53 protein-coding genes and 1 pseudogene (1 of these 54 only partly in view) are annotated in these 56,691 nt (G+C 64.1%); 20 read left to right on the top strand and 34 right to left on the bottom strand.

Going from position 1 to position 56,691, the window contains the following annotated elements; translation table 11 throughout:
- The first annotated feature begins 261 nt into the window (after nt 1–261).
- Entirely contained in the window at nt 262–2,013 is a 1,752-nt protein-coding gene (locus D1012_RS16220) for a SulP family inorganic anion transporter (RefSeq protein WP_118154684.1), read from the top strand.
- Here the strand turns inward: D1012_RS16220 and D1012_RS16225 are convergent.
- Nucleotides 2,010–3,167: an NAD(P)/FAD-dependent oxidoreductase gene (locus D1012_RS16225; protein WP_118154687.1), complete on the bottom strand. Its 1,158-nt coding sequence runs from the start codon at nt 3,165–3,167 to the stop codon at nt 2,010–2,012. The genes D1012_RS16220 and D1012_RS16225 overlap by 4 nt on opposite strands.
- Nucleotides 3,168–3,277: 110 nt before the next feature.
- Between D1012_RS16225 and D1012_RS16230 the strand changes: the two genes are divergently transcribed.
- Entirely contained in the window at nt 3,278–4,060 is a 783-nt protein-coding gene (locus tag D1012_RS16230; RefSeq protein WP_158569378.1) for a helix-turn-helix transcriptional regulator, read from the top strand.
- A gap of 377 nt (nt 4,061–4,437) precedes the next feature.
- Here D1012_RS16230 and tsf read toward each other — a convergent pair whose 3' ends face one another.
- Both tsf and rpsB read right to left on the bottom strand, forming a co-directional pair.
- Nucleotides 4,438–5,346 (bottom strand): translation elongation factor Ts, encoded by a 909-nt coding sequence (tsf, locus tag D1012_RS16235; protein ID WP_118155152.1) that lies wholly within the window; start codon nt 5,344–5,346, stop codon nt 4,438–4,440.
- 77 nt (nt 5,347–5,423) lie between these two features.
- Entirely contained in the window at nt 5,424–6,191 is a 768-nt protein-coding gene (gene rpsB, locus D1012_RS16240; RefSeq protein ID WP_118154693.1) for a 30S ribosomal protein S2, read from the bottom strand.
- Nucleotides 6,192–6,391: 200 nt separating this feature from the next.
- Here rpsB and D1012_RS16245 point away from each other — a divergent pair, with 200 nt between their 5' ends.
- A complete protein-coding gene (locus D1012_RS16245; protein WP_118154696.1) occupies nt 6,392–7,420 on the top strand; it encodes a patatin-like phospholipase family protein in 1,029 nt (342 codons plus the stop codon).
- Here D1012_RS16245 and D1012_RS16250 read toward each other — a convergent pair.
- The 4 genes from D1012_RS16250 to D1012_RS16265 all read right to left on the bottom strand — a co-directional run bounded on the left by D1012_RS16250 (nt 7,409) and on the right by D1012_RS16265 (nt 10,880).
- Nucleotides 7,409–8,128 (bottom strand): DUF502 domain-containing protein, encoded by a 720-nt coding sequence (locus D1012_RS16250; protein ID WP_118154698.1) that lies wholly within the window; start codon nt 8,126–8,128, stop codon nt 7,409–7,411. The two genes, D1012_RS16245 and D1012_RS16250, sit on opposite strands and share 12 nt — an antisense overlap.
- An 88-nt stretch (nt 8,129–8,216) precedes the next feature.
- Nucleotides 8,217–9,143 (bottom strand): pseudouridine-5'-phosphate glycosidase, encoded by a 927-nt coding sequence (locus D1012_RS16255; protein WP_435530929.1) that lies wholly within the window; start codon nt 9,141–9,143, stop codon nt 8,217–8,219.
- Entirely contained in the window at nt 9,140–10,027 is an 888-nt protein-coding gene (locus D1012_RS16260; protein ID WP_118154701.1) for a PfkB family carbohydrate kinase, read from the bottom strand. The genes D1012_RS16255 and D1012_RS16260 overlap by 4 nt, the downstream gene beginning before the upstream one ends.
- Before the next feature lie 79 nt (nt 10,028–10,106).
- The gene (locus D1012_RS16265) at nt 10,107–10,880 is read right to left on the bottom strand and encodes a 3-hydroxybutyrate dehydrogenase (protein ID WP_118154704.1); all 774 of its coding nucleotides are present in this window, start codon (nt 10,878–10,880) and stop codon (nt 10,107–10,109) included.
- 267 nt (nt 10,881–11,147) lie between these two features.
- Here D1012_RS16265 and D1012_RS16270 point away from each other — a divergent pair, with 267 nt between their 5' ends.
- The 5 genes from D1012_RS16270 (at nt 11,148) to D1012_RS16290 (ending at nt 16,763) form a co-directional block, all read left to right on the top strand.
- On the top strand, nt 11,148–12,974 hold the full coding sequence (locus D1012_RS16270) for an extracellular solute-binding protein (RefSeq protein WP_435530930.1): 1,827 nt from the start codon (nt 11,148–11,150) through the stop codon (nt 12,972–12,974).
- A gap of 21 nt (nt 12,975–12,995) precedes the next feature.
- Nucleotides 12,996–13,121: an entericidin gene (locus tag D1012_RS16275; RefSeq protein ID WP_118154712.1), complete on the top strand. Its 126-nt coding sequence runs from the start codon at nt 12,996–12,998 to the stop codon at nt 13,119–13,121.
- A 210-nt stretch (nt 13,122–13,331) separates the two neighbouring features.
- The gene (locus D1012_RS16280; protein WP_118154715.1) at nt 13,332–14,849 is read left to right on the top strand and encodes a class I adenylate-forming enzyme family protein; all 1,518 of its coding nucleotides are present in this window, start codon (nt 13,332–13,334) and stop codon (nt 14,847–14,849) included.
- Entirely contained in the window at nt 14,846–15,493 is a 648-nt protein-coding gene (locus D1012_RS16285; protein WP_118154718.1) for a DsbA family oxidoreductase, read from the top strand. The genes D1012_RS16280 and D1012_RS16285 overlap by 4 nt, the downstream gene beginning before the upstream one ends.
- A gap of 55 nt (nt 15,494–15,548) precedes the next feature.
- On the top strand, nt 15,549–16,763 hold the full coding sequence (locus D1012_RS16290) for a multidrug effflux MFS transporter (protein ID WP_118154721.1): 1,215 nt from the start codon (nt 15,549–15,551) through the stop codon (nt 16,761–16,763).
- Nucleotides 16,764–16,842: 79 nt separating this feature from the next.
- On the opposite strand, the gene mfd is transcribed toward D1012_RS16290, so the two are convergent.
- Nucleotides 16,843–20,298: a transcription-repair coupling factor gene (mfd, locus tag D1012_RS16295; RefSeq protein ID WP_118154725.1), complete on the bottom strand. Its 3,456-nt coding sequence runs from the start codon at nt 20,296–20,298 to the stop codon at nt 16,843–16,845.
- Nucleotides 20,299–20,355: 57 nt separating this feature from the next.
- A complete protein-coding gene (locus tag D1012_RS16300) occupies nt 20,356–20,976 on the bottom strand; it encodes a component of SufBCD complex (RefSeq protein WP_233517155.1) in 621 nt (206 codons plus the stop codon).
- On the opposite strand from D1012_RS16300, the gene hemB reads away from it, so the two are divergent.
- Both hemB and D1012_RS16310 read left to right on the top strand, forming a co-directional pair.
- The gene (hemB, locus tag D1012_RS16305; RefSeq protein ID WP_118154728.1) at nt 20,975–21,982 is read left to right on the top strand and encodes a porphobilinogen synthase; all 1,008 of its coding nucleotides are present in this window, start codon (nt 20,975–20,977) and stop codon (nt 21,980–21,982) included. The two genes, D1012_RS16300 and hemB, sit on opposite strands and share 2 nt — an antisense overlap.
- 144 nt (nt 21,983–22,126) lie before the next feature.
- Nucleotides 22,127–22,690: a lipid-binding SYLF domain-containing protein gene (locus tag D1012_RS16310; protein WP_118154731.1), complete on the top strand. Its 564-nt coding sequence runs from the start codon at nt 22,127–22,129 to the stop codon at nt 22,688–22,690.
- A 71-nt stretch (nt 22,691–22,761) separates the two neighbouring features.
- On the opposite strand, the gene D1012_RS16315 is transcribed toward D1012_RS16310, so the two are convergent.
- Nucleotides 22,762–23,625 carry an NAD(P)-dependent oxidoreductase gene (locus D1012_RS16315; RefSeq protein WP_118154734.1) on the bottom strand — a complete coding sequence of 288 codons (864 nt, stop codon included), beginning with the start codon at nt 23,623–23,625 and terminating at the stop codon, nt 22,762–22,764.
- Between the two features lie 82 nt (nt 23,626–23,707).
- Between D1012_RS16315 and D1012_RS16320 the strand changes: the two genes are divergently transcribed.
- Nucleotides 23,708–26,170: a penicillin acylase family protein gene (locus tag D1012_RS16320; protein WP_118154737.1), complete on the top strand. Its 2,463-nt coding sequence runs from the start codon at nt 23,708–23,710 to the stop codon at nt 26,168–26,170.
- Here the strand turns inward: D1012_RS16320 and D1012_RS16325 are convergent.
- Both D1012_RS16325 and D1012_RS16330 read right to left on the bottom strand, forming a co-directional pair.
- Complete coding sequence (locus D1012_RS16325) at nt 26,167–27,162, bottom strand: TDT family transporter (RefSeq protein WP_118154740.1); 996 nt, start codon at nt 27,160–27,162, stop codon at nt 26,167–26,169. The two genes, D1012_RS16320 and D1012_RS16325, sit on opposite strands and share 4 nt — an antisense overlap.
- A gap of 70 nt (nt 27,163–27,232) precedes the next feature.
- A complete protein-coding gene (locus D1012_RS16330; protein WP_147335721.1) occupies nt 27,233–28,084 on the bottom strand; it encodes a GNAT family N-acetyltransferase in 852 nt (283 codons plus the stop codon).
- Between the two features lie 45 nt (nt 28,085–28,129).
- Here D1012_RS16330 and D1012_RS23180 point away from each other — a divergent pair, with 45 nt between their 5' ends.
- Nucleotides 28,130–28,252 (top strand): hypothetical protein, encoded by a 123-nt coding sequence (locus D1012_RS23180; protein WP_267897832.1) that lies wholly within the window; start codon nt 28,130–28,132, stop codon nt 28,250–28,252.
- A 47-nt stretch (nt 28,253–28,299) separates the two neighbouring features.
- Here the strand turns inward: D1012_RS23180 and D1012_RS16340 are convergent, their stop codons facing one another.
- The 5 genes from D1012_RS16340 to D1012_RS16360 form a co-directional block, all read right to left on the bottom strand.
- Nucleotides 28,300–29,385 (bottom strand): ABC transporter ATP-binding protein, encoded by a 1,086-nt coding sequence (locus tag D1012_RS16340; protein WP_118154747.1) that lies wholly within the window; start codon nt 29,383–29,385, stop codon nt 28,300–28,302.
- Between the two features lie 16 nt (nt 29,386–29,401).
- Nucleotides 29,402–31,036, bottom strand: a complete 1,635-nt coding sequence (locus D1012_RS16345; protein ID WP_118154750.1) for an alpha-amylase family glycosyl hydrolase — start codon at nt 31,034–31,036, stop codon at nt 29,402–29,404.
- A 7-nt stretch (nt 31,037–31,043) separates the two neighbouring features.
- Nucleotides 31,044–32,186: a carbohydrate ABC transporter permease gene (locus D1012_RS16350; protein WP_118154754.1), complete on the bottom strand. Its 1,143-nt coding sequence runs from the start codon at nt 32,184–32,186 to the stop codon at nt 31,044–31,046.
- Between the two features lies 1 nt (nt 32,187).
- Entirely contained in the window at nt 32,188–33,426 is a 1,239-nt protein-coding gene (locus tag D1012_RS16355) for a carbohydrate ABC transporter permease (protein ID WP_118154757.1), read from the bottom strand.
- A gap of 126 nt (nt 33,427–33,552) precedes the next feature.
- A complete protein-coding gene (locus D1012_RS16360) occupies nt 33,553–34,905 on the bottom strand; it encodes an ABC transporter substrate-binding protein (protein WP_118154760.1) in 1,353 nt (450 codons plus the stop codon).
- 297 nt (nt 34,906–35,202) lie between these two features.
- Between D1012_RS16360 and D1012_RS16365 the strand changes: the two genes are divergently transcribed.
- Genes D1012_RS16365 through D1012_RS16375 form a run of 3 tightly spaced genes read left to right on the top strand, consistent with a single transcriptional unit; the run spans nt 35,203 to nt 38,596 of the window.
- On the top strand, nt 35,203–36,231 hold the full coding sequence (locus D1012_RS16365; protein WP_118155161.1) for a substrate-binding domain-containing protein: 1,029 nt from the start codon (nt 35,203–35,205) through the stop codon (nt 36,229–36,231).
- A 43-nt stretch (nt 36,232–36,274) separates the two neighbouring features.
- Nucleotides 36,275–37,603, top strand: a complete 1,329-nt coding sequence (locus D1012_RS16370; RefSeq protein WP_118154763.1) for a GH1 family beta-glucosidase — start codon at nt 36,275–36,277, stop codon at nt 37,601–37,603.
- A gap of 18 nt (nt 37,604–37,621) precedes the next feature.
- Nucleotides 37,622–38,596 carry a glucokinase gene (locus D1012_RS16375; RefSeq protein ID WP_233517156.1) on the top strand — a complete coding sequence of 325 codons (975 nt, stop codon included), beginning with the start codon at nt 37,622–37,624 and terminating at the stop codon, nt 38,594–38,596.
- 6 nt (nt 38,597–38,602) lie between these two features.
- On the opposite strand, the gene D1012_RS16380 is transcribed toward D1012_RS16375, so the two are convergent.
- Together D1012_RS16380 and D1012_RS16385 are read right to left on the bottom strand one after the other, a co-directional pair.
- Complete coding sequence (locus D1012_RS16380) at nt 38,603–39,262, bottom strand: alpha/beta hydrolase (RefSeq protein ID WP_435530931.1); 660 nt, start codon at nt 39,260–39,262, stop codon at nt 38,603–38,605.
- Nucleotides 39,262–39,891, bottom strand: coding sequence for a DNA-3-methyladenine glycosylase family protein (locus D1012_RS16385; RefSeq protein ID WP_118154772.1), 630 nt, complete (start codon nt 39,889–39,891; stop codon nt 39,262–39,264). The genes D1012_RS16380 and D1012_RS16385 overlap by 1 nt, the downstream gene beginning before the upstream one ends.
- A 99-nt stretch (nt 39,892–39,990) precedes the next feature.
- Between D1012_RS16385 and D1012_RS16390 the strand changes: the two genes are divergently transcribed.
- Entirely contained in the window at nt 39,991–41,196 is a 1,206-nt protein-coding gene (locus D1012_RS16390; protein WP_118155164.1) for an MFS transporter, read from the top strand.
- A gap of 66 nt (nt 41,197–41,262) precedes the next feature.
- Here D1012_RS16390 and D1012_RS16395 read toward each other — a convergent pair whose 3' ends face one another.
- The 4 genes from D1012_RS16395 to cysS form a co-directional block, all read right to left on the bottom strand.
- Entirely contained in the window at nt 41,263–42,027 is a 765-nt protein-coding gene (locus D1012_RS16395) for a squalene/phytoene synthase family protein (protein ID WP_118154775.1), read from the bottom strand.
- Nucleotides 42,024–42,728 carry a class I SAM-dependent methyltransferase gene (locus D1012_RS16400; protein ID WP_118154778.1) on the bottom strand — a complete coding sequence of 235 codons (705 nt, stop codon included), beginning with the start codon at nt 42,726–42,728 and terminating at the stop codon, nt 42,024–42,026. The genes D1012_RS16395 and D1012_RS16400 overlap by 4 nt, the downstream gene beginning before the upstream one ends.
- Nucleotides 42,725–44,392, bottom strand: a complete 1,668-nt coding sequence (cimA, locus tag D1012_RS16405; protein WP_118154781.1) for a citramalate synthase — start codon at nt 44,390–44,392, stop codon at nt 42,725–42,727. Before cimA ends, D1012_RS16400 begins: the two co-directional genes overlap by 4 nt.
- A gap of 72 nt (nt 44,393–44,464) precedes the next feature.
- Nucleotides 44,465–46,000 carry a cysteine--tRNA ligase gene (gene cysS / locus D1012_RS16410; RefSeq protein WP_118154784.1) on the bottom strand — a complete coding sequence of 512 codons (1,536 nt, stop codon included), beginning with the start codon at nt 45,998–46,000 and terminating at the stop codon, nt 44,465–44,467.
- Nucleotides 46,001–46,253: 253 nt separating this feature from the next.
- Between cysS and D1012_RS23260 the strand changes: the two are divergent.
- Nucleotides 46,254–46,703 (top strand): annotated as a pseudogene (locus tag D1012_RS23260) (TPM domain-containing protein); the annotation flags it as partial.
- A gap of 34 nt (nt 46,704–46,737) precedes the next feature.
- Nucleotides 46,738–47,100, top strand: coding sequence for a hypothetical protein (locus tag D1012_RS16420; protein WP_118154787.1), 363 nt, complete (start codon nt 46,738–46,740; stop codon nt 47,098–47,100).
- A 17-nt stretch (nt 47,101–47,117) separates the two neighbouring features.
- Here D1012_RS16420 and D1012_RS16425 read toward each other — a convergent pair whose 3' ends face one another.
- From D1012_RS16425 to D1012_RS16460, 8 genes are all read right to left on the bottom strand, one after another.
- The gene (locus D1012_RS16425; RefSeq protein WP_118154790.1) at nt 47,118–48,920 is read right to left on the bottom strand and encodes an ABC-F family ATP-binding cassette domain-containing protein; all 1,803 of its coding nucleotides are present in this window, start codon (nt 48,918–48,920) and stop codon (nt 47,118–47,120) included.
- A 109-nt stretch (nt 48,921–49,029) separates the two neighbouring features.
- Complete coding sequence (locus D1012_RS16430) at nt 49,030–49,821, bottom strand: SseB family protein (RefSeq protein ID WP_118154793.1); 792 nt, start codon at nt 49,819–49,821, stop codon at nt 49,030–49,032.
- A gap of 1 nt (nt 49,822) precedes the next feature.
- Entirely contained in the window at nt 49,823–50,407 is a 585-nt protein-coding gene (locus D1012_RS16435; protein ID WP_118154796.1) for a uracil-DNA glycosylase family protein, read from the bottom strand.
- On the bottom strand, nt 50,404–51,477 hold the full coding sequence (locus D1012_RS16440; RefSeq protein WP_118154799.1) for an ABC transporter ATP-binding protein: 1,074 nt from the start codon (nt 51,475–51,477) through the stop codon (nt 50,404–50,406). The genes D1012_RS16435 and D1012_RS16440 overlap by 4 nt, the downstream gene beginning before the upstream one ends.
- 14 nt (nt 51,478–51,491) lie before the next feature.
- On the bottom strand, nt 51,492–52,298 hold the full coding sequence (locus D1012_RS16445; protein ID WP_118155168.1) for an ABC transporter permease: 807 nt from the start codon (nt 52,296–52,298) through the stop codon (nt 51,492–51,494).
- Between the two features lie 10 nt (nt 52,299–52,308).
- Nucleotides 52,309–53,190, bottom strand: coding sequence for an ABC transporter permease (locus D1012_RS16450; protein ID WP_118154802.1), 882 nt, complete (start codon nt 53,188–53,190; stop codon nt 52,309–52,311).
- Between the two features lie 176 nt (nt 53,191–53,366).
- Complete coding sequence (locus D1012_RS16455) at nt 53,367–53,621, bottom strand: hypothetical protein (RefSeq protein ID WP_118154805.1); 255 nt, start codon at nt 53,619–53,621, stop codon at nt 53,367–53,369.
- A 211-nt stretch (nt 53,622–53,832) separates the two neighbouring features.
- Nucleotides 53,833–55,236: an aminotransferase-like domain-containing protein gene (locus D1012_RS16460; RefSeq protein ID WP_118154808.1), complete on the bottom strand. Its 1,404-nt coding sequence runs from the start codon at nt 55,234–55,236 to the stop codon at nt 53,833–53,835.
- Between the two features lie 102 nt (nt 55,237–55,338).
- On the opposite strand from D1012_RS16460, the gene D1012_RS16465 reads away from it, so the two are divergent.
- Both D1012_RS16465 and D1012_RS16470 read left to right on the top strand, forming a co-directional pair.
- Nucleotides 55,339–55,551, top strand: coding sequence for a DUF1127 domain-containing protein (locus D1012_RS16465; RefSeq protein WP_118154811.1), 213 nt, complete (start codon nt 55,339–55,341; stop codon nt 55,549–55,551).
- A 132-nt stretch (nt 55,552–55,683) separates the two neighbouring features.
- The gene (locus tag D1012_RS16470; protein ID WP_147335722.1) at nt 55,684–55,893 is read left to right on the top strand and encodes a hypothetical protein; all 210 of its coding nucleotides are present in this window, start codon (nt 55,684–55,686) and stop codon (nt 55,891–55,893) included.
- A gap of 12 nt (nt 55,894–55,905) precedes the next feature.
- Here D1012_RS16470 and D1012_RS16475 read toward each other — a convergent pair whose 3' ends face one another.
- From D1012_RS16475 to rpsI, 3 genes are all read right to left on the bottom strand, one after another.
- Nucleotides 55,906–56,157, bottom strand: coding sequence for a hypothetical protein (locus tag D1012_RS16475; protein WP_147335723.1), 252 nt, complete (start codon nt 56,155–56,157; stop codon nt 55,906–55,908).
- Between the two features lie 5 nt (nt 56,158–56,162).
- The gene (locus D1012_RS23185) at nt 56,163–56,294 is read right to left on the bottom strand and encodes a hypothetical protein (protein ID WP_267897833.1); all 132 of its coding nucleotides are present in this window, start codon (nt 56,292–56,294) and stop codon (nt 56,163–56,165) included.
- A 219-nt stretch (nt 56,295–56,513) separates the two neighbouring features.
- A protein-coding gene (rpsI, locus tag D1012_RS16480; RefSeq protein WP_118155171.1) for a 30S ribosomal protein S9 crosses the window boundary here: on the bottom strand, nt 56,514–56,691 show its 3' end. 317 nt of this gene lie beyond the right edge of the window; only the last 178 of its 495 coding nucleotides appear in the window; the start codon falls outside the window, past its right edge; it ends in the stop codon at nt 56,514–56,516.

Consider the following 56,691-nt stretch of genomic DNA (forward strand, 5'->3'; position numbering starts at 1 on the left):
CCGCCCAAGCTCGCGCTCGCTCATCATGACCCATCCCATGTGCATCCTCCAAAGCGCCAAGCTGGCAACACAGGGAGGGTGACACTTTAACTTTGCTCACATGGGACATTTCTACTTTGCGCCTACATATATTAAGCCTATAATCAGTATTATGTAATGTAATCGCACTGTCTGCCACAACGCTAGCCCGGCGCGCCGTTATATTCATAACTTGCTATGTATTCGCGTCTTCCCTATGTATGCGTCAAAGCGGAGCGTGTGATGAGACGATATTTCCCGATCCTTGAATGGCTTGCGGTCTATGACAAGCCAACCTTTGGCGCTGATCTGCTGGCGGCGCTGATCGTGACGATCATGCTGATCCCGCAATCCCTGGCCTATGCGCTGCTGGCCGGTCTGCCGGCCGAGGTTGGGCTTTATGCCTCGATCGCGCCCTTGCTGCTGTACGCGGTGTTTGGCACCTCGCGCACGCTGGCGGTTGGGCCGGTGGCGGTGGTCAGCCTGATGACGGCGGCGGCGGTCGGTCAGATCGCGGCACAAGGCACGGCGGAGTATCTGGGTGCTGCCATTGCCATGGCGGTTCTGTCCGGTCTGATGCTGCTGGGCATGGGCCTGTTGCGGCTGGGGTTCATTGCCAACTTTCTCAGCCATCCGGTGATCTCGGGGTTCATCAGTGCGTCGGCGGTCCTGATCGCCGTGGGCCAGCTTCCCGGCATCCTTGGCATTGCCGCGCCGGGCCATACGCTGGTGGCGGTGGTGACCGGCATCCTGAGCGGCATCAGCGGGCTGAACCCGTTCACGCTGCTGCTTGGCGGCTTTGCGCTTGGCTTTTTGTGGTGGGCGCGTACGCGGCTGAAAGCAGTGCTGCTGCGCGCGGGCGTCAGGCCCGGTCTGGCCACAGTGATCGTGCGGGCGGCCCCCGTGCTGGCGGTGGCGCTGACCACGCTGGCCACCTGGGGCTTTGGGCTGGCCGCGCATGGTGTGGCGGTGGTGGGCGACATTCCGACCGGCCTACCGATGCCCGCGCTGCCACCGCTGGACCCGGCGCTGTGGCAGGCGATCCTGCTGCCCGCTGCGCTGATCTCGTTGGTGGGATATGTGGAGACCGTGTCGGTGGCGCAGACCCTCGCGGCGAAACGGCGGCAAAGGATTGATCCGGATCAGGAGTTGGTGGCACTGGGGGCCGCCAATATCGGCGCCGGGCTGTCGGGCGGCTTTCCGGTGACGGGTGGCTTTGCGCGGTCGGTGGTGAATTTTGATGCCGGGGCGCAGACTCCGGCGGCGGGTGCGTTTACCGCCCTTGCCATGGCGCTGGCGACGCTGTTTCTGACCCCCCTGCTCAGCCATCTGCCAAAGGCCACGCTGGCCGCAACCATTATCGTCGCTGTGCTGGGGCTGGTCGATCTGGCCGCAATCCGGCGGGTCTGGGCGTCGAACCGCGCCGATTTTGCCGCCATGGCGGTGACGATCCTGCTGACGCTGCTGGTCGGTGTCGAGGCGGGCATCGCCGCCGGTGTGGCGCTGTCGATCCTGCTGCATCTGTACCGCACCTCACAACCGCATGTGGCGGTGATCGGTCAGGTGCAAGGCACCGAGCATTTCCGCAACGTGCGCCGCCATACCGTGACAACCGTGCCCGATGTGCTGGCCCTGCGCATCGACGAGGCGCTGTATTTCCCCAACGCGCGGTTTCTGGAAGATACCCTTCTGGGCGCCATTGCCGAAGACAAGGCGATCCGCCACGTCGTGCTCAACTGTGTGGCGGTCAATGACATCGACAGCAGCGCGGTCGAGAGTCTGGAGGCGATCAACACGCGCCTGCACGATGCCGGGGTGCAACTGCATCTGGCCGAGGTCAAGGGCCCGGTGATGGACCGCCTGTTGCGCACCCATCTGCTGCACGACCTGACCGGCACTGTCTATCTGACCATGTATGACGCCATGCTGGCGCTCGCCCCAAAGGCCGCGCGCGATTGCCGTGCCCTGCCCCGCTGCGAGACCGCAAAGCCCTAGACCACGGCAAGCTCACGAAAGGCGCGGCCCTCGATCATCCGACCCACCGACAGATCGCTCAGATCCAGCGTCTGCCAGCTGCCGGTCAGGATCTGTTCGGCAATGCCGCGCCCGACCGCAGGCGATTGCTGCAAGCCGTGGCCGGAAAAGCCGTTGCAGAGCAACAGGTTAGGCACTTCGGGATGTGGCCCGAGAATGGCGTTCTGATCCAGCGTGTTATAGGCGTAATGCCCGACCCAGTGCCGCATGACTTTTACCGCGTCAAACCCAGGTGCGCGGGCATAGAGCTGTTCCCAGATCATCTGTTCGAACAGATGCAGATCCGGCTCGAAATCATCCGCCGCGCATGGGCCATCATCCTGCGGCACGGTCGCGGTGATCCAGTGGTTTTGCTCGGGCCGCAGATAGAACCCGGCATCGACAAGCAAGGGCGCGTCCGGGTGGCGGGCATTGGGCGCGTCGATCACGAAAACCGTGCGCTTGCGCGGCTCCACCGCCAGATCGAGCCCCGCCATCTGGCACACCTCTGCCGCGCGGGTGCCGGCGGCGTTGACGGCATGCGTGCAGGCCACCTCCCCCGTCCGCTCCAGCACCACGCCCGCCACCTGTCCGCCGGCCATCCGCAAGCCTGTTACCCGGTCGGTGACAAAGCGCGCGCCTTGGGCCTTTGCCATCGCGCGAAAGCCCGACATCAGGCCCATGTTGTCAAACCAGCCCTCTCCCGTCGGGCCAAAACTGCCCGCGCTCAGATCGCCCACCTCCAGCCAGGGAAACCGTGCCTTGATCTGCTCGGGCGTCCACACTTCGGTCGCGGCCCCATGACCGCGCTGCATCTGCGCCACATCGTGCAGGGTTGCCGCGCCCTCGGTGCTTTGCGCCAGAAACAGATAGCCTTGCTCCTTCAACCCCAGATCCAGACCCATCCGGGCCTTGAAGTCGCGGATGAACTGCAGGCCAAAGCGCGAGATTTCGACATTGACCGCCGTGGTAAACTGCTGCCGGATCGAGGCCACCGACAGCGCGGTCGAGGCGCGGGCAAAACTGGGGTCCTGCTCCACCACCAGCACCTCCAGACCGGGCTGCATCAGGGTTAGCCAATAGGCTACCGAAGACCCCATCACCGCTCCGCCGATCACGACCACATCTGCCCGCATCACTTGCCCTTTTCAGAATCACGGAAGTTTGACCAAACGGTCATCCGGGGTTAGAACACAGTCAGGGATAAGGACAAGACGCCATCAATGGCACAACGATGGGGAATGGTATGACGGCAGTTCTGCCGCTGATTTCGCGTATGGCCGAGGCCGCTACGGTCGAGGAGGTCTGGGATCTGGCATCCGCCTTTTTCGGCAGTCTGGGCTTTGGTCGCGCCAATTATGGCTTCACGCGGTTTTTGTATATGCGCAATGTCGGTGACCCCGATGACGCGATTTTTCTGACCACCGGCAATGCCGATTACGCCCGGTTCTACTTTCAGAACGGGTTCTATGCCCGTACCCCGGTCTATCGCTGGGCGGTGTCCAATGTCGGGGCCTGTACGTGGAAATGGGTGAAAGACGCGTTCGAGGCCGGCCAACTGACCCCCGAAGAGATGGATGCCGTGCGGCAGAACTTTGCCATCGGGGTCGTCGCCGGGGTTTCGGTCAGCTTTCCCGAAACCACCACCCGGTCAAAAGGCGCGCTGGGGCTGATCGCCGACCCCGGTATCAGTCCGGATCAGGTTGAGGCGATCTGGGAGAGGCACCGCGACGAAATTCTCGCCGTTGCCCACCTCATGCACCTCAAGATCATCACCCTGCCCCAGCCAAAGGCCAAGCGCAGCCTGACCGAGCGTCAGCGTCAGGCGCTGGAATGGGTGGCCGATGGCAAGACCACGCAGGATGTCGCCATGTTGATGGAGGTTTCCGCCGCCATGGTGGAAAAGCACCTGCGTCTGGCGCGTGAGGCGCTGCAGGTCGAGACCACCACGCAAGCTGTTGCAAAAGCTTCACTTTTGAACATGATTTTCCAGCGTGTTCCCAAGGCTCCGATGGTAGGGAAATCCTGACTTACCCTGCGTCATGTTCGGGTGCATTGTCCCCTTGTTCCATGAGTGGTCGCCTTCGGGCAAATGGAACGGCAGGCTGCAGACGGTGCATTCCCACCGGCCTGATGCCTGTTTCAGTATCGTCCGGTGGGAATCCCCTGCTCTCCGGGCCTTAACCCTGCGGCCTGGGCAAATTTCTGGCCCGATCTGCAGTTAGTGTCGCTGGCGCCCTGTCCTCATCCCCAGAAGGTGTGGTGCTTGCAATAGACGGTGCGTCCCTTGGGGATGCACCGTTTTTTCATATCTGACGTTGTGTGTCCGCATCTCTGTCTTGCAGTGCGCCATGAAAAAGGGCGGCCCCGAAAGGCCGCCCTGGTTCCGTCTGCTTTAGGCTGAAATCAGCCCTGAACCATTTTCGCCACTTCAGCAGCGAAATCCTCTTCTTTTTTCTCAATGCCTTCGCCGACAGCCACACGGGCATAGCCGGTGATCTCAACGCCGGCTTCTTTGGCGGCCTGTTCGACCGTCAGATCCGGATTGATGACAAAGGCCTGACCCAGCAGGGTGTTTTCTGCCAGATACTTCTTCATCCGGCCCGGAATGATGTTGTTGGTGATCACCTGTTCCGGCTTTGGCTTGGCCGAGGTCGCGTTTTCTTCCAGTGCCTTGGCGGTCTGCACGGTCAGCTCGCGCTCGATCAGTGCCGGATCCATCGTGGCTTCCGACAGCGACAGCGGTGCAGTGGCGGCGATGTGCATCGCGAATTGCTTGCCAATGGCCTGTGCCTTGTCAGCCGGGCCGTTCAGCGCAACCAAGACGCCGATCTTGCCCATGCCATCCGCCGCCGCGTTGTGGACATAGGACACAACCGTGCTGCCTTCGAGCAGGTGCATCCGGCGGAAGGTCATGTTCTCGCCGATACGGGCGATCGATTCCTGAATCACATCATCCACGGTCTTGCCGTTCAGATGCGCGGCCTTCACCACTTCGACCGAGTCGCCGGTGGTCAGCGCCACATTGGCAACATCACGCACCAGCGCCTGGAAATCGGCGTTCTTGGCCACAAAGTCGGTTTCCGAGTTGATCTCGACAGCCACACCGCGGCCATCGGTCACCGCCACGCCGACCAGACCTTCGGCAGCCACGCGGTCGGCCTTTTTGGCGGCTTTCGCCAGGCCCTTGGTGCGCAGCCAGTCCACAGCGGCGTCCATGTCGCCGTTGCTTTCGGTCAGGGCTTTTTTCACGTCCATCATGCCTGCGCCGGTGGATTCGCGCAGTTCTTTCACCATTGCAGCGGTGATTGTCATGGTCAGTCTCCCGAATTCCATAAAATGGGGTTGGCGGGGGTTATCCCCCCGCCATGTCACAAATTGACGACAGCCAATCAGGCTTCGGCAGCGACGGCTTCTTCCACGGGCGCATCTTCCAGCGCACCGAGGTCAACACCAGCAGCCCCCATCTGGGCCGACATGCCGTCAAGCGCTGCACGGGCGATCAGCTCGCAATACAGAGCAATGGCACGGGCCGCATCGTCGTTGCCGGGGATCACGTAATCCACGCCTTTGGGCGAGCAGTTGGTGTCAACCACGGCCACAACCGGGATGCCCAGCTTTTTGGCCTCCAGGATCGCCAGGTCTTCTTTGCCCACGTCGATGATGAAGATCAGGTCAGGCGTGCCGCCCATTTCGCGGATGCCGCCCAAGCTGGCCTGCAGCTTGGACTGGTCGCGTTCCATGCCAAGACGTTCTTTCTTGGTCAGACCTTCGGCGCCGGCAGCCAGCTGCTCGTCGATCTGCTTCAGACGCTGGATCGACATGGAAATGGTTTTCCAGTTGGTCAGCGTGCCACCCAGCCAGCGGTGGTTCATGTAGAACTGCGCGCAACGCTCTGCGGCTTCAGCAATCGGCTTTTGCGCCTGACGCTTGGTGCCGACGAACAGGATGCGGCCGCCTTTGGCAACCGTGTCACGCACGACTTTCAGCGCCTGATCCAGCATCGGAACAGTCTGCGTCAGGTCGAGGATGTGAATCCCGTTGCGGTCGCCGTAGATGTATTCGCCCATCTTCGGGTTCCAGCGTTGCGTCTGGTGACCGTAGTGAACGCCAGCTTCAAGCAGCTGACGCATGGTAAATTCTGGGAGCGCCATGTCCATATATCCTTTTCCGGTTTGCGCCTCGGCAAGTGTTCTCAGGGTTTCCCCCAACCGGTGGACCAGACAGGATTTCTCCCCGCCATGGCCCGCACCTGCCTGTGAAGTGGCGTGTCGTTACCCCTATCCCCGGTGAATGGCAAGCGCGAACCTTGCGCTGCACCGCAGAAACACTAGTTTGAACGGCAACAAGGAGAACACAATTGACCAAAGCCCAGCCCACCCGGATCAACCTGGCCCTGCAAGGCGGCGGCGCGCATGGGGCGTTCACCTGGGGCGTACTCGACCGGCTGCTGGAGGAAGACAACATCGAGATTGCCGCGATTTCCGGCACCTCGGCGGGCGCACTGAACGCGGCAGCCCTCAAGGCGGGCATGATCAGCGGCGGGCGCAAGGGCGCAATGGCGTCTTTGGCCAAGCTGTGGCGCGATGTGGCGCGGGTGTCCGATCTGCGCATCCCCGAATGGATGCAGCCGATGGTCCCCGGGTTCGAGGCGCTGGGGCAGTTTGCGATGTCGATGTCGCCATTCTCGCCCGCGGGCATGGCCGCGCAGGTCTACACCCCCTATGCTTGGGGGCCGATGTGGCGCAACCCGCTGGAGCGGATCGTGCGGCGGCTGGATTTCAGCCAGGTCTGCGCCAATGAGGGCCCGCGCCTGTTCATCGGGGCGACTCGGGTTGATACCGGGCGCATCCGCATTTTTTCCGGCGACGAAATCACCCCAAAGGCGCTGATGGCCTCGGCCTGCCTGCCGACGGTGTTTCAGGCGGTGGAAATCGACGGTCACGCCTATTGGGATGGCGGCTATGCCGGCAATCCGGCGATGTTCCCGCTGTATCAGCCAGATTTGCCCGATGATGTTCTGATCGTGTCGATCAACCCCATGCTGCGCGAAGGCGTGCCGAAAACGCCGATCGACATTCAGAACCGGGTCAATGAAATCAGCTTCAACTCGGCGCTGCTGGGTGAATTGCGCGCCGTGCATTTCGTGCGCCGCCTGCTGCGCGACGGGCGGCTGGAAAGCGGCACGATGAAGGCGATCCGTACCCATCTGGTCAGCGATGATGCGCTGATGACAGAAATGACCGGGGCCACGAAAATGTCGCCCACGCCCACGCTGATTGCGCGGCTGCGGGCTGCGGGCCATGCGGCCACAGACGGGTTTCTGGAGGCACATGGCAAAAAGCTGGGACACGAGGCCAGCTTTGATCTGCGCACGCTATTTGGCTGACGGGTTGCTCACCGGCACCCCGGCGGCATCCTTGCCATTGGGGTAGACCAGCCCGGCCGAGATGATCAGCTTGGCCGCGTCTTCCACCTTCATATCCAGAAACACCACATCGGCCTCGGGCACGTAAAGCAAAAACCCGGAGGTCGGGTTGGGTGTGGTCGGCAGGAACACCGAGATCACATTCATATAGCCCTCGTGGTTCAGCTTGGCCTGCACCTCACCCTTGGCGCGGGTCGAAACAAAACCGATGGCCCAGATATGTTCCTTTGGGTATTGCACCAGACAGGCCCGCTCAAAACTGGCTTCGTTCTGGGAAAACACGGTTTCGGCAATCTGCTTCAACCCGTTGTAGATCGAGCGCACGATCGGCATCCGGTCGACCAGACCCTCGGCCCAGACCAGAAACTTGCGCCCGATAAAGCCCTTGCCGATCCAGCCCACCAGAATGGTAAAGATCAGGAACACCACCACCCCGACCCCGCGCACCGGGATCGTCGCCTCGGAGCCAAACACTTGCCGCACCAGAACGTCCGGCTTCCACGGACCGGGGATCAGCGGCAGGATCCAGCCGTCGATCCAGCCCACCACCGTCCAGATCAGATAGATCGTGAGGCCAATGGGCAGAACCACCACAAGGCCGGTCAGAAAGGACGAACGCAGCCCCGCAAGCAGGCTGCGCCGTTTGGTCGGGTGTATTGGTTCTGACATGATCCCTCGCTGGTCGCGCCATAGTTAGGGAGCGGCCCGCCCCGGCACAATGGGCTGATGCTGTCAGACCACCGCACCAACACGAAATTTATGCGACAGTCCCGGCTCTTGCCACCATTTCGCGTGCAATCGCCGCCCCCAGCCGTGCGTTGTTCAGAACAAGGGCGATATTGGCGGTCAGAGAGCGGCCTTCGGTCATTTCATACATCCGGTCCAGCAGATAGGGCGTCACCGCCTTGGCGCTGATCCCCTCTGCCTCGGCCTGATGCAGCGCACGCTCGATGACCGGGGTGATCTCATGGCTGGCAATCTCGGCCTCCACCGGGATCGGGTTGGCCACCAGCTGTCCGCCGGGCAGGCCAAGGGCGGTACGCAGGATCTGCGCGGCGGCAATGTCGCCCGCTGTATCCATCCGCAGTGGCGCCTTCAGACCGGATGAGCGCGACCAGAACGCCGGAAACTCATCCTGCCCGAAAGCGATCACCGGCACGCCATGGGTTTCCAGCACCTCCAGCGTTTTGGGCAAGTCCAGAATCGCCTTGGCGCCCGCTGCCACCACCGTTACCGGGGTCGCTGCCAGCTCCATCAGATCGGCAGAGATATCAAAGGTGGTTTCCGCCCCGCGATGCACCCCGCCGATGCCGCCGGTGGCAAAGACCGAAATCCCCGCCAGATGCGCGCAGATCATCGTTGCCGCCACCGTGGTCGCGCCGATGCCGCCCGTGGCAAGGCACGCCGCCAGATCGGCGCGGCTCAGTTTGGCCACATCCTGCGCCTGCCCCAGCCGGTCCAGCTCATCCGCCGTCAGACCGATGTGAATCTGACCGTCCATGATGGCGATGGTCGCAGGCACCGCGCCATGCTTGCGGATCTCATCCTCGACCGCCCGCGCAGTTTCCACATTCTGCGGAAACGGCATGCCATGGGTGATGATGGTTGATTCCAGTGCCACGATGGCCGCGCCAGTGGCGCGCGCTTGTGCCACTTCGGGCGAGAATGTCAGCGGTAGCATCATGATCCGATATCTCCAGAAACATAGTCAGCAGCAGCGCGCAGCGCCGCCTCCAAAGCCTGCGCGCGCGGCTCCCCGCGCGCTTCGGCCACGATATGCGCGGCCATGAAGGTGTCGCCGGCGCCCGTCACCCGTGTGACCAGCACCTGCGGCGGCCGCCCGGTGATCACACCTTGCCCCGCCGTCCCCATGGCTGCGTCGCGCCCGCCATCGGTCACCAGCACACGCGCCGCGCCCCGCGCCAGCAAGGCCTCTGCTGCCTCCGCCGCACTTTCATAGCGGCCTTTGGCGATCAGCCCGGCTTCCTCAAGGTTAACATAAAGTGTCGCACTCGGATGCCCCAACAGCGGCAACAACCGTTCTGCCTTGCCGGGGCTGGCCGGGGCCACCCGCAGATCGGCCTGTGCAAACAGCGGCGAACGCGCAATGTCGGAAATCAGCGCCTCGGTCAGATTGCCATCCAGCGCGATCAGACCGGCATAGGGCTGGGCCACAGACCCCAGCGCGCCATCGCCAAGCGCGCGCAGAATCTTGTCGCCCGCCATTTCCAGCGAATGCGCATCGGCAATCGCCGCAATCAACCCGTTCGCCCCCTCAATCGCCATATAGCGGTCGGTCGGCAGATCATCCGAGCGGTAGACATGTGAGCAGTCCAGCCCCATCCGCAGACAGGCCGCGATCAGCTCGTCGCCCTCTGCATCGCGCCCCACCGCCGTCAGCAGCGCCGGCCGCAGGCCAAAGCGGGTCAGGGTCATCGCGATGTTCATCGCAACCCCTCCCGGCAACCGGGTGATCCGCCCCGGCACATCCGACCCCAGCCGCAACGATGCGGGCGCGCGGCCGATGATGTCCCACAGCACCGACCCTATGCACAGAATGTCGCTCATCAAGCCCCGCACTTCTGAGGGGCAAGCCCCACACCTTTGAGGGGCAAGGCCCCAAACTGGGGGCCTTGATGGCGCGGCGTTACAGCGCCGTCCAGCCCCCATCGACCGAAATCGTGGTCCCGGTGATCTGTGCCGCCGCGTCTGATGCCAGAAATACCGCCGTCCCGCCGATCTGTTCGACCGTGGCAAACTCCCGGCTCGGCTGACGCTCCAGCATCACCTGTTTGATCACCGTCTCGCGGTCCATGTTGTGCTTTTTCATCTGATCGGGGATCTGCGCCTCGACCAGCGGCGTCAGCACATAGCCGGGGCAGATCGCATTGGCGGTGATCCCCTGCCCGGCACATTCCAGCGCGGTGACCTTGGTAAAGCCCACCACCCCGTGCTTGGCCGCCACATAGGCCGACTTGTAGGGGCTGGCGGTCAGACCATGGGCGGAGGCGACGTTGATCACCCGGCCCCAACCCTTTTCGCGCATCATCGGCAACGCCACTGCAGTGGTGTGAAACGCCGAGCTCAGGTTGATCGCCAGAATCGCATCCCACTTGTCGACCGGAAACTCCTCGATCGCCGCCACATGCTGAATCCCGGCATTGTTGACCAGAATATCGCAGGCCCCCGCTTCGGTAATCAACCGGCGGCAGTCATCGCCCTTAGACATATCAGCGGCGATGTAGCGCACCTTTACCCCATGCCGTGCCGCCAAGGCCCCGGCCAGCGCGTGATCTTCCTCGCGGTCGGTGAAACTGTTGATCACGACATCGGCACCGGCCCGCGCCAGCTCCTCGGCGACACCGAGGCCAATCCCGGAATTCGATCCGGTCACGATGGCGGTCTTGCCCATCAGGATCATGGTCTTCCCCTTTGCTGCATTTGCGACAGGTTACATGCTGCAAACGCGAATGACAGGGGGCCCCGTTCCCGCAACGCCAAAAAAAAACGCCGGCCTGAGCCGGCGTTAAGTTATTGAGGCAGGTTTCATACAGGCAAGAAACCTATCGAGCAGTAGGACTTATATACGCCGCCTTGCGCCGATGGCCAAGTTAAAAGTTTGAAAAGGCTCACAAGCCGCCGTAGCCTGCACACCAAGAAACCAAGGCCACGGGGGATTGTTGCCGGAATGGGACGTCATTTTTTCTACATCAGACAGGGATTTGCGGCTGCCGTTTTGCTCGCGATCACCGCTGCTCCCGCGCTTTCACAGCTGGGTGATTCTCCGGCGCATGGCATAGCTATGTATGGCGAGCCTGCCTTGCCCCCGGATTTTGTGTCCCTGCCCCACGCCAACCCCGATGCGCCAAAGGGCGGGCGCATCGTGTTCGGCGAGTCCGGCAGCTTTGACTCGATGAACCCGTTCATCCTCAAGGGCCGCGCCCCGGCGGCTGTGGCGAGCCTCACGGTCGAGACCTTGATGGGCCGCTCTTACGACGAACCCTTCTCGATGTACGGCCTTCTGGCCGAATCGATCACCACCGACGCGGCCCGGACCTACGCAGAATTTACCCTGCGTGAAGAGGCCCGATTCTCTGACGGCACCCCCGTCACTGTCGAAGACGTGGTCTGGTCGTTCGAAACCCTCGGCACCCTCGGCAACCCGCGCTACCACACCGCCTGGAACAAGATCGCGAAATCCGAGGTCACCGGCCCGCGTTCGGTCCGCTTTACCTTCAACGCCCAAGACCGCGAATTGCCGCTGATCCTCGGCCTGCGCCCGATCCTGCAAAAGGCGCAATGGGAGGGCAAGGTGTTCGAGGAAAGCACACTCACTGCCCCGATCGGCTCCGGCCCCTATATCGTGGGCGGGTTCGACACCGGGCGCTATGTCAGCTTCAAAAAGAACCCCGACTGGTGGGGCAAGGATCTGCCCTTCAACGAGGGCCAGCACAACTTTGACGAGGTACGCTTTGACTACTTCGGCGATGGCGGCGTGGTGTTCGAGGCGTTCAAGGGCGGGCTGATCACCTCCTTTCGCGAAACCAACCCGGCGAAATGGGCCAACAGCTATAACTGGCCCGAGGTGGCCTCCGGCACGATTGTCAAAACCGAAGTCCCGCACCAGCGCCCCTCGGGGATCGAGGGCTTTGTGATGAACACCCGCCGCGCCCTGTTCACCGACTGGCGCGTGCGCGAGGCGATGATCCTGGCTTTCAACTTCGAACTGGTGAACCAGACCCTGAACGGCGGGGTCACCCCACGTATCCAGTCCTATTTCGGCAACTCGCCGCTGGGTTTCACCCCCGGCACCCCGGCGACGGGCCGCGTGCTGGAGTTGCTGGAGCCGTTCCGCGCCGACCTGCCCCCCGGCGCGTTGGATGGCTATGCCGTACCCACCGGCGACGGAACCGAGGCGAACCGCCGCAACATCCGCGCCGCCACCACTCTGCTGGCCGAAGCAGGCTACACCATCGACGCAGGCGTGCTCAAAGACCCGGCAGGCGCGCCTGTCAGCTTCGAGATCCTGCTGGTCAATGGCGCGCGCGACATGATCTCTGCTGCCGAAATCTATGTCGAAAGCCTCAAACGCCTTGGCATCGCCGCCCGCGTGACCACGGTGGACAACGCGCAATATATCGAGCGCACAAACGCCTATGCCTTCGACATGACCCATTACATCCGCTCGCTGTCGCTGTCGCCCGGCAACGAACAGACGCTTTACTGGGGATCGGCAGGGGTGACGGAACCCGGCACCCGCAACTGGATGGGCATGAACAGCCCCGCCGCCGAAGCCATGATCGACACCATGCTGAACGCCCCCGATCAGGAAACCTTTGCCGCCGCCACACAGGCGCTTGACCGTGTGCTGACCACGGGTAGATATGTCGTGCCGATGTGGTATTCCGATGTCTCGCGGCTGGCGCACAGAAAGGAACTCAAGTTCCCCGAGCGCCCGCCGCTTTATGGCGACTGGATCGGCTATCAGCCAGAACTCTGGTGGTATGAGCAGTAAAAGCAAGAAACGGGCAGACACATGCGTAAACTTTCCCTGATGGCGGCCACCGCCGCCCTGATCGCCCTGACGGGCTGCGCCACGGTGGATGGCATTGGCCGCGACATCTCCGGCGGCGCCAACCGCGTCGCGGGCTGGGTCGGCTGAGGCGGTCATGGCCGTTCTGCACAGCCGGGCCCTGATGAAACCCTTGCAAAGATGAGTATTTGGAAAGCAGCAATGCAGGGAGCGTGCCCCTTGGGATTGCTGCTTTGAAAATACTCCCGCCGGAGGCGTCTGTTCTTTCCTCCCGCAGCCGCAGGGATTCGGACAGGGTTTCAGATTGCACCGGCGCGCGCGGCGGATTAGGCAAGACCCATGCTGTCCATCCTTGACACCGGCCCCGCCCCGACCGTGCCTTCGCCGTTCAACATGGCGCAGCATGTACTGGCGCGCTCTGCTGCGCGCTGGCCTGACAAGACCGCCCTGCAGATTGTAACGCCTTCGAGGGCAGAGACCTGGCGCTATGATCAGCTTCTGGCGGCGGTGCTGGGCTGTGCCACCGGCCTGCAGGCGCGCGGGCTGCACCCCGGCGACCGCATCCTGATGCGGCTGGGCAGTCAGGTGGAGTTTCCGATCCTGTTTCTGGGCGCGTTGGCCGCAGGCATGGTGCCGGTGGCGACCTCGTCGCAGCTGACCACCGCCGAGATCACGCCGATGGCCGCGCGCATCGCCCCCCGGCTGATCGTCGCCAGCCCCGGCGTGGCCCTGCCCCAGGGGCAGTCCTGTCCGGTGCTGGATGACGCCGACATCCGCGCGATGGAGGGCCTGCCGCCTGCGCCCTTTCACATGGGCGATCCTGACCGCCCGGGCTATATCATCTTTACCTCCGGCACCTCTGGCACGCCGATGGCGGTGGTCCATGCGCACCGCGCCATCATCGCGCGCGGCATGATGCATGGCGGGTGGGAGGGGCTGACCGCAGCCGACCGCCTGCTGCATGCCGGGGCGTTCAACTGGACCTATACGCTCGGTACCGGGTTGATGGACCCGTGGACGGTGGGCGCCACCGCCCTGATCCCCGGCGCGGGCGTGCCGGCAACGCAGCTCGCCAGCCTGTTGCAGCAGTATGGGGCCACCATCTTCGCCGCCGCTCCGGGCGTCTACCGCCAGATGCTGCGCGCGGCCTTGCCGGCCTTGCCGCATCTGCGCCATGGCCTGTCGGCGGGAGAAAAGCTGAGCCATGAGGTGCGCGCGGGCTGGACCGAAGCCACCGGCACGCCGCTGTGCGAGGCGCTGGGGATGTCGGAAATCTCGACCTTCATCTCCGAATCCCCGTCTTTGCCCGCCCCCGGGGGCGCCACCGGCTTTGCCCAGACCGGGCGGCGGATCGCAGCACTTGGCCCCGAGCTCGCGCCCGTGCCGCGCGGCACCCCCGGCCAGCTTGCCATCGACCGCCGCGATCCCGGCCTGATGCTGGGCTATCTCGACGCGCCCGAGACCACCGCCGCCCGGATGACCGCAGAGTGGTTCCTGACCGGCGATTCCATTATGATCGGCGATCAGGGCGCCGTCACCTATCTGGGCCGCGACGATGACCAGATGAACGCGGGCGGCTACCGCGTCAGCCCGGTCGAGGTCGAGGCGGCAATGGCCCGCTTCCCCGGCTTGGCTGAGGCCGCCGTGACCGAGGTGGAGGTCAAACCCGGCGTCACTGTCATTGCCTGTTTCTACACCGCTACAACGCCGCTGGACGATGCAGCGCTGACCGCCCATGCTGAAACCCATCTGGCGCGCTATAAACAGCCGCGCCTGTTCCACCACCTGCCCGCCCTGCCGCGCGGCGCCAATGCCAAACTCAACCGCCGCGCGCTGCGCGCTCTGAGGCCCGAATGATCAAACTCGACATCTTTTCCGACCCGGTCTGCCCGTGGTGCTATATCGGCAAGGCCAACCTTGACCGCGCGCTGGAATCCGCCCCCGACCATCCGTTTGACATCGAATGGCACCCGTTCCAGCTCAACCCCGGCATGCCTGCCGAAGGCGTTGACCGCGCCGAGTATCTGGAGGCCAAGTTCGGCGGCAAGGCCAAAGCGGTGGAAATCTACGCCCGTGTCGAACAGGCCGCCCGCGACGCCGGGCTGGAGATCGACTTTTCGACCATTCCCCGTATGCCCAACACGCTGAACGCGCATCGCCTGATCCACTGGGCGGGGCTGGAGGGGCGGCAGACCGCCATCGTCTCTGCTCTGTTCCGCGCCTATTGGCGCGAGGGGCGCGACATCGGCGATGCCGCCATCCTGACCGACATCGCCGAGGCCGCCGGGATGGACCGCGCCCTGACCGAGCGCCTGCTCGCCACCGATGAGGATACCGAGGCGTTGCGCGCCCGCGACATCCACGCCCGCCAGCGGGGGGTGACCGGGGTGCCCTGCTTCATCATTGGCAATCAATATGTGGTCTCCGGCGCACAGCCGCCGCAGGTCTGGGCGGATGTGCTGGCGGAACTGCGCGGCAGCGCACAGAGCACAGGCAGCTAGAGCCATGGTCGCCCGCCCGCGCGCATGCTAGCGAAGCGCGGAAAGGAGACCCCCGATGTCTCACGCCTCCCCCCAACAGCGCGCGCTTGGTCAGACCGAGTTCATCGCGCTCATCGCCATGTTGTTTGCCACCATCGCGTTTTCCATCGACGCGATGTTGCCCGCCCTGCCCGAAATTGCCGCCGAACTCAGCCCTGATGCGCCCAACAACGCGCAACTGATCCTGACCAGCTTTGTCTTTGGCATGGGGATCGGCACCCTGTTTGCCGGGCCGCTGTCTGACAGTTATGGCCGCAAGACGGTGATTGTCGGCGGCGCGCTGCTGTATTGTGGCGGCGCTTTGCTGGCCTATATCGCGCCCACGCTGGAAACCATGCTGCTGGCACGGGTGCTGCAAGGCCTGGGCGCAGCCGGCCCGCGTGTGGTGTCGCTGGCGCTGGTGCGTGATGTGCATTCCGGGCCGCGGATGGCGCGGATCGTCAGCTTTGCGATGATGATCTTTACGCTGGTCCCTGCCATCGCCCCGCTGCTTGGCCAATACATCATGGCGGGCTTTGGCTGGCGCAGCATTTTTCTGGCTTTCCTTTTATTCTCCGTGGTTTCTGTCCTGTGGCTCACCTTGCGCCAGCCCGAGACGCTGGCCCGCGCCGACCGTCGCCCGTTTCGCGCAGCCCCACTTTGGGCCGCGCTCAAAGAAGTGCTGTCCATGCGCAGCATCCGTCTGTCGATCCTCGCGCAAACCCTTGGCTTTGCGGCATTGTTCGGCACACTCTCCTCCACCCAGCAGCTGTTTGACCAGACCTATGGCCGTGCCGAAAGCTTTCCGCTGTACTTTGCACTGATCGCGGTGGTCTCCGGTTCGTCTTCGCTCCTGAATGCCTCACTGGTGATGCGTCTGGGCATGCGCCGGCTGGTCCGGGTGTCGTTTGCCACGCAGATGCTGGTGTCAGCCGCTTTCGTGATTGCCTTCACACTCAACCTCTGGCCCGCGCCCGAGGTGCTGCCGGTGGAGTTCTTTGCCTATCTGATCTGGACCATCGGCGTGTTCTTCATGGTCGGCATGACCATCGGCAACCTCAACGCCATGGCGCTGGAGCCGGTGGGCCATATCGCGGGCATGGCGGCAAGCGTTGTGGGCGCACTGTCAACTGTGTTTTCCGTGATACTGGCCGCGCCCGTGGGTCTGGCCTTCAACGGCACCCCGTTGCCGTTGATGATCGGCGTGACCCTGTTCACCGGGTTGGCTTACGCAGTGGTGCGCAGGCTGTAGACAGCCCACCCGCAAAAAGCGCCTCCCTCCCCCCTCGTGGGGGAGGGTTGGGGTGGGGGGGCGCTGTCGCCAGCCGCCCTTACCCCTTTGGCCGGACAAGTTTTTCCGCCAGATCCCGGGCGATGGCAAAGGCACCCTTGATCCGGTCGGCCTCTGACTTCCAGTCGCGCAGCAGCACAATCTTGGTGCCCTGCACCTTTGCCCCCACGCCTTCGGCCTTGATGAAATCGACCAGCCCGGCCGGGTTGGCGAATTTGTCGTTGTGAAACTGGATCGTGGCGCCCTTCGGCCCGGCGTCAATGCGCGAAATCCCGGCGCGTTTCGCCATCGCCTTGATCCGCACGATCAGCATCAGCGTGTTGACCTCTTTCGGCAGCGGCCCGAAGCGATCGATCAGCTCGGCGGCAAAGCCTTCCAACTCCACCTTGGTCGCCAGACCGGACAGGCGGCGGTACAGCCCCAGCCGCACATCCAGATCGACCACGTAATCTTCGGGGATCATCACCGGCAGGCCCAGGTTCAGCTGCGGTGACCATGCATCATCAATCGGCGCCAAGCCATTGATCTCACCTGATTTGATCTTGGCAATCGTCTCTTCCAGCATCTGCTGGTACAGCTCATAGCCGACTTCCATGATATGGCCTGACTGTTCCTCACCCAGCAGATTGCCCGCGCCGCGCAGGTCAAGGTCATGGCTGGCCAGGTTGAACCCCGCGCCCAGATTGTCGAGGCTGCCCAACAGCTTGAGCCGCTTTTGCGCCTGCGGTGTCAGCGGGCTGCGTGGTTTGGTGGTCAGGTAGCAATAGGCCCGCGTCTTGCTCCGCCCGACCCGGCCCCGGATCTGATACAACTGGCTAAGACCGAACATGTCGCCGCGATGGATGATCATTGTGTTCGCGGTCGGAATATCCAGCCCCGATTCCACAATCGTCGTCGCCAGCAGCACGTCATATTTGCCATCGTAGAACTGGTTCATCCGGTCATCCAGATCACCCGCCGCCAGCTGGCCATGGGCGATCACGTAACTCACCTCCGGCACATGGGTTTTCAGGAAATCCTCGATCTCGGGCAGGTCGGAAATGCGCGGCACCACATAAAACGACTGCCCGCCCCGGAACCGCTCCCGCAGCAGCGCCTCGCGGATGGTGACCGAGTCAAACTCGGACACGTACGTGCGGATCGCCAGCCGGTCCACCGGCGGTGTCGCGATGATCGACAGATCCCGCACCCCGGTCAGCGACAGCTGCAAGGTGCGCGGAATCGGCGTCGCGGTCAGCGTCAGGACGTGGATTTCCGAGCGCATTTCCTTGAGCCGTTCCTTGTGGCCCACGCCGAAATGCTGTTCTTCATCAATGACCAGCAGGCCGAGGTTCTTGAACTTCACCCCCTTGGCCAGCAGCGCATGGGTGCCGACCACGATATCGACAGTGCCATCGGTCAGCGCGGCCCTTGTGGCATTCGCATCCTTTGCACTCACAAAGCGCGACAAGGGTTTGACAGAAATCGGAAATCCGCGAAACCGCTCGGCAAAGCTGCGGTAATGCTGGCGCGCCAGCAGCGTGGTCGGACAGATCACCGCGACCTGCATCCCCGCCATGGCGGCGACAAAGGCCGCGCGCATCGCCACTTCGGTCTTGCCAAAGCCCACATCGCCGACCACCAGCCTGTCCATCGGGCTGCCCTTTTCCAAGTCGGCCACCACATCGGCAATCGCCGCCAGCTGGTCATCGGTCTCCTGATAGGGAAAACGCGCGGCAAACGCCTCCCATATGCTGTGCGGGGCCTCCAGAATCGGCGCATGGCGCAGCGCGCGTTCCGCCGCGATCCGCATCAGCCGGTCGGCAATCTCCTTGATCCGCTCTTTCAGCTTGGCCTTTTTCGCCTGCCAGGCCCCGCCGCCCAGACGGTCCAGCAGACCCTCTTCATGGCCGTAACGCGACAGCAGTTCAATATTCTCGACCGGCAGGTAAAGCTTTGCGCTGTCAGCATATTCCAGCGCCACGCAAGCATGCGGTGCCCCCAGCGCCGTGATCGTCTCCAGCCCCAGATAGCGGCCGACGCCATGTTCGACATGCACCACCAGATCGCCCGGCGTCAGCGTGTCGACCTCACGCAGGAAGTTGTCAGCCTTGCGCTTGCGCCGGGGTTTGCCGACCATCCGGTCGCCCAGCACATCCTGTTCCGAAATCACCGCCAGACCGGGGGCAGTAAAGCCCTGCTCCAGCGCCCAGACCAGCAGGAACATCCCGCCGCACCCCTCGGGCACATCGCGGAAATCCTTGATGCGCTTGGCGTCGCGCACGCCCTGATCCTGCAACAACCCTTCAAGCCGTTCGCGCGCGCCTTCGGACCAGCTGGCAATCACCACCTGATTGTCCTGACGCAAGACACGAAGATGATCAGATAAAGCACCGAAAAGGCTTACAGATTCCATCTGACGCTCTGGCGCGAAATTCCGCCCCTGCCGCCCGCCCGCATCCAGAACACCCGGACCGGGGCTTTGCGGATAGGGTGACAGCTGCACCACCCGGTGCGCGGCCACCGCCGCCTCCCACGCGGCATCATCCAGATACAACAGGCCCGGTGCCGCGGGCTTGTAGACTGTATCCAGCCGCCCCTTCACGCTCATCGCGTCGCGCCGGGAATCGTAGGCATCATCAATGCCTTCCCACCGTGACAGCCGCATCGGGGTGACCTGATCATCCAGCATCACGCTCGCATCCGGCAGGTAGTCGAACAGCGTCTCCAGCCGGTCATGGAACAGGCCCAGCCAATGCTCCATCCCCTGATGCTTGCGCCCCGCACTCACCGCCTCATAGAGCGGATCATCCGCGCCACCGACGCCGAATTCGATGCGATAGGCCTGCCGGAACCGGGTGATCGAGGCCTCGTCCAGAATGACCTCGGACACCGGCGACAGATCCACCGCCGTCAGCTTTTCCACCGTGCGCTGGGTGACCGGATCAAAGCGGCGCAAGCCATCGAGCACATCGCCAAAGAAATCGAGCCGCACCGGGCCGGGATGCCCCGGCGGGTAAATGTCGATGATCCCGCCGCGCAGCGCGTAATCACCAGCCTCTGCCACGGTGGAAACCGGCGAAAACCCCATCCGCGACAAAAAGCCCTTCAGATGGGCCTCATCCACCCGCTTGCCGACCTGCGCGGTAAAGCTGCTGGCCTGCACCGTGGCACGCGCGGGCACCCGCTGGGTTGCCGCGTTCACCGTGGTCAGCAGCACAAACGGCCCCGGCACCCCGGCAGAAAGCGCCGCCAGTGTCGCCATCCGCCGCGCGGCAATATCGGGATTGGGCGACACCCGGTCATAAGGCAGGCAATCCCAGGCCGGGAAATCCAGCACCACCGCCTGCGGGGCCAGCACCGAAAGTGCTGTCCGCATCGCCTCCATCCGCTTGTCATCGCGGGCGACATGGATCACCGGCACACCGCGCGACAGTTCCCGTGCCAGCAGGCGGGCGTCAAAGCCTTCGGGCGCGCCGCCCAGCACGATACGGTCAGGAGAGGATGTCTTGCTCATGGCGTCCTTACCTACGCCCCGCAGCCCGCCCGTCAAGGGCAGGCCGCAGAGCAAATCTTATGTGATGTTGTGATACATGCCAAACAGGGCAGTCACGAAAATCGCAATCATCCCGATCAGTTGCACCACAAACCTGTGACGCATCAACAGCCGCACCAGCGCCGCCCCCTCGGGGGCATCCGTCTCTACCCGCAGCGCCAGCCGCAGGGTCAGGTAGCCGACCAGCACCATCGGCGCGACCATGCACAGCACCGCCTGCGCGAATTCCACCTGATACAGCACCGACAGCAACACCAGAATGGTCAGCATAAAGAACACGATGCCGATCAGCCACAACCCGCCGTTGCGCGAGATATAGAGCATCCGCCGCGCGTTGATCCGCGCCAGCATCGCCAGATCCTCTGCCGCGCCTTCGCCGTATCTACGGGCGCGGTTGATCATGTCAAACGGCACGCCCAGCACCCAATGGCTGACCGAAGACCACAGCACCGCGAGCGCGATCCAGTACCACAGGCTGGAAAACGACCGCATGTCGATCAACAGGAAGATCAGCGAATACCATTCCAAAACGGTCGCACCTTTTGCCGGATTTTGCGCGCAAGGCTTGCAGCGCCGCGCCTTTCCATGGCAGGCAAGAGCCAAAGCTGCAAGCCCCTGACCAGATGCGAGCCCTGCCATGCGCCTGACCGTTGCCCCCACACCCACCCTGCGCTTTCGCCGGTTGCGCAAATCCGCGGCCCTGCGCGCGCTGGCGCAGGAACACACGCTGTCGGTCAATGACCTGATCTGGCCGGTGTTCGTGCGCGACGGGACCAACCTGCGCGAACCCATCGCCTCGATGCCGGGGGTCGAGCGGCTGAGCGTGGATCAGGTGGTGAAAGCAGCGGAAGAAGCGGCGGGCCTTGGCATTCCGGCGATCTGCCTGTTCCCCTATACTGACCCCGCGAAAAAGACTGCTGGTTGCGAAGAGGCGTGGAACCCAGACAACCTCGCCAACCGCGCCATCCGCGCGATCAAGGCGGCCGTGCCGGAGATTGCGGTGATGACCGATGTCGCGCTTGATCCCTATAACGCGCATGGCCATGACGGGCTGGTGCAGGATGGCATCATCCTGAACGACGAGACGGTGGAGGCGCTGGTGAAGATGTCGCTGGCCCAGGCCGAGGCCGGGGCCGACATTTTGGGCCCGTCAGACATGATGGATGGCCGCATCGGCGCGATGCGCGCGGCGCTTGAGGGTGCGGGGTACAAGGATGTGGCGATCATGTCCTATGCCGCAAAATACGCGAGCGCCTATTACGGCCCGTTCCGCGATGCGGTGGGGGCCAGCGGCGCATTGAAAGGCGACAAGAAGACCTATCAGATGAACCCGGCCAACAGCGACGAGGCGCTGCGCCTGATCGAGCGTGATCTGACCGAAGGCGCCGATATGGTGATGGTGAAACCGGGGATGCCCTATCTCGACATCATCCACCGGGTGAAAACCACCTTTGGCGCGCCGACCTATGCCTATCAGGTCTCGGGCGAATACGCGATGATCCGGGCCGCTGCGCTGAATGGCTGGATCGACGGCGACCGGGTGATGCTGGAAAGCCTGATGGCGTTTCGCCGGGCCGGATGTGACGGGGTGCTGACCTATTTCGCCCCGCAGGCCGCCCGCGCGATCCGCGCCGGGCAGGTCTGACCCGGTCGCAGCCTCGGCAATCTGCCGCCGGACCCCCTATCTGCGCATGACAACGGCACACAAAGCCGCTATATCTGGTAGCAACGGGCCAGCAGAGCCCTGTTCCGCCTAGGGGCGGCCAATTGAGGCGAGAGGCGACAGCAGATGACCGTATTCAGCGGATTTTCCAGACGAGCATTTCTTGGCGCAACCGGGGCCACCACGTTTCTGGCGGCCTGTGGCAATGGTGTGGGCAGCCCCGGCTCGGCCCAGATCGACGCGCGGGTGAACTCGACTGAAGACTATCTTTTCAACAACTTCCCCGGCACCCGCGATCTGGCCAACCGCGCCTCGGGCGTGCTGATCATGCCGCTCATTACCGAGGCCGGGCTGATCTATGGCGGCGGGTATGGCCGTGGGGCCTTGCGCGTCGGTGGGGTGACGGTGGATTATTACTCCGCCACCCGCGCCACCTTTGGGCTGCAGATCGGGGCACAGCAATATGCCCATGCGCTGTTCTTCATGACCGAGGGCGCGTTGGGCCAGTTCCGCCGCAGCCCCGGCTGGGCAGTCGGGGCCGATGTGCGCTATGCGACCCCGGCGCAGGGCGCCTCTCTGGGCAAGGAAACCACCGAGATGGAGCCGGTGATCGCGCTGGTCTTTGGTCAGCAGGGATTCATCGCCGGGGCGACACTGGCTGGGGTGAAGTATAACCGCATCATCCCCTGAGGTCGGTCCCCGCCGCAGACGTCGAACGCCTCCGGCGGGAGTATTTTAGAAAGGTGCAAATCCTGCGCGGATCAGCGCAACCGCCGGATCAGGCTGCTGGTGTCATTGCGCCCGCCGCCCATGCGCTGGATGTCCTTGTAGAACTGGTCCACCAATGCTGTCACAGGCAGCGAGGCCCCGATATCATTGGCGGTGGCCAGACAGATTCCCAGATCCTTGCGCATCCAGTCCACCGCAAAGCCATGGTCAAAGCGGTCTTCCAGCATGGTCTTGTGCCGGTTGGCCATCTGCCATGACCCGGCCGCGCCCTGACTGATCACCTCGATCACCGCCTCGCCGTCAAGCCCCGCCTTTTCGCCAAACGCGAGGGCCTCGGCCAGACCCTGTACCAGACCGGCAATGCAGATCTGGTTCATCATCTTGGCAATCTGCCCGGCACCGGAATCGCCCAGACGACGGCAGATCCGGGCATATCCCGCGATCACCGGCTCGGCGCGGGCATATTGCGCCTCCACCCCGCCGCACATCACCGACAGCGCGCCGTTTTCCGCCCCCGCCTGCCCGCCCGACACCGGCGCGTCGACAAAGCCCAGGCCCATGTTTTCGGCCAGCAGCGCCATTTCGCGCGTCACCTGCGCCGACACGGTCGTGTGATCGACAAACACCGCCCCGGCCTGCATCCCGGCAAAGGCCCCGTCCGGCCCGGTGCAGATGCCGCGCAGGTCATTGTCATTGCCAACACAGGCCATCACGAAATCCTGACCCGCCGCCGCCTCGCGCGGGGTCGCCGCCGCGCGTCCGCCGTGTTTTGCCACCCAGGCCTCTGCCTTGGCCGGGCTGCGGTTATAGACCGTCACCTCATGCCCTTTGGCCGCCAGATGGCCCGCCATGGGAAATCCCATCACGCCCAATCCCAAGAATGCCACCTTTGCCATACCAAGCCTCCCTTCGCATTGCCCTTTTGCCTGCAATGTCTTAGGTAACAGGCCCACCCCTGCCGTCAAGAACAGGCCCCTTATGCTCAGTGTTTTCCGTTGGCTCTTGCGACTGTTGACCGGGCTTGTGGCCCTGGGCTTGCTGTGCCTGATCGGGGTCTATTACTTCCTCGAACGTTCGATCCCCGATTATACCGAATCCTTCAGCATTGCGGGGGTTTCGGCCCCGGTCGAGATCTTGCGCAACAATGACAACGTGCCGCATATCTTTGGCGCGACCGACCCGGATGTGTATTTCGCGCTGGGCTTTGCCCATGCGCAAGACCGGCTGTGGCAGATGACCATGCTGCGCCGCACGGCGCAGGGCCGGCTGTCCGAGGTGTTTGGCCGCCGCACGCTCAAGGTGGACGAACTGCTGCGGCGCTACGATCTTTACACCCTGTCGCTGCAATCGGTGGAGGCGCAGGATGACCCCACCCGCGCCGCGCTGGAAGCCTATGCCGCAGGCGTCAACGCGTGGATCGGCGAGATCAATTCCGGTGCCCGCGGGCGCGGCGCGCCGGAGTTCTTCTTTTTCTCCAATGAGATCGCCGCCTGGGCCCCGGCCGATTCCATCGCCATCCTGAAATTGATGGCGCTGCAGCTCTCTGGCCATCTGGAGGCCGAGGTGCTGCGCGCCCGCATGTCGATGCTGCTGTCGGAAGAGCGGCTGCGCGACATTCTGCCCGATGATCCGGGGCAGGCTGTCACCGCCCTGCCCGATTACGCGCAGCTGATGCCGGGGATCACACCCTCCTTCGCACCCCTGCGGATGGCCACCAACGATCCGCTGTCGCCATTCCCCCGGCTCGATCTGGCGGGCGCATCGAATGCCTGGGCTGCCGTACCCGAACGGTCGGCCGCCGGGGGCACGCTTCTGGCCAATGACCCGCATCTGGGCTTCACCGCGCCGACGATCTGGTATCTGGCCCGGCTGGAACTGCAATCGGGTGGCGTGATCGGGGCAACGATCCCCGGCGTGCCCAGCATCCTGATCGGGCGCTCGGCAGCGGTGGGCTGGGGGCTGACCTCCTCTTACGCCGATGATCAGGATCTGATCATGGAAAAGCTGAACCCCGCCAATACCGAAGAATACGAGACCGCCGAGGGCATGAAGCCCTTTACCACCCGCCGCTCGATCATTCAGGTCAAGGATGAGGCTCCGGTCACCATCACCCTGCGCTGGTCCGAGGCCGGGCCGGTGCTGCCCGGCTCGCATTACGATCTGGCCTCGGTGACCCCGCCCGGCCATGTCGCAGCCCTGTCCTGGACCGCGCTGTCGGGCGCGGACACCACGATGACCGCAGCCCTGCGGGTGATGCAGGCCCGCTCGGTCGACGACGCAATCGAGGCGGGCCGGCTGTTTGTCGCCCCGGCACAAAATCTGATGCTGGCGGACAACTCCGGTATCGCGCTGCAGGTGATCGGCCAGCTGCCAAAGCGCGATCCCGCCCATCCGACCCAGGGCCGCATGCCCGCGCTTGGCACCCATGCCGCTGCGCGATGGCAGGGCACCCTGCCCTACGAGTCGAACCCGCGCGTGGTCAACCCGACCAGCGGCATTCTTGGCAACACCAACAACAAAACCGTTGACCGCCCCTTCCCCGATCATCTGTCCTTCCTTTGGGGCGACACCCAGCGCATCCAGCGCTGGCTGGCGCTGATGCAAACGCGTGAGGTGCACACCCGCGAAAGCTTCATCGAGGCGCAGCTCGATACCGTCTCGCCCACCGCGCGCGCGATCCTGCCGCTGATCGGCGCCGATCTGTGGTTCACCGGCGAGGCGGCTGCCGACAACACGCCCGAACGCCTGCGCCAGCGGGCGCTGACGCTGTTGGCCGAATGGAACGGCGAGATGAACGAACATCTGCCCGAGCCGCTGATCTATATGGCCTGGCTGCGGGCGCTCAATGACCGGCTGATCCGCGACGAGCTGGGCCCCTTGGCCGACAGCATCACCCATCCTGACCCGGTGTTCATCGACCGGGTGTTCCGCAATACGGGTGGCGCGGGGGTCTGGTGTGATGTGATCCAGTCGGCGGCGGTGGAAACCTGCGCCGACCTTGCCCGCATCGCGCTGGATGAGGCGCTGATCACGCTCACCGCCACCTACGGCCCCAATCCCGAAAGCTGGCGCTGGGGTCAGGCGCATGAGGCGACGCATGATCACCCTGTGATGGGTGAAGTGCCGTTCCTGAAATGGTTCGTCAACATCCGCCAATCGACCAGCGGCGGCGACCACACCCTGATGCGTGGCCGCACCAAAGGCACCGGGCCGAACCCCTATCTCAACGTGCATGGCGCGGGCTATCGCGGGGTCTATGATTTCGCCGACCCGGATTCCTCGGTCTTCGTGATCTCGACCGGCCAGTCCGGCCATCCACTGTCACGCCATTACGACGATCTGGGCGAACGCTGGCGGCGCGGCGACTATGTGCCGATGAGCCTTGACCCCGAACTCGCCCGCGCGGCGGCGGTCGGCAGCACGATGCTGACGCCGCCCTAAGCCGTTGCCGCGTTGGTCTTCGTGGCCAGCGTGCCCGCAGGCCACATCTTCAGCACCCGCCAGGCGATCACCGGCACCCCGCCCAGCGCAAACACCGTGACCAGCACCCCGGCCACGCCCCAGCCGTTGATCAACAGCGCCGAGGCAAAGGCCGCCAGCGGAAAGGTGAACGCGCCCCAAAGCGGCGTAAACCCGCCTTGGGTGATCCAGCGCCCGGTGACCAACAGGGCCAGCGTAATCGCGCAGGCCAGCACCAGCATGCCCTGCGCCAGCACGGTCATGCCCAACAGACCCGCGACCGAGGCGAACAGGCTGGCCGGGGCCAGATGGATCGCCAGCAACGGGCGCAGCGGCGCGGGCGGAATGCGCTGCACCAACTGCCACAGACTGATCGCCCAGATGCCGACCGCCACCGGGATCGTCGCCCACAGGATCACACTCGCCAGCGTGACCCAGCCCAGCGGCACCGCCGCCAATGCGCCGACGATGAAACCGACAAAGCTCAGATGCCAGACCGGCGTCACCACCCGCCCCTCAGCCGGGGCCGTCATCAGCGCGCGGATCATCAGCACCGCCAGCACGGTCTGCAACACAAGGCCGATGGTCAGCACAACGCGCGCCACCCCCGGCAGGAAAAACCCCAGCACCGCCGCAACCGCGAGCGCCCCCACCGTGGCCGCCGCCAGCCCCGCCCGACCGGGCAGCACCCGCAGCTCTTCCATCACCACGACGGGGCGGCGGGCGATCTTGATGCCGTAAGCCACCGCGCAGAACAGCCACAGCCCCACCGCCAGCCCCATCGCCAGATCGGCCAGCCCTTGCGGCAGCTGCGCCTCGGCCAGCGCCCGTTTCAGCGCCAGCGACAGGCCCAGAATCCCCAGTGCCACCGCAAACACCGCAGGCGGCATCCGGGCAAACATCGGCAGCTTGCGCGGCGGAAACTCTGGCGGCGGAAATATCTTCGGGCGGGCGCGGGCGGGGGCTTTGGTCATGGCAAGGATCCTCTTTGCGCAAAGACAGACCGCATCCGCCCGCCCGATGCAAGCGCGCCGGTGCCGCAGCCTAGCCCGGCAGCACCAGCGCGGTCGGCCCCAGCTGGTGCAGGGCCGCACCCGTGCCCAGCTTGAACCGCGCAAGACCCGGCGCGTCTTCGGTGTTGATGTCGCCCAGATCCAGCACGCGCACCCCTTCGGCCCGCAGCGCAAGGGCGGCCTGCCACAGCAGCACCCGGTGCGCGCCAGCCGCCCGCGCCGCCGCATCGGCATGGCCCAGATGATAGGTCGCCCAATCGCCATGCCGCACAAAGCACATCATCGCCCGCGCACGCCCGCCCTGCCGCCATTGCCACAACCGCAGCGCCTGTTCCGGCAGGGCCTGGGTAAACGCGCCGGGCAAGGCCCGGTAACCGCGCGCCGACCGCTGCGCCGCCTCTGCCGCGATCAGGGCGGGCAAAGCGCGCAAGTGCGCCTGAACCGCCCCCACCCCGCGCCGCTCTGCCGCCGCCAGAGCATTGCGCCACTTGCCTGCCATCGCCCGACGCAAATCGGCAGGGTCAGCCGCCAAATCCCACAGCGCCACATGGCGCGGCGTCATCAGCGGGATGATCCCCAGCCCCGATACCGCACGCTCTGGCATCACGACCAAGGCCGCCCCCAGCCGCGCCAGCCTGCGCAACGCCAGACGTTGCGCCTTTGGCTCCAGCGCCACGCCCCAGACCGGGCCGCGCAGTGCCACCGCCAGCCCGGCGCGGCGCATCACCTGCACCCGGGCCAGCACCTGCCCGCCGTCGCGCAACTCTGCCCCCGCGATCCGCCCGCCACAGGCCCACACCGCCACCGCATAGGCCGCGCTTTGCTGCAGCGCGCCTGCGGGATGTGGGGCAGGGTCTTCCGTGCAATCCCAATGCCATTTCATGGCACCGTTAACGCATATGAAACTGAATCATCGTTTAACACCGGGATGACACAGCCAAAGATCACCCCCCGCCTCGCCCCCGCCCCACGTCTCACGCTCTGGGTGCCCAGCCTGCTGGCCTCGGCCCTCGGGCTGGTCTTTCTGTCGGTGCTGGCCCTGATGCCATGACAAAGGCCCCCGCCTGCGCGGGGGCCTTTTTACACGGGTCCAGTCGCTCAGCGATACAGCAGGCTGATCCCGTTCGCGAACAGATGCACCTTGGCCGGGTCTGCCCCCAGCGCCACCGTCGTCCGGCGGACCTCGGTGTGAATGCCCGGCAGCTTTGCCACCACCTGCGCATCGCCCCCGGCACGCTTGAAATACAACAGCGTCACCTCACCCAATGCCTCGGTGATCTCGACCTCACCCTTGAAGATCGGGGTGCCGCTGGTGGCCAGCAGATCCTCGGGGCGTACGCCGATATTCACCTTCAGCCCCATGTCGGCGGCCAGCGTCGGCACTGATGACACCGCCTCGCCGCCATTTTCCAGCCGCACCCGGGTCTGTGCCCCGGTCTCGATGACTTCACCCGCCATCAGGTTCATCGCCGGGCTGCCGATGAACTGCGCCACAAATTCGTTCTGCGGCCGCTCGTACAGCTCCAGCGGTGTGCCGACCTGCGAAATCCCGCCACCGGCCAGCACCACGATCCGCGTCGCCAGCGTCATCGCCTCTACCTGATCATGGGTCACATAGATCATGGTGGAATTTGGCATAGACTCTTTGAGCTGGGCAATCTCCAGCCGCGTTGCCACCCGCAAGGCGGCGTCGAGGTTCGACAGAGGTTCGTCAAACAGGTAAACCTTGGGGTCGCGCACAATGCTACGCCCGATTGCCACCCGCTGACGCTGCCCGCCCGACAGCGCCTTTGGCAGACGGTCAAGGTAAGGCTCCAGCTGCAAAATCTTCGCCGCCTTGGCCACCGCCGCATCAATCTCGGCCTGAGATTTCTTGGCGATCTTCAGCGCAAAGCTCATGTTGTCGCGCACCGTCATATGCGGGTACAGCGCGTAGGACTGGAACACCATCGCAATGCCCCGCTGCGCCGGCGGCACCTCGTTCATCCGCTCGCCGTCGATGGTGAATTCACCGCCCGAGATCTTTTCGAGGCCCGCGATCATCCGCAGCAGCGTCGATTTCCCGCAGCCCGAGGGGCCGACGAAAACGATCAGCTCGCCGGTCTTGATGTCGAGGTTGATGTTCGACAATACCGTGACCTCGCCATAGGCTTTTGCCACATTTGTCAGTTTCAGTTCGGACATGCCGGGTTCCCCTCCCTTATTCCTTGCGCATCAGACAGAAACCCCAGGGCCCGAGTGTGACCTCATTCCCGATGGCCGCCGTCGCGCCAAGCTCCCCGCCAATGGCAGCCCATGTCCCCGTGGGCAGCCCGATACGTGCCTGCTCTGTGCCCAGATTGAAGGCGCAGAAAATCTCTTCCTCCCCCATGCGGCGGAACGAGGCCAGTTCGCCCGTCGCCACCAGAGCGGTCAGATCGCCATAGCGCAACGCCTCTTGTGCGCGGCGAAACGCCAGTGCGCGGCGATAGTGGTTCAGCATCGACGCGGGGTCAGCATCCTGCGCGCCGACCGCCCGGTTCAGATGCGGCGCCTTGACCGGCAGCCACGGGTTGCTCTCGGAAAACCCGCCATTGGCATTGTCCGTCACCCAGGCCATCGGTGTCCGGGCGCCGTCGCGACCCTTGAACTCGGGCCAGAACTCGATGCCATAGGGGTCTTGCAGCTCTTCAAAGTCGATATCCGCCTCTGGCAGGCCCAGCTCTTCGCCCTGATACAGGCACAAAGACCCGCGCAGGCACATCAACAGCACCGTGTAAGTCCTTGCTGCCGCGTCCGAAAGCTCCCACCGGGTGATATGGCGCACGGTGTCGTGGTTGGAATAGGCCCAGCACGGCCAGGCATCGGGGGCGACCGCATTCATCCGCGCAAAGGTGTCTGCCAGCAAATCCGCCGTCAGCCGCTTGGGTTGCAGCATCTCGAACGGATAGCACATCTGCACCTTGTCACCGCCCGAGGTATACTCGGCCATGATCTCAAGCCCGCGCTGCGCATCGCCGACCTCCCCCACCGCCGCCGCGCCGAACGGGTCCAGCACCGCGCGGAATTTCTTCAGGAATTCAAGATTTTCCGGCTGGTTCTTGTCAAACAGATGCAGCTGATGGTTATAGGGGTTCACCCCCGGCGCAATCGAGTCGTTGCGCAGCTCTTTCGGAAGCGAAGGATTGTCGCGCAAGTATTTGTCGGCAAAGTAGAAATTGATGGTATCCAACCGGAAGCCATGCACCCCGCGTTCCAACCAGAACCGCACCACATCCAACAGCGCCTCCTGCACCGGTTCATGGTGCAGGTTCAGGTCGGGCTGGCTGGTCAGAAAGTTATGCAGATAATACTGCTCGCGCCGCGCATCCCAGTGCCAGCTTGAGCCGCCAAAGATCGCCAGCCAGTTGTTCGGCGGCGTGCCGTCCGGTTTTGGCTCGGCCCAGACATACCAGTCGGCGCGCGGGTTGGTGCGATCCTTCCGCGATTCCTTGAACCACGGATGCTGGTCGCTGGTATGCGACAGCACCAGATCAATCATCACCTTCAACCCCAGCGCATTCGCCCGCGCCATCAGCGCGTCGAAATCCGACAGCGTGCCGAACATCGGATCGACATCGCAGTAATCCGACACGTCGTAGCCGAAGTCCTTCATCGGACTGGTGAAAAACGGGCTGATCCAGATCGCATCGGCCCCAAGGCTGGCGATATGATCCAGCCGCTGGGTGATGCCCTTCAGATCGCCGATCCCGTCGCCGTTGCTGTCCTGATAGCTGCGCGGATAGATCTGATAAATCACCGCCCCGCGCCACCAGTTGGCGTCGACACCGATCACGATTTGCTCTTGTTTGGCCATAAGTCTCTCACTTCACCGAGCCGGCCAGCAGGCCGCGCACCAGATATTTCTGCATTGCAAAGAACACGAGCAGCGGCACCGCGATGCTGATGAACGCCGCCGTCGCCAAAATCTCCCAGTTGCCGCCGCGTGTGCCCAGCAGTTCCACGATCTGCTTGGTCATCACCGTGGTCTGCCCCGACGAGTCGATCAGGAACACCAGCGACACCAGCAGATCGTTCCAGGTCCACAGGAACTGAAAGATCGCAAACGAGGCCAGCGCGGGAAACGACAGCGGCAGGATGATTTTGGTAAAGATCTGGAAATCCGACGCGCCATCGACCTTGGCGCATTCGATGATATCGCGCGGCAGACCCACCATGTAATTTCGTAACAGATAGATCGCCAGCGGCAGGCCGAAGCCGGTATGCGCCAGCCATGTGCCCAGATAGCCCTTGCCGATGCCCACCTCGTTGTGCAGTTTCAACAGCGGGATCAGCGCCAGTTGCAGCGGCACCACCAACAGCCCGACCACCGCCGCAATCAGCAGAGCGCGACCCGGAAAATCCATCCAGGCCAAGGCGTAAGCCGCGAAAGCTGCGATCACGATCGGGATGATCGTGGCCGGAATCGTCACCGTCAGCGTGTTGAAAAACGCCCGCGACATGCCATCGGTGTTGCTCGGCTCGAACAGGATCGCGCGGTAGTTGTCAAAGGTGAACTCTGGCGGGGTCGCCGCCGTGCTGAAAATCCGGGGCAGCCGCGTGCCTTCGGTGCTGACCGGGCTCGACAGCACATAGGCCCCGTCCTCGGCCACGCTCAGCGTCACGCCATCGGCCAGCTCCGCCACAGCGCCGGGCTCATTCGCCTCTGGCTGGGTTGATGTGGTGCCCCAAGCCGAAACCTTGGCATCGGTGGCACGGAACAGCCGCCCTTCGATCACAAAACGGCCGTCGACCTCCACCTCATCGCCGCCGACGCGAATGGCCGGGGCCTGCCGCTCTTGCGTTGACAGCGCCGACCACCAGCCGGAGGTGGCGATCTGATCCGCCGTGCGGAACGACGACACGAACAGCCCCAGCGTCGGGAACAGCCACAGCGCCACCAGCACTGCCATCGAGATATGTACGGCCCAGGTCAGGCTGGATTTTGTGCCAACAACGTTGTTCATCTTAGCGCATCTCCTTGCGGGCGTTGTAGACGTTCCAGATCAGGATCGGCGTCACCAGCAGCATGATCACCATGGCCGCAGCCGACCCCACACCCCAGTCATTGGCGCGGAACAACTTGTCATACATGTAATTGGCCAGCACCTGCGTCTCCCACTGGCCATTGCTCATCGCAAACACGATGTCGAACACCTTGAGCACGACGATGGTGATGGTGGTCCAGACCACGACAATGGTGCCCATGATCTGCGGCACCTTGATCTTGAAGAAGATCTGGAACGGGTTCGCGCCATCGACAATCGCCGCCTCGATCGTATCCTCGGGCACCCCGCGCAGCGCCGCCGACAGGATCACCATGGCAAAGCCGGTCTGGATCCAGACCAGCACGATCATCAGGAAAAAGCTGTTCCAGAACGGAATCGTCAGCCAGGTCTGCGGCACGCCATAGGGCAGATCCGCGCCGATCAGCCCGATGGCCGACCGCAGCGACATGTAAATCAGCCAGACCGCTGCTGCCCCGACCAGCAGCCGCAGCGGGATCGTGCCCGCCCCGACCGGCCCCGAGGGCCTCAGCATCGGCCGCACAAACACCCAGGCCACCATGCCGACCGCCGCCGCGAAACCCAGCAGCCCCAGCACCGGCAGGATCTTCAGGAACAGCACCGACACCGGCCCGCCCTCAAACGCCAGCCAGACCGCATTCATGATGCCGATCTGCTCCTGATCGGCGGGGCGTGTGTCATAGACCAGTTTCCAGATCACAGCAGCGCCAACAAACGAAATCGCCATTGGCATGAAAATCAACGACTTGGCCAGATTACCCCAACGGATCCGGTCCGACAGTTGCGCCGCCAGCAGGCCAAAGGCCGTCGACATCGCCGGCACCACGATCAGCCACAGCATGTTGTTGCGCAAGGCTTCCCAGAATTTCGGCTCGCCCGACATCTTGATGTAATTGTCAAACCCCACCCATTGATAGCCGCCACCCGGCACCCGCTGCGTCAGCGACAGCCGAAGGGTTTCAACGACCGGATAGGCCAGATACACCGACAGCGCGATCATCGCCGGGGCAAGGAACAGCCAGGGCCGGATCATGTTGGCGCGGTTGATGTTGCGCCCGGCGTTCGGACCCGACGGCGGATACAGCACCTTGTCCAGAAACAGGTTGGAAAAATAGAAATAGGCGACGCAACCGCCGACCCCGATGATGATGGTGATCAATCCCTGAAGTGCCGGTGACATGGCGCCTCAACCTCCCCCTTAGTGGTTCCCCGGTCTGTGGCCAGCGACCCCGGCTCTTTTTACTCTGCCCGCATCTGCGGAAAAGAAAACCCCGGCGGCATCTGCTGCCGCCGGGGATATTCGGGCTTACTTCAGGCCATCCCAGGCCGACTGGATGGCATCTGCCACCTCTTGCGCCGGTTTGCCGCCTGCGTAATCGACCATTCCGGTCCAGAACGCCCCGGCACCAATGCCACCCGGCATCAGGTCCGACCCGTCAAAGCGGAAGGTGTCGGCGCTCAGCAGGATTTCGCCCATTTTCTTCAGGGTTTCATCGCCATAGAGGTCGATGTTCACGCCCTTGAACGGCGTCAGGAAGCCCGATTGCGCCATCCACACCTCATGCGCGGCGGGCACTTTCAGCCAGTCGATAAAGGCGCGCGCGGCCGGGCTGTCCTTGGTGATGCCAAACAGCGTGCCTGCGCCCAGCACCGGCTTGCCCAGATCCTTTTCAGCATAGGCCGGGAAATAGAAGAAATCGGCATCAACGCCCATCTGCGTGCCGTCAGGGAAAAAGGACGGAATGAACGAGGCCTGACGGTGCATCATGCACTGCGGCGGCGACGAGAACAGACCCTTGGGGCTGTCGCGGAAATCGGTGGTCGCAACAGCTCCCCGGCCCCCGGCAACACGACCCTCTTCGATGAACCAGCCAAATTCCTCGATCGCAGCCACGACTTTCGGATCGTTGAATTTCAGCTCATTGCTGACCCAGGCATCATAATCCGCCGGGGTGTTGACCCGCAGCATCATGTCTTCCACCCAGTCGGTCGCTGGCCAGCCGGTCGCACCGCCCGAGCCCAGACCGACACACCACGGCGTCACGCCATCGGCAACCATCTGTTCGGTCAGCGTTTTCAGGTCTTCCATGGTCTCGGGCACTTCGTACCCGGCATCCTCGAAGTTCTCGGGCGAGAACCAGACCAGCGATTTCAGGTCAACCTTGTAGAAAAAGCCATACAGCGCGCTGTTGCCATCCGGGCCGGGGAACGAGGCCAGATCCACCCAGGACTGACCAGCGGCATAGTTCTCCTGCAGCCAGGCCGCATCGGCGTCGGTGAGCGCGGCAACCTGGCCCAGACGGGCCAGATCCGCTGTCAGACCGGGCTGCGGAAACACCGAGATATTGGCGGCAGAGCCAGCCTCGGCGTCGATCCGCACCTGTGTCTCAAAGCTGTCAGAGCCGACGTATTTCACATCCACGCCGGTTGCGGCCTCGAAATAGGCCAGCATCGACTCGACCAGTTCCTGATCCGGGCCAAGCCACGGACCGGCGATGGTCAGTTCCTGCCCGGCCAGATCGCCATGCGCGGATTTGAACTCCTCATACGAGGCCCAGTTGAAAGCGCCCTCGCCGACCGGAAATTTCAGGTCTTGCGCCACAGCGCCGCCCGCCATCAGAGCCAGCGCAGCAACGCTGGCTGTCAGTTTCAATGTCATGTGCAGTCCTCCCGGATGACCCCGCCATCTGTGCGAGGCGTTGTGCCAACAGCTGCCATCCGGCGCAAAATGAGAATCGCCTTCAAACCGCTTTGGATGGCGCACTTTTGCCGATGCCCCGGCACCTGTCAATCCAAAGCGCCTGCAACACTGGCAAAGCGCCGTTTTTGCAGGCGCAGCATTGATCTATAACGATTACGCCCTGCGCGCTTTACCTTTGACCTCTTGGTGCGGGATGGCTAAGGTCGGCCCCGATTGAAACCGTTTTGGGCGCTGCCGCGCGATGAATCTCACCCCATGAACCTCAAGGAACTCGCCTCACGTCTGGGCCTGTCGCCCACAACCGTCAGCCGCGCGCTGAACGGCTACCCCGAGGTGAACGAGGCCACCCGCGAACGGGTCATGGCCGCTGCCAAACGCCACAATTACCACCCCAACACCCGCGCCATCCGCCTTGCCACTGGCCGGGCGATGGCGGTGGGCCATGTGATCCCGGTCGCCACCCGGCACGAGATCGTCAACCCGGTGTTTGCCGACTTCATCGCTGGCGCGGGCGAAACTTATAGCCGCAACGATTATGACATGCTGCTGTCGGTGGTTCCAGATGATCAGGAAGAAGCCGCCTATCGCAGCCTGAAATCCAAAGGCAATGTCGATGGCGTCATCGTCCACGCGCCCAAAATGAACGACCCGCGCATCGCGCTGTTGCACGACATCGGCCTACCCTTTGTGGTGCATGGCCGCGCCACCGGCACCACGCTGCCCTACAGCTGGCTGGATGTGAACAACCGCCGCGCCTTTCAGCGCGCGGCCGAGTTTCTGCTCGATCTGGGCCACACCCGCATCGCATTGGTCAACGGGCTGGAGTTCATGGATTTCGCGATCCGCCGCCGCACCGGCTATGAGGGTGCGCTGTCAGCCCGCGGCATCGCACCCGACCCGGCCCTGATGTCTTCGGACGAGATGACCGAAATCGCCGGCCACCGCGCCGCGCGCCGCATGCTGGCTCTGCCGCTTCGCCCCACCGCCTTTATGGTCGCGTCGATGATCTCTGGCATGGGGGTGCGCCGCGCGCTGGAAGAGGCGGGCTTGCAGATGGGCCGCGATATCTCGGTGATCATCCATGACGACGACCTGAGCTATATGAAGAACGGCGAGGATGTGCCGATCTTTACCGCCACCCGGTCGTCGGTCCGCGATGCCGGACGGCTGGCGGCGGAAATGCTGCTCGATCTCATCGCCAACCCCGGCCCGGTCCCACAGCAACGCCTGCTGGAGGCAGAGCTGATCATCGGCCAGTCGACCGGCCCCTGCCTGCGACTCTGATTCCGGCTCTGATACCTAAGATCTTACCTGAAAGACTTCCCGCATGTCCTTGTCCCGTTATGACTTTCCGCCCGGATTCCTGTTCGGCGCCGCCACCGCCGCCTATCAGATCGAAGGCACGGCGTTCGGCGGCTGTGGGCCCTGCCACTGGGACAGCTTCGCCGCCACCCCCGGCAATGTGACCCGCGCCGAAGACGGCGCACGCGCCTGCGACCATTACCACCATTGGCCCGCCGACCTTGACCTGCTCAGGGCCGCGAACATGGATGCCTACCGCTTTTCCACCTCCTGGGCGCGGGTGATGCCCGATGGCGTCACCGTGAACCCCGAGGGCCTCGATTTCTACGACCGCCTCGTCGATGGTATGCTGGCCCGCGGCCTCAAACCGTTCCAGACGCTCTATCATTGGGAAATGCCCTCGGCACTCGCCGATCAGGGCGGCTGGACCAACCGCGACACCTGCGCCCGCTTTGCCGATTTCGCCCAAACCATCACCGAACGCCTCGGCGACCGTGTCGCCAGCATTGCCACCATCAACGAGCCATGGTGCGTCGCCTGGCTCTCGCATTTCATCGGCGCCCATGCGCCGGGCCTGCGCGACATCCGCGCTGCCGCCCGGGCCATGCACCACATTCTGCTCGCGCATGGCATGGCGGTGGAGCGGTTGCGCGATATGGGCCAGAAAAACCTCGGCATCGTGCTCAACTTTGATTACGCCCAACCCGCCAGTGACTCGCCCGAAGACCAGACCGCCGCCGCCCGCTGGGATGGCATCTTCAACCGCTGGTTCATCGAGGGCATCACAAAGCAGAGCTACCCCGAGATCGTGATGGAGGGTCTCGCCCCCCACATGCCGCAGAACTGGCAGGACGACATGCCGCTGATCGGGCAAAAACTCGACTGGCTGGGCGTCAACTACTATACCCGCCACCTCAACGCGCATGACCCGGCTGCGCCTTGGCCGCACCTGCGCGACGCGCAAGGACCGCTGCCGAAAACCCAGATGGGGTGGGAGATCTACCCCGACGGCCTGCATCATTTCCTCACCCGGCTGGCCCGCGACTATGTCGGCGATCTGCCGCTTTACGTCACCGAAAACGGCATGGCCAATGCCGATCTGGTGGAAAACGGCACCGTCACCGACCAGATCCGCGAGGAGTTCCTCTTCGCCCACCTCGCCGCCACCCGGCGCGCGATCACCGACGGCGCCAATGTGCAGGGCTTTTTCTACTGGTCGCTCCTCGACAATTACGAATGGGCCGAGGGTTACGAAAAACGCTTCGGCCTTGTGCATGTCGATTTCGACAGCTTGGCAAGGACCCCCAAATCCTCGTATCACGCGTTGGCTAGGGCCCTGGCCCGCAACGACTGAAGCTCAAGGATGCCGCCCATGACCCTCGCCCTCCTCGCCGACATCGGCGGCACCAACACCCGCGTCGCTCTGGCCGAGGGCGCCCGCGTCCTGCCCGACAGTGTCGCCCGCTTTGCCAATGCCGAGTACAAGGCGCGCGGGCAGGACATTGCCGACATCCTCGCCGATTACCTGAAGTCCAGCGGCCAAACCGTATCGGGCACCTGTGTCGCGGCGGCTGGCCCGGTGCAGGATGGCGTGGCTAACATGACCAACCTCGACTGGGTGATCGACGCGGACAAACTGCGCGCCGCCACCGGTGCGCATCACACCGCCATCCTCAACGATCTGCAGGCGCAGGGCCACGCGCTTGGCCATATCGCCGCCGCCAACCTGCGCCCGGTCACCGATGGCCCCAAAGTCTCCGGCACCATGCTGGTGGTCGGCCTCGGCACCGGCGTCAACGCGGCCCCCGTGCACGGCAGCGGTGCTGCGCGCATCGTGCCGCCTTCGGAATGCGGCCATGTCAACATGCCGATCCGCTCCGAAGAAGACCTGGCGCTGATGCGCTTTGTTGAATCGCTGCTCGCCACCCGCAATGAGATCGCCCATTGCGGCGTCGAAGAGGTGCTGTCGGGCCGCGGCCTGATCAACCTGCACGCCTTTGCCGCGGCGCAGGCGCAACAGCCCGCCGCGACCAGCTCGGAGCAGGTCTTCGCCGCGCTCGAGCGGGGTGACCCGGTCGCCACCCATGCCGCCACCCTCTACACCCGCATTCTGGCGCAAACCCTGGCCGACCTTGCGCTGATCCACCTGCCCTATGGCGGCATCTACCTGATCGGCGGCATGGCCCGCGCCATGACCCCGCATTTCGCCCGCCTCGGCCTCAGCGGCCATTTCCGCGAACCGCGCCGCGTTGATCTGCTGGAAAACGACTTCTCGATCACCGTGGTCGAAGACGATTTCGCCGCCCTCACCGGCTGTGCCGCCTATCTTGCGGCCCAGTCCGCCTGACCGCGTCTACCCCGGCAACCGCTCGCGCAGAAACTGCAAGGCCACGCCCAGCCCGTCCGGCGCGATCCCGTGTCCGGTGCCCTGCATCACATGGCCAAACACCTCAAACCCGGCACCCAGCAGGGCGTTCCCGGCCAGAGACATATCGGCAAAGGGCACCACCGGGTCCTGATCGCCATGGATCAGCAGCACCGGCGGCTGAACCATCGTCTCGGTCGCCAGCAACTCCGGCGCCAGCAACCGGCCCGAGATCGCAACCACCCCCGCCACCGGCAGAGGGCGGCGCGGCGCGATATGCAGGCTGATCATCGCGCCTTGCGAAAACCCGACCAGCGCCAGCGCCTCCGGCCCCACGCCCTCGGCGCGCAGCACACCATCCAGAAACCCGTTCAGATCTTCCGCCGCCCGCAACAGCCCGGCGCGGCTGTCAGCCTCGCTCGATCCATCGAGCCAGGGGATCGAAAACCACTGCCGGCCAAAGCCGTTGCCCGCGCAAGGCTCCGGCGCGTCGGGGGCGTAAAACGCAGTATCGGGCAGATGCGGTGCCAGAGGATCGGCCAGCCCGAGCAGATCCGCGCCATCGGCCCCATAACCATGCACAAAGACCACCGCGCTTTTCGCACGCCCCTTGGCCGCACCGCGCCGTGCCGATTGCAACTCCCGCATCACCGTATCCCCTCGCGTTCCTTTGCGGCCCGGTAATAGGCCCAAAGCACCCGTGCCGCAACCGACCGCCACGGGCTCCACGCTTCTGCCATCGCGCGAAACGCCTTTTCGGTGGGCCGCGCCTCCAGCCCGTAGAGCAGACGCGCCGCCTCCTGCAGCGCCAGATCGCCGGGGGCAAACACATCCGCCCGCCCCAGCGCAAACATCGCATAAATCTCCGCCGTCCAGGCCCCGATGCCCGGCACCGCGACCAGCGCGGCGATGACCTGATCATCGGGCAGACAGCGCAAGCCTTCAAAATCAATGCCCGCCCGCGCCAGCGCCAACCCGTAGCGCGCCTTTTGCCGCGATAACCCCACCACGCGCAACGACTCATCACTGGCCTGCGCCATCACGGCAGCCTCCGTCAGCCCAGCCGCCTCCAGCCGCGCCCAGATCGCATTGGCCGAGGCAACCGAAACCTGCTGCGACACAATCGCCGACAACAGCGCGCCAAAGCCATCGGCCTGCCGCCGAAGCGGCAGCGGCCCGCACAAGGCGACTGCCTGCGCCATCCGTGCATCGCGCGCCGCCAGCCACGCCGCCCCCTCACTCACGCAGGCGTCCGTCTGAATGATCCGTCCCACCATGCCCGCACCCTGCCCCGGCGTGCGCGCGCAGGCAACCCGGTCCTTGCGCCAAAACGCCTCTTGCCCGCCCCAGCCAAACCGCCTACCGCTATGGCCATCATGACTCAGGATGCCCTCGCCCGCCGCAATGTGTTTGTCCTTGTCGCGGCGCAGGCCGTGCTGGGGGCGCAGATGCCGATGATTTTCACCATCGCCGGATTGGCGGGGCAAAGCCTTGCCCCCAATGCCTGCTGGGCCACCTTGCCGATCACCCTGACCGTGATCGGCTCGATGCTCACCGCGACGCCAATCTCGGCCTTCATGCAACGCTTTGGCCGCCGTGCGGGCTTTGTCGCGGGCGCCATCGGCGGTGCCATCGGCGCGGCCATCGGTGCCTACGGGCTGATGACCGGCAGTTTCCTGTTGTTCTGCCTCGGTGGCCTGTTCACCGGCATCTACATGAGCGCGCAGGGGTTTTACCGCTTCGCTGCCGCCGACACCGCCTCTGAGGCGTTCCGGCCAAAGGCGATTTCCTGGGTGATGGCCGGGGGCCTCTTGTCCGCCGTCCTCGGGCCGCAACTGGTCAAGGCCACGGCAGAGGCCATGGTGGTGCCCTTCCTTGCGACTTATCTCGCGGTGATCGGGCTGAACCTTGTCGGCATGCTCCTGTTCTTCGGCCTGTCGATTCCAAAACCCAAACCCCCGGCCGCCGGTGCCCCTGTGGGCCGCACACGGGGCGAGCTGATCCGCAATCCCACCATTGCCGTCGCGATGATCTGCGCCACTGTCTCCTATGCGCTGATGAACCTCGTGATGACCTCCTCGCCGCTTGCCGTGGTCGGCTGCGGCTTTGAAACCAATGATGCCGCCGATGTCGTCACCGCGCATGTGCTGGCGATGTATGCCCCCAGCTTCATCACCGGCCATATCATCGCCCGCTTTGGCGTCGAGCGGGTGATCGCCCTTGGCCTGATGATCCTTGCAGGCTCCGGCGCGGTGGCAATGGCGGGGGTGGAGCTTGAAAACTTTTTCATCGCCCTGATCCTGCTGGGGGTGGGCTGGAACTTCGGCTTCATCGGTGCCACCACCATGCTGACCAGCGCACAGCGCCCCGAGGAACGTGGGCGGTTGCAAGGCCTGAACGACCTGATCATCTTTGGCGGCGTCTCCGTCGCCAGCTTTTCCTCCGGCGGGCTGATGAACTGCTCCGGCGGCTCAGTGCAGGCCGGGTGGCAGCTGGTCAACATGGCGATGTTGCCGTTTCTGGTGGCGGCTGGGGCTGCGCTGATCTGGCTCTGGCTGCGACCGCGCGAGATGCGCAGCTGACAGTATGGGCTGATAGGCCGGAACGCCTCCGGCGGGAGTATTTAGAAAGCAGCAATCCGCAAAGGGTCAGAACAGACCTGTCGTTGCCTGCCACAACAACCGGCCCCGGCGGGCGAAGTCTGACAGCTGCAAACGGCCGTCGCCCACCGCCGCCGGATCGCGCGACGCCTGTTTCATCAAACCCTCGGCCTGCCAGCCCGCCAGCAGCGCTGGACGGATGGCGCGTGGCACCGTGGCGGTTGCCTTGCGGGCAGCGTTGAGCCGGATCAGCCCACGCACCGCCAGCTGCGCCACCGCCTCGGGCCGGCCATCCAGCAACGGCACCCGGCCCCGCGCCGCAAGCTCGGGAATTGCGCGCAGATACTGCGCCAGCGCCGCTGCCCAGCCATAGGCACGCACCGCAGGCTCTGCCGTCGCAGACGCGCCCAAGGCACGGGCCGACAGCCACATCAGCCCTGCGCCGGTATCCTCCAAATAGGCGTCCATCGCCGCCTGATCCTCGAACGGATCGCGGTAGATATCCCAGCGCCGCGCCTCGATCATCCGGTCCAGTACGTCGAGCGGTAAAGCCGCCTGTTGGATCAGCTCGTGCAAGGGCCGCGCCACCTCATGCGCGCGAGGGGCGGGCTCCGCCACCACATCGCGCCACCATTGCAGCCGCATCTCGGCGATCATCGGCTCTTTGCTGACCCAAGGCGCGCGCGCCACTTCCAGATTGAGCGCATAGAGCGGCAACAGCCGCGACCGCGCAGCCAGCGGCGCTGCCATCACCGCCAGAAACCGGTCAGGATCACCGCGCTGGACCAGAGCGGCGCAGGCATCAAGGCTCATACCGGGCGCACCACGCTGAGATAATAGCCATAATCGCCGCCATGAGTGCGCCACAGCTCGATCTCGGCCTGTGTGGCATCCAGCACTTCGGTCAGCTCCGCATCGGCACCGGGACGCAGCGCCGCCATCCGCTCGGACAGCGGGCCATAATACGCCTCCCATGCCGCAGCCCCCAGCCAGCGCGCGCCCAGAATGCGGTAGCCTGCGCCTTCGATCCGGGCGATATGGCCGGGCAGATCCATCATGCCGGGATAATCGCGGTCCCAGAACGCCCGCGCTGCCGCAGCCGGGCGGCCAGTGCGCCACAGGCAATCGGAAAACGCGACCACGCCCCCCTGCGCCAGATGCGGCCGCCACGCCGCCAAGGCCGCCGTGACACCGGGGCCGTAGGCCGCCCCCGCCGACCAGATCAGATCATAAGACCCGTCCAGCACCAGCATATCGCCGACCTCTGCCTTTACCTCCGGCTGCTCGGCCCGGATCCGGTCGATGAACGGCGCGTGCAAATCGAGGCCCTCCAGCCGGGCCGCCGGGCGTTTCGCGCGCAACAGCGCCAGATCGGCTCCCGGCCCGCAACCGGCATCCAGAATCCGCGCCCGCACCGGGGTTTGCGCGACATCCAGCGCCCAGGCCAGCGAGTCGGCGTCGCCCGGTGCCTCGCGCGGCAAGCCGGAATGCACCGTGAAAAACGCATCCTTCATTCCGCAGCCTCCTGCACCGGCTGGCCCAGATCGCGGATCAGCTTCCATTGGATCGCATCCAGCAGCGCCTCGAAACTGGCATCGACAAGGTTCGCGCTGACCCCGACGGTGGACCAGCGCCGCCCCTCCAGATCTTCGGAATCGATGATCACACGCGTCACCGCCTCGGTGCCGCCTTGGGTGATCCGCACCTTGAAATCGACCAGCTTCATGCTGTCGATACAGGCCTGATACGGCCCCAGATCTTTCGCGAGGGCTTTCGCCAGCGCATTGACGGGCCCGCGATCGGTGCCGGTCTCGTCCATCGACTCACTGACCGACAGCATCTTGCGATCCCCGATCTTGACCACGACCACCGCCTCCGACAGGCTCACCATCCGGTCATATTTGTTCTTTCTGCGCTCCACCGTCACCCGGTAGCGCTTGACCTCAAAGAACTCCGGGCATTGCCCCAGCGTGCGCCGCGCCAACAGCTCAAAGCTGGCCTGCGCGCCGTCATAGGCATAGCCCTGATCCTCGCGCTCTTTCACCACCTCCAGAATCCGCCCCAGCCGTGCATCCTTTGGCTCCACCACCAGCCCCGCCTGCGCCAGCCGCGCGCGCAGGTTCGACTGCCCGGCCTGATTGCTCATCGGGATCACCCGCTCATTGCCGACAGTCTCGGGCGGCACATGCTCATAGGTGGCGGGGTCTTTCAGAATGGCCGATGCATGCAGCCCCGCCTTATGGGCAAAGGCCGAGGCCCCGACATAGGGCGCCGCCCGCAGCGGCACCCGGTTCAGAATGTCATCCAGCACCCGGCTGGTCTTCAGAATGCCCGCCACAGCCTCACGGCTCACCCCGGTCTCAAACCGGCTGGCATAGGGCTCTTTCAGCAGCAGCGTCGGGATCAGGCTGACAAGGTTCGCATTGCCACAGCGCTCGCCCAAGCCGTTGAGCGTGCCCTGCACCTGCCGCACGCCTGCATCCACCGCCGCCAGCGAACAGGCCACTGCCGTGCCGCAATCGTCATGGCAATGGATGCCCAGCCGGTCGCCCGGAATCCCGCTCGCAATCACCTCTGCTACCACCCGGCCCACCTCGGCCGGCAAGGTGCCGCCATTGGTGTCACACAGCACCAGCCAGCGCGCGCCCGCGCCGTAAGCCGCGCGCAGACAGTCCAGCGCATAGGCCGGATTGGCGCGGTAGCCGTCAAAGAAATGCTCGGCGTCAAACAGCGCCTCACGCCCACGCGACACCACATGCGCCACGCTTTCGCCAATCGCCGCCCGGTTCTCGGCCAAGGTGCAGCCAAGCGCCGTGGTCACATGAAACTCATGGGTCTTGCCCACAAGGCACACCGCCTTGGTCCCCGCATCCAGCACCAAGGCCAGCACATCATCATTCTCGGCCGAGCGTCCGACCCGCTTGGTCATGCCAAAACCCGTCATCACCGCCCGCGTCGCAGGCGCATGGGCAAAAAACTCGGAATCGGTCGGATTGGCCCCCGGCCAGCCGCCCTCGATGTAATCGACCCCCAGCGCATCCAGCGCCTGCGCGATCTGCCGCTTCTCAGCCACCGAGAACTGCACCCCCTGCGTCTGCTGCCCGTCGCGCAGGGTGGTGTCGTAGAGATACAACCGCTCACGCATCGCTGTGCCTTTCATCTTGGCCCAAATACTCATCTGCCGGGCCGCCAGAGCCGACGCCGACCAGACCGTGCCTCCGCACCCCCCGAATTTTCGCAGAAAATTCGTTCACTTCAGCGCCTCCAGCTTTGCAGGATCGAAGTCAGGACCGGGCACAAGCTCGACACCTTCTTTCGACATCCGCACTTCAACGCCTGCCGCAATCAGTTCAGCCTTCATCTTGTCTACAATGGTAAAATTCTTCGTGTTGCGTGCTTCATTGTAAGCCACAAAGAGCGTGTTTTCTCTGTCCACAAGATGAGAAACCAAATCGTAGGATTTCTCTGCTGCTTTTCTCCGACCGGCTTTATCCGGATCGAGTTCGTCAAAACCCAGGAAAGCCAATGACTCGAAGAACGCAATCGTAAGCGGGCTATCGATGGACCCCTTGTCTTGGCTCTGGACATCAACCACCATTTTATGCAGCCGGCTCAGGGCCATGGGTGTATTGAGATCATCTGCAACAGCCGCAACGACGTCACTGTCTGCACCAGCACCGGTGAAAGGTCTTTGCTGGTCTGAAAGCCGTTGTTGCTTGAGCCGTTTCCACCGCCTCAGATGATTGAACGCCTCCCGCGCCTTCTCCGCCGTCCAGTCCATCGGCTTGCGGTAATGCGTGCTCAGCATCACAAACCGGATCACCTCGCCCGGATAGCCCTGCTCCAGCAGATCGCGCACCGTAAAGAAGTTGCCCAAGGACTTGGACATCTTCTTGCCCTCGACCTGCAGCATCTCGTTGTGCAGCCAGACCCGGGCAAAGCCATCTCCCTGCCCCGCAGCCCCGCCATGGGCGCAGCAGCTTTGGGCGATCTCGTTCTCATGATGCGGAAACTGCAGGTCCAGGCCCCCGCCGTGAATGTCAAACGTATGCGGCTGCGCCAGCGCGTCCGGGGACAGGCCCGATTTCACATCCTGCCACAGCAGCTTGTCCGCCATCGCCGAGCATTCGATATGCCAGCCCGGCCGCCCAAAGCCCCAGGGGCTGTCCCAGCCCGGCACACCGGCGTCCGACGGCTTCCACAGCACGAAATCCATCGGGTCTTCCTTGAACGGCGCCACTTCGACCCGCGCGCCTGCGATCATGTCATCGACCGACCGCCCCGACAGCGCGCCGTAAGCCCCATAAGACCGCACCCGGAACAGCACATGGCCCTCACGCTCATAGGCATGGCCCTTGGCCACCAGCCCCGCGATCATCGTGATCATCTCGCCGATGTACTCGGTCGCGCGCGGCTCGTGCGTCGGGCGCAGCGCGCCCAAAGCATCCATATCGGCGTGATACCAGGCGATCGTTTCCTCGGTCCGCTCGCGGATCAGCGCTTCCAGCGTGCCGCTGGCCCCGGCCTGCTGCCGCCGCAACGCCTCGGCGTTGATCTTGTCATCAACATCGGTGAAGTTGCGCACATAGGTCACATGATCCGCGCCATAAACCTCCCGCAACAACCGGAACAGCACATCAAACACCAGCACAGGCCGCGCATTGCCCAGATGCGCCCGGTCATAGACCGTCGGCCCGCAGACATACATCCGCACATTGCCCGCATCCAGAGGCACAAAATCCTCCTTGCGGTGGGTTTTGGAATTGGTCAGCCTGATCGTCACCATGTCGCAAGTCCCCTATGCGCAACAACATCCCGGCGCGGGGTCTGGCAACGTTCATCCGGTTCGGGACTGTTGACAAGCGCCGCGCGACCAAAGGTCAGCCGGTAATGCAGCAGCAGATGATGCACATCATTGTCATGCCGCAGGTGTAGCGCCAGCACCGCCCCGCGCCAAGCCCTTTTTGTGCCCCGGCCCCGCAAGAAGACATCACCCGCAAAGCCTGCCATACTGCCCCAACCCCGCCACAGGACACAGCATGCGCCTTCTCCTTACCCTGTTTCTCCTCCTCGCCCCGCTGTCGCTCGCGGCACAACCCCTGCCCGACCCGCTCAGTGATACCATCAGCGATTACGCGAACCTGCTGCCGCCCGAGACCGCCGCCCGCGTCACCGACGCCCTGACCAAGGGTCGCGAAGAGACCGGGGTGCATGTCGTGCTCGTCACCATGGACCGCATCGCCGATCACGGCGGCGCAGGCGCGCGGATCGAGGATTACGCCAAGCGGCTGTTCAACCAATGGGGCGTTGGCGACGCCACCCGCGATGATGGCATCCTGATCCTGATTGCCCGCGACGACCGCGAAATGCGGATTGCCCTTGGCGCGGGGTATGAAGTGATCTGGGACAATGCCGCACAGCGCGTCATCGACCGCGCTTTTCTCCCCGCCTTTCGCACCGATGATTACGCGGGCGGGATCGAGGCCGGGGTCGCCGCCACTTTTGAGTTGATCGCCAGACCCTATGCCGCCGGCAATCCGCCACCAGAGCCCGAAACGTCATGGCAAGACATTCTGCCCTTTGCCGTTCGGCCTCATCGGCACCGCCATTGTCGGCCTCATCGCCCGCACCGCCCTCGGCGATGCGCTGGTGCGGATGCGCAAATGCCCGACCTGCGGCAGCCGCAGCCTGAGCCGCCGCCGCAAGGTCATCAGCCGCGCCACCACCGCCCAGGCGGGCCATGGCATGATGCACACCCATTGCAGCTCTTGCGGCTGGGACAGGTCAGAGCCCTACCGCATCGCGCAACGATCGAGCAGCAACAGCTCCTCGGGCGGCTTCGGCGGTGGCTCATCCTCAGGCGGCGGGGCGACCGGCCGCTGGTAGCTCACAGGCTCTTGGCGTCAGGCGCGTTCTTCCAGCGCCAGCCATTCGGCCTCGGCGGTCTGCAAGGCAATCTGCCGCTCGGTCAGCGCCTCGGTGCCCTTTTTGAACTTCACCGGGTCTTTGCTGTACAGATCCGGCACCGCCAGAAACTCCTCCAGCTTCACGATCTCGGCCTCCAGCCGTGCGATGATCGCAGGCAAATCATCCAGCCGCTTGCGCTCGGTAAACGACAGCCCGGTATTCTTCGACGGTTTGGCCGCTTCGCGCGGCGGAGCGGCCTTGCCCGCCGCTTTCGCCGCAGCCGCCATCGCTTCGGGGCGTTGTGCGGCATAATCCGACCAGCCACCGGGGTAAGCGGTGGCCCGGCCATTGCCCTCCATCGCCACAGTGGCGGTGGCAATCCGGTCGATGAAATCCCGGTCGTGGCTGACCAGCAGCACGGTGCCGTCATACTCGCCCAGCACGTCCTGCAGCAGATCCAGCGTTTCCACATCCAGATCGTTGGTCGGTTCGTCCAGAATCAACAGGTTGCTGGGCCGCGCCATCAGCTTGGCCAACAACAGCCGCGCCTTCTCACCCCCCGACAGGCTGCGCACCGGGGCCCGCACCTGCCGCTCGTCAAACAGGAAATCCTTGAGGTAGGCCACCACATGCTTGGGGTTGCCGCGCACCATCACCTGATCAGATGCGCCCGACACCGCCATCAGCGGATCGCCGGTCAGGTTTTCCCACAGCGTCGCATTCGGGTCCAGCTGGGCGCGGGTCTGGTCAAACACCGCAATCTCCAGATTGGTGCCCAGAATCACCGAGCCTTCATCCGGTGCCACTTCCCCGGTCAGCATCTTCAACAGCGTGGTCTTGCCCACACCATTCGGCCCGACAAAAGCCACCCGGTCACCGCGCAGCACGCGCAGGTCAAACCCCTCCAGAATGGTCTTGTCACCAAACCACTTGCCGATGCCGCGTGCCTCGATCACCCGCTTGCCGCTGGTGGTCCCGGCTTCCATCTCCAGCGCCGCCGTACCCTGACGGCGGATCTGGCTGCCGCGCTCTTCGCGCAAAGCCGCGAGGGCCCGCACCCGGCCCTGATTGCGCTTGCGCCGCGCCGAAATCCCCTCGACCGCCCATTTCGCCTCGGCCTTGATCTTGCGGTCCAGCTTGTGACGGGCCTCGTCTTCCTCGGCCCAGACGGTCTCGCGCCATTCCTCGAACCCGTCAAACCCGCTCTCGCGCCGCCGCACCTCGCCCCGGTCGATCCACAGCGTCGCCTTGGTCAGCGCGCGCAAAAACGTACGGTCGTGCGAGATCAGCACAAAGGCGGTGCGGGTGCTGGTCAGCTCCGCCTCCAGCCATTCGATCGCCTGAATGTCCAGATGGTTGGTCGGCTCGTCCAGCAGCATCAGCTCCGGCGCTTCGGCCAGCAGCTTGGCCAGCGCCGCGCGCCGCCGCTCGCCACCGCTCGCGGTCGCAACCGGCGTCTCGGGGTTGAACTTCAACCCTTCGGCCACCATCGCCACCCGGTATTCCTCGCCCTCGTCGAGCCGGCTCGCCGCGAAATCCCCCAGCGTCGCAAACCCCGACAGATCGGGATCCTGCTCCATATAGCCGACGCTCACGCCCGGAGACACCACACGGGTGCCGCGGTCCACCTCGACCAGCCCGGCCATCACCTTCATCAGGGTGGACTTGCCCGAGCCGTTGCGGCCCACAAGGGCCACCCGGTCACCGGGCTGGATCACCAGCGACAGGTTGTCAAATACAGGGTTCCCGCCAAAGGTCAGCGAGATATCGGAAATCTGGAGAATGGGTGCGCGTGCCATGCGCCGTCAGGTATGCGCGCCCGCCTGCGGCGTCAAGCCACCTCATCCCCCTCAGGCTTGCTGCTTTCAAAATACTCCGGGGGGAGGCGAAGCCGGGGGGCTGCCCCCCCTACACCAGCCGGGGCGGGCGCTTCGGGTCCATTCCGGGCGCAGACCCCGGCACCTTTTGCTCTTCTTCTACCTCCGGCAGATCAAAGCGCAGGGCCACCCGCGCCATCGCTGCCACCGCCGGATCGACGCTGTGCAGAAAGGCCACGTCCAGCTCCCCGGCTTCGATCCCCGAGAACACCAGCGCTTCTGATGCCGCCCGCGCCAGCGCCGGTTCCGCCCCCGGAGCCACATCGAGATAGGCCAGCATATGCCCGCGCCGTCCGCCGCGATAGGTCACCCCGGCCAGCAGCGCGCCACTGGCCAGCCCCGCCGCCCGCGCCAGCTTGGCATCCAGCCCGGTGACCAGCGCTTCGGGCACCGAAGGCGCGTGAAACTGTTCGGGCAGCGCCTCCACCGCCTCCGGCCCCTCGTCCAGCGTTTCGGCCAGCCAGTCCATCGCCTCTGGCGGCAACAGCATTTCCGACCGCCCGACGCCAAGGTTGACCCCCAGCCCGATGCCCTGCCCCTTCAGCAGCCCGGCGATCACCCGGCCCGGCAGGGCCGCATAGGGCGCGATGCCGCCGGTAAACCCGGCCAGCCGCTCCTCACGGTCAAACACCAACACAAAGCGGCCGTCTTCCAGATCAAACACTTTGGGGTCCAGCGTATTGCCCTGCGCCTCGCGCTCCAACAACAGGAACATCTCGCCATCCGCCAGCCGTTCAAAGAACCGCAGACGCAGCGCCTCGTTCTCGGGGTCGGCATGCACGGCGGCATGGGCGGCGTCCAGCAGGCTTATGATCTCAGACATCTCAATTCTCCATCACCCCGGCCACCGCGCGCTGCAGCGCAGGCAGCAGCTCGGTCGCAAACCACGGGTTGCGTTTCAGCCACCCGGTATTGCGCCAGGACGGATGGGGCAAGGGAAAGATGCCGCGCGCGGCATATCTGCGCCAATCCGCCACCGTGCCGGTGACATCGCGCGCGCCCAGATGCCAGCGCATTGCCGCCCCGCCAACCAGCAGCGTCAGCCGTACCTGCGGAAGCGCTTCTATCACCCGCGCCCGCCATGTCGCGGCACAAATAGCAGGCGGCGGCAGGTCCGCTCCGCGCGCATCATAGCCCGGAAAGCAGAAGGCCATCGGCACAATCGCCACCCGCTCCAGATCATAGAATGCCTCCGGCGACAGCCCGCACCAGTCGCGCAACCGATCCCCTGACGGATCGGTAAACGGCTGGCCCGAGGCATGCACCCGCGCGCCCGGTGCCTGCCCGGCGATCAAGAGCCGCGCCGAAGGCCGGAACCACACCACCGGGCGCGGCGCGTGGGCCGTAGCCGTCGCGGCAAACCGCGCCGCACACAGCCGACAGCCCGCAATCTCGTCGCTTAAGGTCAGCGGAACAGCACCAAAGCGCTGGGGCTCCAGGCCACATCGACCGATGTGCCCACATCCAGAATCGGCCGCCCCGGCGTGTTGCGCATCGACAGCCGCACCTCGACATCGGTGCCGCCCAGATAGACATCGTAATAGGTCATGTCGCCGAAATAGATCACCTCGTCGATGATCCCGTCCACCGTGCGTTCGGTCGTGGTCTGGCCCGGATACATCAGCGTCAGCGTCTCAGGTCGCAGGCCGACCATCGGTGCATCGCCCTGCCCCGCCGGGCATTGATCGGCATTCAGCAGCGCGCGGCCCAGCCCCTTGGCCTCGACCTCGATCTGCCCGCCCTGCTCGCCAATCACCTGCGCCGGGATAAAGTTCATCGTACCGATGAAATCCGCCACTTTCTTGGAGTTCGGCCGCCGGTACAGTGTTTCGGGGTCGGCCAGTTGTGCAATCTCGCCCTCGAACATCACGGCGATCCGGTCCGACATCACCAAGGCTTCTTCCTGATCATGCGTCACCAGCACAAAGGTGATGCCGACCTGCCGTTGCAGCTTGATCAGCTCCACCTGCATATGTTCGCGCATTTTCTTATCAAGTGCCGACAAAGGCTCGTCCAGCAACAGAACTTTCGGCTTCAGGATCAGCGCCCGCGCCAGCGCCACCCGCTGCCGCTGCCCGCCCGACAGCGCATGTGCCGCCCGCGCGCCATAGCCTTTCAGCCCGACCATCTCCAACGCTTCTTCAACGGCTTTCGCCTTTTCCGCCTTTGACCGCGGGTCGCGCCGCAGGCCAAAGCCCACGTTCTCGCCCACACTCATATGCGGGAAAATCGCATAGGACTGGAACACCATATTGGTGGGCCGTTCATTGGCGGGCACCTTCGCCATATCCTTGGCGTCAATCAGCACCGCGCCGGAATCGATCCCCTCGAACCCGGCAATCGTGCGCAAGAGCGTGGTCTTGCCACAGCCCGACGGCCCCAGCAGCGAGAAGAACTCCCCCGCGCGGATCGAGCCGCTGATCCCGCGCAAGGCGTGGTAGTCGCCATAATACTTATGAACATCGCGGAATTCGATCATGGTGGATGTGTCGCTCACAAAAAGCCTCCGGTATCCTTGCCGCCGGTTTTCGCGATGCCGCGACGGCGGAAAAATTCTGCGATGGAAAGAAGGATCACCGACACCAGCACCAGAATGGTGCCAAGCGCCAGCATGGCGGGAACCTTGGCCGGAAAGCGGAACTGGCCGTAGATATAGGACGACAGCACCGTATCGGCCCCGGCAAGGAAATAGGCGATGATGAATTCATCCAGCGAAATCGTGAAACAGATCAGCAGGGATGACACGATGCCGGGGGCAACCAGTGGCAGGATGATCAGCCGGAATGTCGAAACCGGCCCCTCGCCCAGATCATAGGCGGCTTCCTCCAGCGATTTGTCGAGGCTTTGGAACGCCGAAGACAGGATCGCGACCGAAAACGGCGTGGTGATCAGCACATGGCCCAGAATGACGGTAAAGATCGACAGGGGCACCGAAATCGCCAGCAGCACGACCAGAAGCGACATCGCCACAATCATCTCGGGCAGCACCAGCGGCAGCATGATCAGCCCGACCAGCCCACCCTTGCCCGGAAAGCTGTAGCGGGTGCTTGCCCGCGCCCCGAACACGCCCAGAATGGTGGCAATCACCGCTGTGGAGCCGGAAATGGTCAGCGAATTGCGCAACGCCTGCCACAGCTGCCGGTCGGCCCACATCTCGGAAAACCAGTTTGTCGTGAACCCCGCCAAGGGAAAGGCGATGATGCGCGAATCGTTGAATGCAAACAGCGGCAGCAGCGCAATCGGCGCATAGAGAAAGATCAGATAGCCAATGGCATAGGCGCGCAGGCCGGGGGATTTCATCATGCCACTCCTATTTCTGCGGCCCGAGAAAGCGTCGGTTGACCATCACGAACGCCACCGAAATCAGCGCCACGATCAGCATCGCCGACACTGCAATCGCCGAGCCAAGCGGCTTGTTGTTGATCTTGAGCATCTGCACCTCCATCATGTTGGCGATCATCGGCAGCTTGCCGCCGCCAATCAGATCGGGCGTCACATAGTCGCCGATGGTCGGAATGAACACGATCAGCACCGCCGCAATCACCCCGCCCATCGACAGCGGCAAGGTCACCCGCCAGAACGTGCGCAACCGCGACTCCCCCAGATCCTGCCCCGCCTCCAGCAGGCTTCGGTCGATCTTTTCCAACGCGACAAACACCGGCAGGATGGCAAACGGCGCATAGGCATGCGCCAGCGTCACCACCAAGGCGCCGACATTATAGTTGATCCAGGTCAGCGGCTCATCGGTGATGCCCAGCCCCATCAGCCCCGAATTGATCACGCCGTTATAGCCCAGGATCACCTTCCACAAGAACACCCGGATCAGATAACTGGTCCAGAACGGAATGGTGATCAGAAACAGCCACAGCGACTTTTTCGACGGATGCACGTGAAAGCTGACGAAATAGGCAATCGGATAGGCGATCACCACCGTCACCACCGTCACCGACAGCGCCACGATCAGCGACCGCAGCATGATCGCGCGGTAGACCGGACCGGACCAGACCTCGATGTAATTGGCCAGCGTGAAATCCCAGGTGATCACCCCGCGCCCGCCGGTCAGCAGCGAATACAGCACCACCGTTCCCAACGGCGCCGCCAGCAGCAGCACAGCATACACAGCCGTCGGACTGATCATCAGCAGGCCGGACCGGGCCTCGGACCGGCCAAGGACGGAATTCGATTTCGCCATGTCACCCCCGTTGTGCCCGCTCTGTCGGGACAGCCAGATGCCGCTGTGCCGCGACTTTGATCAAAACTTAGTCGCAAGCGCACAAGGCTGGCAAGTGCCCTTGTACCTTCCACGAAAAAAGCCGGACCACAGGCCCGGCTTTGCACAACATCAAGGCAGAGCTTCGGGCCGCGCGCCTAGCCCGCAATCCGCTCAATCGCGATCGCGCGCTTTTTCAGCTCGTCATAGAGCGACGGCACCACCCGCACCGACCCGACTGCGGCGCGCAGAGCATCAGACAGCCGCGCCTCGGTGGCCATGCCCGACACCCGCCACACCATGCGCCGGGCCACACCATCATCATAGACAATCTCGGTGGCCCCGGCACGTTTGCGATAGCCCAGAAAATCAGCCCCGCCATGCGGGGCATGGAAAGTGGTTTGCTGTCCCATAATTAGGATCGTCCTGTCTTTTATCTGTGCATGTCGTTGCATGCGTCTGCTCGTTATCGCTTGAAGATGTGCTACGCCCCCGGCCCCCGTCAAGCGTTCCGCACGCGCGGTGAAACGCCGGGCATAAATTCCCGGCCAAGGGAGTCATCCGTGCAACACCACCGCAATCCGGCCATGCCTGCGCCACAATCGCGCCACAGTTCCTGCCCGATCAAACCATCAGCTCGGCCGGCGGCTGCGCCAGCAAGCGCGCCAGCCGCATGATTCCATCCTCGAACCGCGCCATCGGCACATTCCCCGCCAGCGCCACCCGCACTGCATTGGGCGCGCGGCCATGGATCAGCGCATATTCATCGGCAGAGCGTATCATTACCCCGGCTGCTTCGGCATGGGAACAAAAGCTGCTGGCCCGCCACCCCGAGGGCAAGCGCAGGAAAATGAACTGTAACCCCGGCTGCCAGCTCAGATCAAACGCCCCCAGAGCATTGACCGCAAACTGCAGCCGCGTCTCCAGCTCTTCCTGAACCAATGTGCGCAACCGCGCCCCGTCGCCCGATTGCAACAAATGCAGTACAATCGCCTCGATCGGGCGTGACAGCGCAAAAAACGCATGTTGCGCCGTCAGCCGCCCGGTCGGCCCCATGCCGGTCGGAGCCACCAGATAGCCAAAGCGCAAGCCCGCCGAGATGGTTTTCGACAGGCTGCCAACATGCCAGACCCGTTCGGGGGCCAGGGCGCGCATCGAGGGCAAGGTGCTGGTGGCCACAGAATAACAATCATCATCAATGATTTGCAGATCATAGCGCGTGGCGATGGCGACAATCGCCTGCCGCCGCGCCAGCCCCATCCGCCCGGTGGTCGGGTTCTGCGCCTCGGTGGTCAGGCACAGAACCTGCGCACCATGGCGGCGGCAGGCTTGTTCCAGGGCTTCGGGTACAATCCCCTCGGCATCAATCTCCACCGCGACCACCTCGGCCCGGCTCAGCCGCGCAGCGTGGCGAAAACCGGGATAGGCCAGCTCTTCGGTCAGCACCACCGGGCGGTCGCCGCGCAGACAGCACATGAACACAAGGTTGATCGCATTCTGCCCGCCATGGGCCAGTACAATGTCCTCTGCCGACACCGGCCCCAGCACCCTGTCCGACACCCACTCACAAATTGCCGCCCGCAGCGGCAGTTCGGCCTGCTGGCTGGGATAGTCGATCCAGTCCGTATCTGTATCCGCGCCAAGCGCCATCAGCGCCGCCGAAATCGCCGCGCCCTGCCCGACATCGGGTAAAATCGGGGCACGCAGATCGACCTTGCCCTTCACCCGCGCCGGTTCGCGGTCAACGAACAGCGGCTGCGTCGGGCCCAGACGCGGTGCATTGGCCGCGACAAAGGTGCCCCGGCCTACCGTTGCCGCCAGCATCCCCTCTTGCGTGGCCAGACTGTAAGCCCGCGCCACTGTGCCCGGCGTCACCTTCAGCTGCCAGGCCAGCTCGCGCACGGTCGGCAATTGTGCGCCTGTCTCCAACTCTCCTGACCGGATTGACTCGCGCAATGCGCGGGTCAGGGCCAGATACTTGGGGCCATCCGCATCGGACAGCTTGGGAAGCCATATTGTATCAGCCACAATGTTCCTCTGGCGATAGGGATTGAACCTTTGTATCTTTATCATATGGCAAATCACGCCATTGTATCAATACAAATTCTCACCCCTGATAAGGAATCCGTCATGTCTCCCGCTGAAACGCTGGTCTTCCGCCCCGCCTCCCTCCCTCCGCTGTCGCGGCTGGTGCTGGCCGCTGCGGTCCGCGTTGTGGTCTGGGAGGATCGCCGGCGTACCCGAAAGGATCTCAGCCGCCTTGACACCCACCTGTTGCGCGACATCGGCATCGACCCGATGACCGCCGAGGCCGAGGCGAACCGCCCGTTCTGGCAGGCCTGAGCCTGCCAATTTGCTCCCAAGGTTTCCCCTGACTGGGCCGGATTTATCCGGCCCGTTTTTTTGGTGACAACCCGCCTCACTTGGGCCTTTGCTGTCCCCACACCGATGCGGGCGGGCAGAAAGGCGGGACACATGCTGCGGATCATCTTGCAATGGCTTGGGGTCGCGATCATCCTTGTGTCCATCGGCGGCTGGTGGCTGCTGGATGGCTATGGCTGCGCGTTCAACACCAGCGGCTGCGCGCGCCTGCTGCCCCGGCTGACGCGGGAGGTGGTCAAGGTTCTGACGATTCCGATTGGTCTGGGCCTTCTGCTGATCGTACTGGCCCGGCGCAAAAGCTGACCCCGCTCCGGCTCAGCCCCGGTCGCGCCACAGGTCCAGGTACAACGACACCCCGACCCCGATGACGAAGCACGGCAGAATGGCGATCAGGCCCAAAGATGCCGCCCCCATCTCGCAGCCGCCCGAACTCCCCGCGCCGCAGCCCCCCGCCAAGTGCGAAATCCCCAGCACGCTGAACATGATCATCATCGGCAAAACCAGCGCTGCGACCAGACCCAGCCCAAATGCCCGTAACCCGATGCTGAGCGCCGTGCGCCTGCCCACGGCCCTCACTCCCGTTCGCCGCATTCGACCAATCCGTTGGGAATGGCCACGCAGTCATGTGTCAAGCTTGGGGGCGCTTCGGGCGTCGCGGTGCAGGCCGTCAGAAACAGGATCACCGCCATAACGCCACCCCGCATTGCAATCCCCCATGCACCGCCTGCCGTGATCAAACGACACAAGCGCGTTCTTTCCAAGAAAATTCCATCACCCGTTCAGGCAGAAAAGATTAAGAAACTCTTAAAGTCCACGGGTCAACCCATTGATATAAAACACCTCAGGGCGGTGTAACACAGAGGGACAGTACCAATAAAAAGGCCCGCCAAACGGCGGGCCTTTCCAAAACCAATGTCGAAAGCTCAGCGCTTCGAGAACTGGAACGATTTCCGGGCTTTCGCCTTGCCGTATTTCTTCCGTTCCACCACGCGGCTGTCGCGGGTCAGGAAACCGGCGGCTTTCAAAGCACCACGCAGGCCGGGTTCGTACAATTGCAGGGCTTTCGAGATGCCATGCTTGACCGCGCCCGCCTGCCCCGAC

It is taken from the genome of Pseudotabrizicola alkalilacus (genome assembly GCF_003443995.1).
Taxonomy (GTDB): Bacteria; Pseudomonadota; Alphaproteobacteria; order Rhodobacterales; family Rhodobacteraceae; genus Pseudotabrizicola; species Pseudotabrizicola alkalilacus.

Coding starts and splice junctions, on each gene's coding strand:
- D1012_RS16220 (WP_118154684.1), top strand. CDS start 262: ATGAGACGATATTTCCCGATCCTTGAATGGCTTGCGGTCTATGACAAG.
- D1012_RS16225 (WP_118154687.1), bottom strand. CDS start 3,167: ATGCGGGCAGATGTGGTCGTGATCGGCGGAGCGGTGATGGGGTCTTCG.
- D1012_RS16230 (WP_158569378.1), top strand. CDS start 3,278: ATGACGGCAGTTCTGCCGCTGATTTCGCGTATGGCCGAGGCCGCTACG.
- tsf (WP_118155152.1), bottom strand. CDS start 5,346: ATGACAATCACCGCTGCAATGGTGAAAGAACTGCGCGAATCCACCGGC.
- rpsB (WP_118154693.1), bottom strand. CDS start 6,191: ATGGACATGGCGCTCCCAGAATTTACCATGCGTCAGCTGCTTGAAGCT.
- D1012_RS16250 (WP_118154698.1), bottom strand. CDS start 8,128: ATGTCAGAACCAATACACCCGACCAAACGGCGCAGCCTGCTTGCGGGG.
- D1012_RS16255 (WP_435530929.1), bottom strand. CDS start 9,143: ATGATGCTACCGCTGACATTCTCGCCCGAAGTGGCACAAGCGCGCGCC.
- D1012_RS16260 (WP_118154701.1), bottom strand. CDS start 10,027: ATGAGCGACATTCTGTGCATAGGGTCGGTGCTGTGGGACATCATCGGC.
- D1012_RS16265 (WP_118154704.1), bottom strand. CDS start 10,880: ATGATCCTGATGGGCAAGACCGCCATCGTGACCGGATCGAATTCCGGG.
- D1012_RS16270 (WP_435530930.1), top strand. CDS start 11,148: ATGGGACGTCATTTTTTCTACATCAGACAGGGATTTGCGGCTGCCGTT.
- D1012_RS16275 (WP_118154712.1), top strand. CDS start 12,996: ATGCGTAAACTTTCCCTGATGGCGGCCACCGCCGCCCTGATCGCCCTG.
- D1012_RS16280 (WP_118154715.1), top strand. CDS start 13,332: ATGCTGTCCATCCTTGACACCGGCCCCGCCCCGACCGTGCCTTCGCCG.
- D1012_RS16285 (WP_118154718.1), top strand. CDS start 14,846: ATGATCAAACTCGACATCTTTTCCGACCCGGTCTGCCCGTGGTGCTAT.
- D1012_RS16290 (WP_118154721.1), top strand. CDS start 15,549: ATGTCTCACGCCTCCCCCCAACAGCGCGCGCTTGGTCAGACCGAGTTC.
- mfd (WP_118154725.1), bottom strand. CDS start 20,298: ATGAGCAAGACATCCTCTCCTGACCGTATCGTGCTGGGCGGCGCGCCC.
- hemB (WP_118154728.1), top strand. CDS start 20,975: ATGCGCCTGACCGTTGCCCCCACACCCACCCTGCGCTTTCGCCGGTTG.
- D1012_RS16300 (WP_233517155.1), bottom strand. CDS start 20,976: ATGGCAGGGCTCGCATCTGGTCAGGGGCTTGCAGCTTTGGCTCTTGCC.
- D1012_RS16310 (WP_118154731.1), top strand. CDS start 22,127: ATGACCGTATTCAGCGGATTTTCCAGACGAGCATTTCTTGGCGCAACC.
- D1012_RS16315 (WP_118154734.1), bottom strand. CDS start 23,625: ATGGCAAAGGTGGCATTCTTGGGATTGGGCGTGATGGGATTTCCCATG.
- D1012_RS16320 (WP_118154737.1), top strand. CDS start 23,708: ATGCTCAGTGTTTTCCGTTGGCTCTTGCGACTGTTGACCGGGCTTGTG.
- D1012_RS16325 (WP_118154740.1), bottom strand. CDS start 27,162: ATGACCAAAGCCCCCGCCCGCGCCCGCCCGAAGATATTTCCGCCGCCA.
- D1012_RS16330 (WP_147335721.1), bottom strand. CDS start 28,084: ATGAAATGGCATTGGGATTGCACGGAAGACCCTGCCCCACATCCCGCA.
- D1012_RS23180 (WP_267897832.1), top strand. CDS start 28,130: ATGACACAGCCAAAGATCACCCCCCGCCTCGCCCCCGCCCCACGTCTC.
- D1012_RS16340 (WP_118154747.1), bottom strand. CDS start 29,385: ATGTCCGAACTGAAACTGACAAATGTGGCAAAAGCCTATGGCGAGGTC.
- D1012_RS16345 (WP_118154750.1), bottom strand. CDS start 31,036: ATGGCCAAACAAGAGCAAATCGTGATCGGTGTCGACGCCAACTGGTGG.
- D1012_RS16350 (WP_118154754.1), bottom strand. CDS start 32,186: ATGAACAACGTTGTTGGCACAAAATCCAGCCTGACCTGGGCCGTACAT.
- D1012_RS16355 (WP_118154757.1), bottom strand. CDS start 33,426: ATGTCACCGGCACTTCAGGGATTGATCACCATCATCATCGGGGTCGGC.
- D1012_RS16360 (WP_118154760.1), bottom strand. CDS start 34,905: ATGACATTGAAACTGACAGCCAGCGTTGCTGCGCTGGCTCTGATGGCG.
- D1012_RS16365 (WP_118155161.1), top strand. CDS start 35,203: ATGAACCTCAAGGAACTCGCCTCACGTCTGGGCCTGTCGCCCACAACC.
- D1012_RS16370 (WP_118154763.1), top strand. CDS start 36,275: ATGTCCTTGTCCCGTTATGACTTTCCGCCCGGATTCCTGTTCGGCGCC.
- D1012_RS16375 (WP_233517156.1), top strand. CDS start 37,622: ATGACCCTCGCCCTCCTCGCCGACATCGGCGGCACCAACACCCGCGTC.
- D1012_RS16380 (WP_435530931.1), bottom strand. CDS start 39,262: ATGCGGGAGTTGCAATCGGCACGGCGCGGTGCGGCCAAGGGGCGTGCG.
- D1012_RS16385 (WP_118154772.1), bottom strand. CDS start 39,891: ATGGTGGGACGGATCATTCAGACGGACGCCTGCGTGAGTGAGGGGGCG.
- D1012_RS16390 (WP_118155164.1), top strand. CDS start 39,991: ATGACTCAGGATGCCCTCGCCCGCCGCAATGTGTTTGTCCTTGTCGCG.
- D1012_RS16395 (WP_118154775.1), bottom strand. CDS start 42,027: ATGAGCCTTGATGCCTGCGCCGCTCTGGTCCAGCGCGGTGATCCTGAC.
- D1012_RS16400 (WP_118154778.1), bottom strand. CDS start 42,728: ATGAAGGATGCGTTTTTCACGGTGCATTCCGGCTTGCCGCGCGAGGCA.
- cimA (WP_118154781.1), bottom strand. CDS start 44,392: ATGAGTATTTGGGCCAAGATGAAAGGCACAGCGATGCGTGAGCGGTTG.
- cysS (WP_118154784.1), bottom strand. CDS start 46,000: ATGGTGACGATCAGGCTGACCAATTCCAAAACCCACCGCAAGGAGGAT.
- D1012_RS16420 (WP_118154787.1), top strand. CDS start 46,738: ATGCCGCCGGCAATCCGCCACCAGAGCCCGAAACGTCATGGCAAGACA.
- D1012_RS16425 (WP_118154790.1), bottom strand. CDS start 48,920: ATGGCACGCGCACCCATTCTCCAGATTTCCGATATCTCGCTGACCTTT.
- D1012_RS16430 (WP_118154793.1), bottom strand. CDS start 49,821: ATGTCTGAGATCATAAGCCTGCTGGACGCCGCCCATGCCGCCGTGCAT.
- D1012_RS16440 (WP_118154799.1), bottom strand. CDS start 51,477: ATGATCGAATTCCGCGATGTTCATAAGTATTATGGCGACTACCACGCC.
- D1012_RS16445 (WP_118155168.1), bottom strand. CDS start 52,298: ATGAAATCCCCCGGCCTGCGCGCCTATGCCATTGGCTATCTGATCTTT.
- D1012_RS16450 (WP_118154802.1), bottom strand. CDS start 53,190: ATGGCGAAATCGAATTCCGTCCTTGGCCGGTCCGAGGCCCGGTCCGGC.
- D1012_RS16455 (WP_118154805.1), bottom strand. CDS start 53,621: ATGGGACAGCAAACCACTTTCCATGCCCCGCATGGCGGGGCTGATTTT.
- D1012_RS16465 (WP_118154811.1), top strand. CDS start 55,339: ATGTCTCCCGCTGAAACGCTGGTCTTCCGCCCCGCCTCCCTCCCTCCG.
- D1012_RS16470 (WP_147335722.1), top strand. CDS start 55,684: ATGCTGCGGATCATCTTGCAATGGCTTGGGGTCGCGATCATCCTTGTG.
- D1012_RS23185 (WP_267897833.1), bottom strand. CDS start 56,294: ATGCGGGGTGGCGTTATGGCGGTGATCCTGTTTCTGACGGCCTGCACC.